The organism is Marinobacterium lacunae, from assembly GCF_000705555.1.
Lineage (GTDB): Bacteria > Pseudomonadota > Gammaproteobacteria > Pseudomonadales > Balneatricaceae > Marinobacterium_D > Marinobacterium_D lacunae.
This window is the reverse complement of the sequence record NZ_JMQN01000018.1, coordinates 287393-333295: the sequence shown is the minus strand read 5'-3', so window position 1 is coordinate 333295 and position 45903 is coordinate 287393. Positions and strand designations below refer to the sequence as shown.

At 57.5% G+C, this 45903-nt stretch carries 44 protein-coding genes and 1 riboswitch (1 of these 45 running past the window's edge); of the genes, 26 read left to right on the top strand and 18 right to left on the bottom strand.

The window, feature by feature from the left end; all coding sequences use genetic code 11:
* Positions 1–127 precede the first annotated feature (127 nt).
* The 3 genes from dtd to typA all read right to left on the bottom strand — a co-directional run bounded on the left by dtd (position 128) and on the right by typA (position 3466).
* Positions 128–577, bottom strand: a complete 450-nt coding sequence (gene dtd / locus ADIMK_RS08395; protein WP_036186131.1) for a D-aminoacyl-tRNA deacylase — start codon at positions 575–577, stop codon at positions 128–130.
* Between the two features lie 4 nt (positions 578–581).
* Complete coding sequence (gene pip, locus ADIMK_RS08390; protein WP_036186129.1) at positions 582–1532, bottom strand: prolyl aminopeptidase; 951 nt, start codon at positions 1530–1532, stop codon at positions 582–584.
* Between the two features lie 119 nt (positions 1533–1651).
* A complete protein-coding gene (typA, locus tag ADIMK_RS08385; protein ID WP_036186127.1) occupies positions 1652–3466 on the bottom strand; it encodes a translational GTPase TypA in 1815 nt (604 codons plus the stop codon).
* A gap of 408 nt (positions 3467–3874) precedes the next feature.
* On the opposite strand from typA, the gene glnA reads away from it, so the two are divergent.
* From glnA to ADIMK_RS08360, 5 genes are all read left to right on the top strand, one after another.
* Entirely contained in the window at positions 3875–5281 is a 1407-nt protein-coding gene (gene glnA / locus ADIMK_RS08380; protein ID WP_036186124.1) for a glutamate--ammonia ligase, read from the top strand.
* Positions 5282–5549: 268 nt separating this feature from the next.
* Entirely contained in the window at positions 5550–6623 is a 1074-nt protein-coding gene (glnL, locus tag ADIMK_RS08375; RefSeq protein ID WP_036186121.1) for a nitrogen regulation protein NR(II), read from the top strand.
* Positions 6607–8043: a nitrogen regulation protein NR(I) gene (gene glnG, locus ADIMK_RS08370; RefSeq protein WP_036186119.1), complete on the top strand. Its 1437-nt coding sequence runs from the start codon at positions 6607–6609 to the stop codon at positions 8041–8043. The genes glnL and glnG overlap by 17 nt, the downstream gene beginning before the upstream one ends.
* Before the next feature lie 44 nt (positions 8044–8087).
* Positions 8088–8555, top strand: a complete 468-nt coding sequence (trmL, locus tag ADIMK_RS08365; protein WP_036186117.1) for a tRNA (uridine(34)/cytosine(34)/5-carboxymethylaminomethyluridine(34)-2'-O)-methyltransferase TrmL — start codon at positions 8088–8090, stop codon at positions 8553–8555.
* A 32-nt stretch (positions 8556–8587) separates the two neighbouring features.
* Positions 8588–8920 carry a hypothetical protein gene (locus tag ADIMK_RS08360; RefSeq protein ID WP_036186115.1) on the top strand — a complete coding sequence of 111 codons (333 nt, stop codon included), beginning with the start codon at positions 8588–8590 and terminating at the stop codon, positions 8918–8920.
* Here ADIMK_RS08360 and ADIMK_RS08355 read toward each other — a convergent pair.
* The 4 genes from ADIMK_RS08355 to leuS are packed head-to-tail and all read right to left on the bottom strand — an operon-like array spanning position 8908 to position 13382.
* Positions 8908–9225 (bottom strand): c-type cytochrome, encoded by a 318-nt coding sequence (locus ADIMK_RS08355; protein WP_036186114.1) that lies wholly within the window; start codon positions 9223–9225, stop codon positions 8908–8910. The two genes, ADIMK_RS08360 and ADIMK_RS08355, sit on opposite strands and share 13 nt — an antisense overlap.
* A 10-nt stretch (positions 9226–9235) precedes the next feature.
* A complete protein-coding gene (gene holA / locus ADIMK_RS08350) occupies positions 9236–10273 on the bottom strand; it encodes a DNA polymerase III subunit delta (RefSeq protein WP_036186113.1) in 1038 nt (345 codons plus the stop codon).
* Positions 10274–10282: 9 nt separating this feature from the next.
* Positions 10283–10777 carry an LPS-assembly lipoprotein LptE gene (locus ADIMK_RS08345; protein WP_036186111.1) on the bottom strand — a complete coding sequence of 165 codons (495 nt, stop codon included), beginning with the start codon at positions 10775–10777 and terminating at the stop codon, positions 10283–10285.
* A gap of 10 nt (positions 10778–10787) precedes the next feature.
* A complete protein-coding gene (gene leuS, locus ADIMK_RS08340; RefSeq protein WP_036186110.1) occupies positions 10788–13382 on the bottom strand; it encodes a leucine--tRNA ligase in 2595 nt (864 codons plus the stop codon).
* Positions 13383–13621: 239 nt separating this feature from the next.
* Here leuS and ADIMK_RS08335 point away from each other — a divergent pair, with 239 nt between their 5' ends.
* Together ADIMK_RS08335 and ADIMK_RS08330 are read left to right on the top strand one after the other, a co-directional pair.
* Complete coding sequence (locus ADIMK_RS08335) at positions 13622–15391, top strand: phosphate ABC transporter substrate-binding/OmpA family protein (RefSeq protein ID WP_051692702.1); 1770 nt, start codon at positions 13622–13624, stop codon at positions 15389–15391.
* A gap of 101 nt (positions 15392–15492) precedes the next feature.
* Complete coding sequence (locus tag ADIMK_RS08330; RefSeq protein ID WP_036186108.1) at positions 15493–16047, top strand: zinc ribbon-containing protein; 555 nt, start codon at positions 15493–15495, stop codon at positions 16045–16047.
* Here ADIMK_RS08330 and lnt read toward each other — a convergent pair.
* Genes lnt through miaB form a run of 5 tightly spaced genes read right to left on the bottom strand, consistent with a single transcriptional unit; the run spans position 15964 to position 21164 of the window.
* Positions 15964–17487 (bottom strand): apolipoprotein N-acyltransferase, encoded by a 1524-nt coding sequence (gene lnt / locus ADIMK_RS08325; protein ID WP_051692701.1) that lies wholly within the window; start codon positions 17485–17487, stop codon positions 15964–15966. The two genes, ADIMK_RS08330 and lnt, sit on opposite strands and share 84 nt — an antisense overlap.
* Before the next feature lie 2 nt (positions 17488–17489).
* Positions 17490–18332, bottom strand: a complete 843-nt coding sequence (locus tag ADIMK_RS08320; protein WP_036186106.1) for a CorC family transporter — start codon at positions 18330–18332, stop codon at positions 17490–17492.
* Between the two features lie 9 nt (positions 18333–18341).
* Positions 18342–18797: an rRNA maturation RNase YbeY gene (gene ybeY, locus ADIMK_RS08315; RefSeq protein WP_036186104.1), complete on the bottom strand. Its 456-nt coding sequence runs from the start codon at positions 18795–18797 to the stop codon at positions 18342–18344.
* On the bottom strand, positions 18794–19807 hold the full coding sequence (locus ADIMK_RS08310; protein WP_051692699.1) for a PhoH family protein: 1014 nt from the start codon (positions 19805–19807) through the stop codon (positions 18794–18796). The genes ybeY and ADIMK_RS08310 overlap by 4 nt, the downstream gene beginning before the upstream one ends.
* A gap of 16 nt (positions 19808–19823) precedes the next feature.
* Positions 19824–21164, bottom strand: coding sequence for a tRNA (N6-isopentenyl adenosine(37)-C2)-methylthiotransferase MiaB (miaB, locus tag ADIMK_RS08305; protein WP_036186100.1), 1341 nt, complete (start codon positions 21162–21164; stop codon positions 19824–19826).
* A gap of 188 nt (positions 21165–21352) precedes the next feature.
* On the opposite strand from miaB, the gene ADIMK_RS08300 reads away from it, so the two are divergent.
* Positions 21353–21673: a DUF1820 family protein gene (locus tag ADIMK_RS08300; RefSeq protein WP_036186099.1), complete on the top strand. Its 321-nt coding sequence runs from the start codon at positions 21353–21355 to the stop codon at positions 21671–21673.
* Here ADIMK_RS08300 and ADIMK_RS08295 read toward each other — a convergent pair whose 3' ends face one another.
* Together ADIMK_RS08295 and epmB are read right to left on the bottom strand one after the other, a co-directional pair.
* Complete coding sequence (locus ADIMK_RS08295; RefSeq protein ID WP_036186098.1) at positions 21674–22204, bottom strand: hypothetical protein; 531 nt, start codon at positions 22202–22204, stop codon at positions 21674–21676.
* 117 nt (positions 22205–22321) lie between these two features.
* Positions 22322–23332, bottom strand: coding sequence for an EF-P beta-lysylation protein EpmB (gene epmB / locus ADIMK_RS08290; protein WP_036186281.1), 1011 nt, complete (start codon positions 23330–23332; stop codon positions 22322–22324).
* A 186-nt stretch (positions 23333–23518) separates the two neighbouring features.
* Here epmB and efp point away from each other — a divergent pair, with 186 nt between their 5' ends.
* Both efp and epmA read left to right on the top strand, forming a co-directional pair.
* A complete protein-coding gene (efp, locus tag ADIMK_RS08285; RefSeq protein WP_036186087.1) occupies positions 23519–24082 on the top strand; it encodes an elongation factor P in 564 nt (187 codons plus the stop codon).
* Between the two features lie 203 nt (positions 24083–24285).
* Positions 24286–24366, top strand: a riboswitch (cyclic di-GMP riboswitch).
* A gap of 60 nt (positions 24367–24426) precedes the next feature.
* A complete protein-coding gene (gene epmA, locus ADIMK_RS08280) occupies positions 24427–25413 on the top strand; it encodes an EF-P lysine aminoacylase EpmA (RefSeq protein ID WP_368085825.1) in 987 nt (328 codons plus the stop codon).
* 3 nt (positions 25414–25416) lie between these two features.
* On the opposite strand, the gene ADIMK_RS08275 is transcribed toward epmA, so the two are convergent.
* Complete coding sequence (locus ADIMK_RS08275) at positions 25417–26571, bottom strand: MalY/PatB family protein (protein ID WP_036186084.1); 1155 nt, start codon at positions 26569–26571, stop codon at positions 25417–25419.
* Positions 26572–26792: 221 nt separating this feature from the next.
* Between ADIMK_RS08275 and ADIMK_RS08270 the strand changes: the two genes are divergently transcribed.
* The 13 genes from ADIMK_RS08270 (at position 26793) to ADIMK_RS08210 (ending at position 39678) form a co-directional block, all read left to right on the top strand.
* Positions 26793–28334: a 2-isopropylmalate synthase gene (locus ADIMK_RS08270; protein ID WP_036186081.1), complete on the top strand. Its 1542-nt coding sequence runs from the start codon at positions 26793–26795 to the stop codon at positions 28332–28334.
* A gap of 8 nt (positions 28335–28342) precedes the next feature.
* The gene (locus ADIMK_RS08265) at positions 28343–29212 is read left to right on the top strand and encodes a uracil-DNA glycosylase family protein (RefSeq protein ID WP_156042839.1); all 870 of its coding nucleotides are present in this window, start codon (positions 28343–28345) and stop codon (positions 29210–29212) included.
* A gap of 18 nt (positions 29213–29230) precedes the next feature.
* Entirely contained in the window at positions 29231–29683 is a 453-nt protein-coding gene (gene rimI, locus ADIMK_RS08260; RefSeq protein ID WP_036186076.1) for a ribosomal protein S18-alanine N-acetyltransferase, read from the top strand.
* A gap of 83 nt (positions 29684–29766) precedes the next feature.
* The gene (locus tag ADIMK_RS08255) at positions 29767–30435 is read left to right on the top strand and encodes an energy-coupling factor ABC transporter permease (protein ID WP_036186074.1); all 669 of its coding nucleotides are present in this window, start codon (positions 29767–29769) and stop codon (positions 30433–30435) included.
* A gap of 208 nt (positions 30436–30643) precedes the next feature.
* Entirely contained in the window at positions 30644–31390 is a 747-nt protein-coding gene (locus ADIMK_RS08250; RefSeq protein WP_036186072.1) for a FadR/GntR family transcriptional regulator, read from the top strand.
* A 95-nt stretch (positions 31391–31485) separates the two neighbouring features.
* Positions 31486–32676 (top strand): ABC transporter substrate-binding protein, encoded by a 1191-nt coding sequence (locus ADIMK_RS08245; protein ID WP_036186070.1) that lies wholly within the window; start codon positions 31486–31488, stop codon positions 32674–32676.
* Positions 32677–32738: 62 nt separating this feature from the next.
* Positions 32739–33596: a branched-chain amino acid ABC transporter permease gene (locus ADIMK_RS08240; protein WP_036186068.1), complete on the top strand. Its 858-nt coding sequence runs from the start codon at positions 32739–32741 to the stop codon at positions 33594–33596.
* Positions 33596–34606, top strand: coding sequence for a branched-chain amino acid ABC transporter permease (locus ADIMK_RS08235; RefSeq protein ID WP_197027502.1), 1011 nt, complete (start codon positions 33596–33598; stop codon positions 34604–34606). Before ADIMK_RS08240 ends, ADIMK_RS08235 begins: the two co-directional genes overlap by 1 nt.
* Positions 34606–35361, top strand: a complete 756-nt coding sequence (locus tag ADIMK_RS08230) for an ABC transporter ATP-binding protein (RefSeq protein WP_036186066.1) — start codon at positions 34606–34608, stop codon at positions 35359–35361. The genes ADIMK_RS08235 and ADIMK_RS08230 overlap by 1 nt, the downstream gene beginning before the upstream one ends.
* On the top strand, positions 35358–36050 hold the full coding sequence (locus ADIMK_RS08225; RefSeq protein WP_036186064.1) for an ABC transporter ATP-binding protein: 693 nt from the start codon (positions 35358–35360) through the stop codon (positions 36048–36050). The genes ADIMK_RS08230 and ADIMK_RS08225 overlap by 4 nt, the downstream gene beginning before the upstream one ends.
* Positions 36051–36071: 21 nt before the next feature.
* Positions 36072–37340: a Zn-dependent hydrolase gene (locus tag ADIMK_RS08220; protein WP_231517020.1), complete on the top strand. Its 1269-nt coding sequence runs from the start codon at positions 36072–36074 to the stop codon at positions 37338–37340.
* 3 nt (positions 37341–37343) lie between these two features.
* On the top strand, positions 37344–38762 hold the full coding sequence (locus ADIMK_RS08215) for an amidase (RefSeq protein WP_036186062.1): 1419 nt from the start codon (positions 37344–37346) through the stop codon (positions 38760–38762).
* Positions 38763–38766: 4 nt separating this feature from the next.
* Entirely contained in the window at positions 38767–39678 is a 912-nt protein-coding gene (locus ADIMK_RS08210; RefSeq protein ID WP_036186059.1) for a LysR family transcriptional regulator, read from the top strand.
* Here the strand turns inward: ADIMK_RS08210 and ADIMK_RS08205 are convergent.
* Positions 39668–40198, bottom strand: coding sequence for a response regulator transcription factor (locus tag ADIMK_RS08205; RefSeq protein WP_036186057.1), 531 nt, complete (start codon positions 40196–40198; stop codon positions 39668–39670). The genes ADIMK_RS08210 and ADIMK_RS08205 overlap by 11 nt on opposite strands.
* Complete coding sequence (locus ADIMK_RS08200; protein ID WP_231517019.1) at positions 40195–41472, bottom strand: ATP-binding protein; 1278 nt, start codon at positions 41470–41472, stop codon at positions 40195–40197. The genes ADIMK_RS08205 and ADIMK_RS08200 overlap by 4 nt, the downstream gene beginning before the upstream one ends.
* 224 nt (positions 41473–41696) lie before the next feature.
* Here ADIMK_RS08200 and ADIMK_RS08195 point away from each other — a divergent pair, with 224 nt between their 5' ends.
* The 3 genes from ADIMK_RS08195 (at position 41697) to ADIMK_RS08185 (ending at position 45880) form a co-directional block, all read left to right on the top strand.
* Complete coding sequence (locus tag ADIMK_RS08195) at positions 41697–43313, top strand: methyl-accepting chemotaxis protein (protein ID WP_036186054.1); 1617 nt, start codon at positions 41697–41699, stop codon at positions 43311–43313.
* Between the two features lie 111 nt (positions 43314–43424).
* Positions 43425–45008, top strand: a complete 1584-nt coding sequence (locus tag ADIMK_RS08190) for a peptide chain release factor 3 (RefSeq protein WP_036186052.1) — start codon at positions 43425–43427, stop codon at positions 45006–45008.
* A gap of 50 nt (positions 45009–45058) precedes the next feature.
* Positions 45059–45880 (top strand): TatD family hydrolase, encoded by an 822-nt coding sequence (locus ADIMK_RS08185; protein WP_231517018.1) that lies wholly within the window; start codon positions 45059–45061, stop codon positions 45878–45880.
* Here ADIMK_RS08185 and ADIMK_RS08180 read toward each other — a convergent pair.
* Positions 45871–45903, bottom strand: the 3' portion of a protein-coding gene (locus tag ADIMK_RS08180; protein ID WP_036186049.1) for a hypothetical protein. It continues 372 nt past the right edge of the window; 33 of the gene's 405 nt are visible here — the last part of the coding sequence; its start codon lies beyond the right edge, outside the window; the stop codon is at positions 45871–45873. The genes ADIMK_RS08185 and ADIMK_RS08180 overlap by 10 nt on opposite strands.

The window sequence follows — 45903 nt, the reverse complement described above, 5'->3', positions numbered from 1 at the left end:
GACTTTAAAGCGGGATGCTTTACCCTCATCCCATATCAAGGACGGTATGGGAGCAGCAAGGATGCTGCGGTGGGGCCTGTTACACGGAGGTGGGCAGGCCCCGACCACCTGCCTGGATCTTTTGCGCTCAAACTCCCGGTGGCGATTCCAGCATAAATGTCACGGGACCATCATTTTCCAATGACACTTGCATATTTGCGCCAAAGCGCCCGGTCGCCACATTACCCAGTTGCAGCGATGCCTGCCGGGTGAAGTATTCGTAGAGCTCTTCCCCATGCTCAGGTGATGCACCTTTTGAGAACCCCGGTCTCATGCCTTTGCGCGTGTCAGCGACAAGGGTGAACTGAGAGACAACCAAAAGCCCCCCGCCTGTATCAAGCAGGCTTAGGTTCATCCGGTCGCTACTATCGGCAAAAATGCGGTAATTGAGAATTTTGTGCAGCAGTTTATCGGCGCTTTGTTCTGTATCGTCTTTCTCGATCCCCAGGAGTAGCAGTATGCCTTTCTCTATCGCGCTGACTTGATTGCCCTCGACGCTAACGCTCGCTTTGCTGACACGTTGGATAAGTCCTTTCATCGTATTAAGCCTGACGTAGTGCGAAATGATCGGTCGCGGATACAAGGTTATCTATGATTCCGGGCTCGAATGCAGAATGGCCGGCGTCACGAACAATGTGAAGTTCTGCGTGTGGTAGTTGTTTATAGAGCGCGAAAGCCTGTTCTATCGGGCAAACCATATCATAGCGACCATGGACGATTGTAATGGGTATGTTGTGTATATGTTGGCAATCTTTCAGGATCTGATTGTCGGACAGGAAAGCATTATTCATGAAATAGTGTGCTTCGATGCGTGCCATCGCCAAGGCAAAGTGTGGATCGGAAAAATGCTCCACAACATCGGGATTCGGGTCCAGAGTCGAACAGCGGCCTTCCCATACCGACCAGGCCTTGGCCGCGGCCATGCGAATCAGCTCATTATCCGATGTTAGCCGCTGGTAGTATGCAGTGAGCAGGTCCCCGTGCTCGTCTTTGGGGATTGGGGCTAGATAGTCCTGCCAGAAGTCTGGGAAAATGGCACTTGCACCGCGCTGATAGAACCAGTCTATATCTTGCTTGCGGCACAGGAAAATCCCCCGCAAAACTAATCCGCACACATGTTCAGGATGGGCTTGGGCATACACAAGGCTTAGCGTAGAGCCCCAGCTGCCTCCAAATAAGAGCCACTGTTCGATGCCGAGCAGCTCCCGGATCTGCTCAATATCGGCAATGAGTTTGTCGGTCCTGTTGCTATCGAGACTCGCATGCGGTGTCGACCGTCCACAACCACGCTGGTCGAATAGAATGATTCTGTATTTGTCGGGGTTAAAGAAGCGCCGGTGAGTGGGAGAGCATCCGCCTCCGGGGCCGCCATGTATAAACAGAACCGGTATCCCGGCAGGATTGCCGCTTTCTTCTACATACAGTGAATGGCCATCATCGGTTTTTACACGGTATTCGTGATTGGACTGTATATCGGGATAGAGGGTGCGCATATATAACTCCGTTTATCGATCTCCGGCAGAGGTCAGTATAAAGGGAGTGTATAGGAGGGGACAGCTGCAGTGAGGGGAAGTAAAAAGGGCAGCTCGAAAGCTGCCCTTTTTGTACCGATTTACTTCTTGGAACCGGCTCGCTTACGCTCGTTCTCTTTAAGGAGCTTCTTGCGGATGCGGATGCTGGTCGGTGTAACTTCGACCAATTCGTCGTCCTCGATGAAATCCAGCGCCTGTTCGAGGGAGAATTTGATCGGCGGCGTCAGTACGATGTTTTCATCTGTACCTGAAGCACGTACGTTGGTCAGCTGTTTACCCTTGGTAGGGTTGACGACCAGATCGTTAGAACGGCTGTGAATGCCCAGAACCATCCCTTCATACACTTCGATATTGGGATCGATAAAGAGGCGGCCGCGCTCTTGAAGGCTGAACAGAGCGTAACCCAGAGCCTTGCCAGCGACCATTGATACGAGCACCCCGTTGTTGCGGGAAACGACTTCGCCCTTGTTCACCGGTCCGTAGTGGTCGAAGATGGAGGTCATGATACCGGTGCCTGAGGTCATGGTCAGAAATTGACTACGGAAACCGATCAGGCCGCGCGAGGGGATCATGAACGTCAGTCGGACACGACCCTTACCGTCGACTTCCATATTGGTCATGTCACCACGGCGCTTGCCAAGTTCCTCGATTACAGAGCCCTGATGCTGCTCTTCGACATCGAGCATGACAAGCTCGTACGGCTCTTGAATCTGTCCGTCGATCTCTTTTTGAATAACTTCCGGACGGGATACACCCAGCTCGAAGCCTTCGCGACGCATGCTTTCGATCAAAACCGAGAGGTGCAGCTCGCCACGACCGGACACCTTAAACTTCTCCGGGGAGTCGCCCGGCTCTACGCGCAGCGCCACGTTGTGGATAAGTTCGCGGTCCAGACGCTCTTTGATGTTGCGGCTGGTGACGAACTTGCCGTCCTGGCCGGCGAACGGTGAATCGTTGACCTGGAATGTCATAGAAACGGTCGGCTCGTCAACAGACAGTGCAGGCAGCGCTTCGATGACATCTGGATCGCACAGCGTATCGGAGATATTCAGCTCGTCCAGGCCGGTTACACAGATAATGTCACCAGCCTGCGCCTCTTCGACTTCGACGCGTTCAAGACCTAGATAACCCATGATCTTCAGGACGCGGCCGTTGCGCACTTTGGCGTGGCTGTCGATTACTTTGACCTGAGTATTGGTGCGAACCTTGCCGCGGGTAACGCGGCCAACGCCGATGACGCCGACATAGCTGTTGTAATCCAGGGCGGAAATCTGCATCTGGAACGGGCCGTCGGTATCGACGATCGGCGGATGTACGTGCTTGACGATCGCTTCGAACAGCGGCGTCATGTCATCGGCCATCTCTTCGGGGTCGTTACCTGCAATACCGTTAAGTGCAGAGGCATAAACAACGGGGAAGTCGAGCTGCTCGTCGGTGGCGCCCAGATTGTCGAACAGGTCAAACACTTGATCCATGACCCAGTCGGGGCGTGCGCCCGGGCGATCGACCTTGTTTATGACGACGATAGGGTGAAGGCCACGTGCGAACGCTTTTTGCGTTACAAAGCGGGTTTGGGGCATCGGGCCGTCGACAGCATCGACCAGCAGCAGTACGGAATCGACCATGGACAGCACGCGCTCAACTTCGCCGCCGAAGTCTGCGTGTCCCGGAGTGTCGACGATGTTGATGCGATACTCTCCCCAGCGAATAGCGGTATTTTTCGCCAGAATGGTAATGCCGCGTTCACGTTCCTGGTCGTTGGAGTCCATCACTCGCTCGGCCCCTTCGTCGCGACGAGTCAGGGTTCCGGACTGCTGCAGGAGCTTGTCCACGAGGGTCGTTTTGCCATGGTCGACGTGTGCGATGATGGCTATATTTCTGAGGTTTTCGATCACGCGGTGGTACCTGGATTGATTCTAAAGGGCAGTATTATACGTAAGGGTGTGCTAACAATCGATTACTAAGTGAGCATCTATCGATTAAGCACAAAACCGCGATTGTAAATGTCGGGTATAGAGGCGCTATTTAAATGGTTCGGGTATTATGCTGTTGGAGTCGCTGCGTGCGGGAATAGGGCAGAATCGAGTAAGTGCGCGATAATGGTGCGTTCTCGATCTTTCGTGTTTCATGTTGGTGCATGGTGGCGTACTTGGGGTGGTCTAGACGACCAGAAAATAGGCATTTAGCACAATTACAGTGCTGGCATATATGTTGCTATATGCTGTGCCATGGTTAGCTTGTCACGAAACGAGCAACTGAATAAGTATTAGCGTCTGGCAAATTCATCGAGTGGAGAGAGCCAAATGTCAGAGAAGACTCTGAATCTGATCAAAGAGAGCGATGCGCGCTGGGTAGACCTGCGTTTCACTGATTCCAAAGGTAAAGAACAGCATCTGACCATTCCCGTCAGTGAAGTGGGCGACGACTTCTTCGAAGAAGGCAAGATGTTCGACGGCTCCTCTATCGCCGGCTGGAAAGGTATCAACGATTCCGACATGATTCTGATGCCGGACGACAGTGCATCTATCATGGATCCGTTCTCTGAAGATGCGACCGTTATCGTTCGTTGCGATATCGTTGAGCCGATGAGCGGCCTGGGTTACGAGCGTGATCCGCGCTCTGTTGCCAAGCGTGCGGAAGAGTACCTGAAGTCTACTGGCATCGCCGATAGCGCCATGTTCGGTCCGGAGCCGGAGTTCTTCGTATTCGACTCCGTTGAGTGGCATGCCGATATGAGCGGCTGTGGTTACACCATCCACTCTGAAGAAGCAGCGTGGGCGTCCAACCACAAAATCGAAGGTGGCAACATCGGTCACCGTCCGCGCGTAAAAGGCGGTTATTTCCCGGTTCCGCCGGTCGACTCCCTGCACGACATGCGTGCCGCCATGTGCGACGCAATGACTGCTATGGGTCTGACCGTAGAAGTTCACCATCACGAAGTGGCTACTGCCGGTCAGTGTGAAATCGGTGTTCGTGGCAACACGCTGGTCAAGAAAGCTGACGAAGTTCAGGTTCTGAAGTACTGCGTACACAACGTTGCACACTCTTACGGCAAAACTGCGACCTTCATGCCGAAGCCGATCGTTGGCGACAACGGTTCTGGCATGCACGTTCACCAGTCTCTGTCCAAAGATGGCGTGAACATCTTTGCTGGCGACGCTTACGCAGGTCTGAGCGAAGAAGCTCTGTACTACATCGGCGGTATCATCAAGCACGCTAAAGCACTGAACGCGATCTGCAACCCGGGTACCAACTCTTACAAGCGTCTGGTACCGGGCTTTGAAGCACCGGTTATGCTGGCTTACTCTGCCCGCAACCGTTCCGCCTCAATCCGTATTCCGTACGTAACCAGCCCGAAAGGTCGTCGTATCGAGACTCGCTTCCCGGATCCGATTGCCAACCCGTATCTGGCATTCGCTGCTCTGATGATGGCGGGTCTGGACGGTATCCAGAACAAGATCCACCCGGGCGATGCTGCTGATAAGGATCTGTACGATCTGGAGCCGGAAGAAGCGGCCGAAATCCCGCAGGTTTGCTCGACTCTGACCGAAGCGCTGGACGCTCTGGAAGCGGATCGTGAGTTCCTGACCAAGGGTGGCGTCTTCACTGACGATATGCTGGACGCTTACATCGCGCTGAAGCGTGAAGAGGTTCAGAAGGTGAACATGACAACTCACCCGGTCGAGTACGACCTGTACTTCTCTGTTTAATTAAGCAGAAAGTATTGCAAAAAGGGCCTCCTTCGGGAGGCCTTTTTTTATTGCCAGTTTTCAAGGTGCGTCTGATAGAGATGCCGGTGTGCTCGTAATGAGGGCTGTACATTTGGGTATGTGCACCAATTTGATGCGTTATTCTTCCGTCGCGAGTATTGTTTGCTAATCGATGCTCCGAACCTGCGCATGGGTGGTGCCTAAGCGGGCATGTTCGAGTTGGCGTGTAACTTGCTTGGTTAATAACGGTTAAGTAGAGAATGAGTCGATGTTTCGTCAACAGTCGCATAAACAGATCCTGGATAACCTGACCTCATCGGTGTTGCTGCTCGATGAGTCCCTGCGCATCCAATACATGAATCCGGCCGCGGAGATGTTGTTGGAAGCTACCTTGCGTCGGCTCAAGAATCGCGCTATCGACGAGTGGCTCTCTTCAAGCGAAGAAGAGATCAAGGTATTGAAAGAGTCGTTCAGCAGCGGCCATCCCTATAGCAAACGTGAGTCTCGCCTGATTACGCAGAGCGGGCAGGAACTGATCGTTGACTATAGCGTCAATCCGCTACCCCAGTCCGGTTTGCTGCTTGAGATTCAGGCTCGCGATCGCTTGATACGCATCGAGCGGGAAGAGGAGATGCTGACGCGCCATGCCACGGCTCGCACGCTGGTGCGCGGTCTTGCTCATGAGATCAAGAATCCGCTCGGTGGTATCCGAGGGGCTGCGCAGTTGCTCGAACGTGAACTTGCGGATGAGAGCCTCTATGAATATACCCGCATCATCATTGAGGAGGCAGATCGTCTGCGAAATCTGGTCGACCGACTGCTTGGGCCGCATAAGCTTCCCAATATTGAGATGGTCAATATTCACGCGATACTTGAGCGCGTCTGCAGCCTGGTGCAGGTAGAGTCGGCCGGGCATATCCATCTGGTGAGGGACTATGATCCCAGTATCCCTGAGTTCGAAGGGGACAGCGAACAGTTGATACAGGCGATTCTCAATATCACGCGCAATGCAATGGAGGCGTTGCAGGAGTCGAAAACGCCCAAGCCTCAGATTCTATTACGCACTCGAGCACTGCGGCAGATCACGCTTGGAACAGAGCGCCATCGACTGGTGTGCTCAGTCGAGATTGTCGATAACGGCCCGGGTATTCCCAGTGAGCTGCTATCGACCATTTTCTATCCGATGGTGACCGGTAGGCCCGATGGTTCGGGTCTGGGCCTGTCAATCGCCCAGTCGATCATCAATCGTCACCACGGATTAATTGAATGTAACACTGAACCGGGTCAGACGCGGTTCCAACTGTTTATACCGCTGGAGCAGAATCATGAGAACCTCAGGTAATGTCTGGGTTGTAGATGACGATCGATCGATCCGCTGGGTGCTGGAGAAGGCGCTGACCTCGGCGGGTGTCGATACGCTGGTTTTCGAGAATGCCGATGATCTTATGCGCAGGCTTGACCGTGAGCAGCCCGATGCCATCGTGAGCGATATCCGTATGCCGGGAACCGATGGTCTGGAGCTGCTTAATCACATTCAGCAAGTAAGCCCGGATATGCCGATCATCATCATGACCGCGCATTCCGATCTTGAAAGTGCGGTCGCTTCTTATCAGGGCGGCGCTTTTGAGTATCTGCCCAAGCCGTTTGATGTTGATGAAGCGGTGGCGCTGGTTAAGCGTGCCATCGAGCATGCTCATGAGCGTCGTGAGAAGGTCACCGAACAGATCGTGGATGCCACCACAGAAATTATCGGTGAAGCACCTGCCATGCAGGAGGTTTTCCGCGCCATCGGTAGGCTCTCCCACTCCAACATTACGGTGTTGATCAATGGTGAGTCGGGCACAGGTAAAGAGTTGGTGGCGCATGCGCTGCATCGTCATAGCCCGCGCTCGGCTAGCCCCTTTATACCGCTTAATATGGCGGCCATTCCAAAAGACTTGATCGAGTCCGAGCTCTTCGGTCATGAGAAGGGCGCGTTCACCGGCGCCCAGGCGGCTCGCCGTGGACGTTTTGAGCAGGCGGACGGTGGCACACTGTTTCTCGACGAGATTGGCGATATGCCGGCCGATACCCAGACACGCTTGCTGCGTGTGCTGGCCGATGGCGAATTCTATCGGGTAGGCGGTCATACTCCAGTTAAGGTAGATGTGCGCATCATTGCTGCAACCCACCAGAACCTTGAGCGTCTGGTAAAGGAAGGGCGTTTCCGTGAGGATCTGTTCCATCGTCTTAACGTTATACGCATCCATATCCCCAAGCTGGCCGAACGTCGGGAAGATATCCCGCGTCTGGCGCGCCATTTCCTGGCCCATTCGGCCGAAGAGCTCGCTGTAGAGCCCAAGGTGCTCAAGACCGAAACAGAGCAGTTCCTTTGTGATCTGCCCTGGCCTGGTAACGTTCGTCAGTTGGAGAACATCTGCCGCTGGCTCACAGTAATGGCCTCGGGGCGTGAAGTGCTCATTTCCGACCTGCCGACCGAACTGGTCGATGCGCAGGAGGAGGGGGTGCCGGTAAGTGGTAGCTGGGAGCAGGCGCTGCGAATCTGGGCCGACCAGCAACTCTCCAGAGGGCAGCAGGCGATCCTTAACGAGGCTGTGCCCCAGTTCGAACGGGCGATGATCGAGGTTGCGCTCAAGCATACGGCTGGTCGTCGCCGCGATGCCGCGCAGTTGCTGGGCTGGGGGCGCAACACGCTTACACGCAAGATCAAGGAGTTGGGTATGGACTCCGGGGACCTGGCGGATGATGAGAGTGACGACTGAGGTATGAAAGGTTAGTATCCGGCTCCTCTGCTCAGGAGCCGGATATGCTTAACGTTGTGCTTTACCAGCCGGAGATTCCACCGAACACCGGCAATATCATTCGCCTGTGTGCCAATACAGGCTTTGCACTTCATCTGATTGAGCCGTTTGGATTTGAACTCGATGACAAGCGGCTTCGAAGGGCAGGTCTCGACTATCATGAATACGCCCACGTCAAAACTTGGCCAAGCCTTCAACACTGTGTGGATGCATTGCAGCCAGGGCGCGTATGGGCGCTGACCACAAAAACCGACCTCTGTTATGCGGAAGCCTCTTTTTCGGCCGGCGATATACTGCTGTTCGGTCCCGAAACCCGCGGGCTGCCAGCTGAGGTGCGAGAGCGCTTCGATACGCTGAGATTACCAATGCTCAAGGATAGTCGTAGCATGAATCTTTCCAACGCCTGTGCCGTCGTTGTGTATGAAGCCTGGCGGCAACTGGGCTTCCAGGGGGCATGGCCCGGTGGTGAATAGGCGCTGAGGACTCGGGTTTACAGGGGGTTGGGATGATGCAGCATGCGATGATACTGACACGTATTGTGCCGGAACGTGGAGTGGATGGCGCTCTTCTAGCCGTAAGCGGTGTTACCCATGACGGTCGTGCCGTACGGTTCGAGGCGCAGGCAGAGCAGCGTATAAATTTAACTTCGCTTGAATATCAGCGGGCACCATTGCTGCTGTTAGTGGATCGTATCTACGAGCCGTTTTCCGGGGCGATCAGTGTGCCAGGGGACGCCTTGCTGTCGATTGTGCCTTTACCTCCTGACCACCTCAAAGAGTTGCTGGATAGGCATGAAGGCGATCAGCTGTTGCAGGCAGTGTCTCTTCAGTTGCCCTGAATACTCAGTTTATAAGCATACTGTGCCAGTGCGTCAGCTTGCTCTGCGCTAAGTTGGGGGAGGCGTATGTCGGGGTGTAGCGAGGGGTTGTCGTAGTCGTGCCGCATCATGAGAACCAGCTCATGAGGTTGTGGAGGGCGGGTGTCGTGAGGCAATCGTTCCAGGTGGGGGCCTAAATTGCGCTCCTGGTGGCAGCTGAGGCAGTAGTATTGATACAGCTCTTCGCCGGTCGACAGTCGCGCGGGGTCCTTGGGGCCGCAGGCGGCCAGAAGAAGCGATACTGTGGCAATCCCGGCCCTCAACACTGTCCCACTCCTAGTGTGCGGTGTGCTGCCAGGGGAGCTGGCAGCCGGCAAGGGTGAGTGTGATTTGACTCAACAAGAGCCAGGGGTCGTCGCGGCGTTGACCCTTGATCGCCAGATCGACCGTTGCCGCCTGATCGAGCATGGCTTCAAGTTGCTCCGCTCTCAAACGGCGGCATGCATTTCTCACCAGTTGCTTGCGTTTACCCCAGATCCGTTCTTTCTGGCAAAGAGGATCGTAGGGCTGTCCTGCCGCCAGCGCTCGCGACACTCTATGCAGCATTCGAATGTCACGGGTTAGAGCCCAAAGTACCACGGCTGATTCGTTACCTTCCTGACGCAGTACTTGAAGGACATGCTGGGCGCGTCCGGGATCGGCCAGCAGGGCGGCGTCCGTCAGTGCGAAGATATCAAAGCGTGAACTATCGCTGACGGCCTGCACCACTTGCTCCGGCGACAGTCGTTGTCCGGGGTATAACAGAGCGAGCTTATCGAGCTCCTGGCGGGCGGCGAGCAGGTTACCCTCTATCCGGTCGGCTAAAAGCTGCAGTGCCTCGGGTTCGAGTTGTACGCCCTGAGAGGCTGCGCGCTGACCCAGCCACTGCACCAACTGGTCGGGCTCTATCGGCCATACTTCGACCACGGCGCCTATCTGCTCCACCGTTTTGAACCAGGCGCTTTGTTTCACGTTGCGTTCGAGGCGGTCGCAGATAATGAGCAGCGCATTATCCGGAGCGGGGTTGCTCAGGTAGCGTTGCAGCAGGTCGCTAGAGGCCTTGTTGAGTTTCTGGTTTCCAAGGCGTATTTCGATCACTTTGCGTTCGGCAAACAACGAGAGTGCGTTGGCACTTTCAAGCAGGCTTTCCCAGCTGAAACTGGCATCCACGTGCATCACCTCGCGTTCGGTAAATCCGAGTTGTCGCAGGTGGGCGCGTATGGCATCGACACTTTCCCCGCAGAGCAGAGGCTCGTCGCCCGTTACCAGATACACCGGCAACGCTTCTGGCTGGCGTTGAAGCTGTTGTGCAAGTTGGTCGGCGCGTAGTTTCATCTCGTATGTTTACAGAGCGTGTCTTAGGCTTAGGTACTGGCGGACAATCTGCTGGGCCAGCTGCTCCTGCAGGCCGCTACGCAGCTGTTCTTCCAGTGCGTCCCGTGCGGTGGTGTTGTCGTCATTATTGAAGACCCGCTCGGCGCGCACCTCCCGGTTGTCGATCACCGGGTTGTCGTTGGCATCGAACACGCTGAAGCGCACGGACCCGATCAGTTCGTATTCGACCGCGTCGGCGCTGAGCGTCATCGTCAGTGTCCGGCGCCGCATGCGCTCGTTGATGATCTCCAGCCGGTAGTTGGCCTTGCTACTGATCTCGATTCCGTTCACTGCCAGCAGGTTGTTAAGATGAGGCCGAATGCTGCTCGGCCTGTCTTCCGGAATCTGCAGATCAACCTTGCGCAAGGCTTCGGGGACGTCATAGTAGCCTGCGAGATTGAACCCACAGGCGCTGAGCATGACGGTCGTGAGCAGCACCATCAGTGAACCACAAAGCTTGCGCATCTTAGGCCTCCTAGCCGACGACGATGTTTACCAGTTTGCCCGGCACGACAATTTTCTTACGGATCGCCTTGCCTTCCATATGCTTCTGCACGTTTTCTTCGGCCAGGGCAAGGTGCAGGATCACGTCCTCGTCGGCGTCGGCGGCCACGTTGATCTTGGCGCGCAGCTTGCCGTTAACCTGAACCACCATTTCGATACTGGCCCGAACCAGTGCCTGCTTGTCCACGACCGGCCAGTCTGAATGCAGAATGGCGTCGTCGTGACCCAGTTGCTGCCACAGCTCATGGCTGAAGTGGGGCACGATGGGTGAGAGCAAGAGAACCGCGGTTTCCAGCGCTTCGCGCATAACAGCACGGCCCTGTTCGCTGGCATCGACAAAACGGGAGATGCTGTTGGACAGTTCCATGATGGCCGCGATGGCGGTGTTGAAGGTCTGGCGACGCTCAATGTCGTCGGAGACCTTCTGGATTGTTTCATGCACTTTCAGGCGCAGCTCACGTTGAGCGTCGGTCAGAGAATCTGTCGTGATCTCCGATACCTGTACGCCTTCGGCCAGGTGGTCGTGTACCTGTTTCCAAAGACGACGCAGGAAGCGGTGGGCCCCTTCGACGCCGGAGTCAGACCATTCCAGCGACTGTTCAGGGGGGGCTGCAAACATCATGAACAAGCGCACGGTATCGGCACCGTAGCGGTCGATCATGACCTGCGGATCAATGCCGTTGTTTTTCGACTTCGACATCTTGGACATGCCGTCGTGCGTCAGGGGTAGGCCGTCCGATTTGCGGCGCGCAGCCGTTATACGGCCCTTGTCGTCAGTGTCGATCTCTACCTCGGTCGGAGAGACCCACACTTTGCCGCCTTGAGCATCCTCATAGTAGTAGCTGTCAGCCAGTACCATGCCCTGACATAGCAGGCGGGTGAACGGCTCGTCGGAATCGACAAGACCTTCGTCACGCAGCAGCTTGTGGTAGAAGCGTGAATAGAGCAGATGCAGGATCGCGTGCTCGATACCGCCGATATACTGATCCACCGGCAGCCAGTAATTGGCGCTGGTCGGGTCGAGCATCTTGTCGCCAGAGAAGCGGCTGGCGTAACGGGCGAAGTACCAGCTCGACTCCATGAATGTATCGAACGTATCGGTTTCGCGCTCGGCTGCGCCGCCGCATTTCGGGCAGCTGGTATTGATGAAGCTGTCCATTTTCTTGATTGGCGATCCGACACCGTCAAACGCCACATCTTCCGGCAGCAGAACCGGCAGCTGATCCTGCGGTACAGGGACCGAGCCGCAGCTGCGACAGTTGACGACCGGGATTGGAGCCCCCCAGTAGCGCTGGCGGGAAACACCCCAGTCGCGCAACCGGTAGTGAATGGTGATCTTTCCGCGGCCCTTGTTTGACAGCTCCTTGGCGATCGCCTTGAAGGCGACGTCGAATTCCAGATCGTCAAAATCACCGGAATTAACCAATACACCCTTGTCGGTGAAGGCTTCCTTCTCCAGATCGACACTCTGGTTGCTGTCCGTGGGGGCGATAACCTGCTTGATCGGCAGACCGTATTTCTTGGCGAACTCCCAGTCGCGCTGGTCGTGTCCCGGTACCGACATGACGGCGCCTGAGCCGTAATCCATCAGCACGAAGTTGGCGGTCCAAACCGGCACCTTCTCGCCTGTGAGCGGGTGAGTCGCCTCGATGCCCAGCGGCATACCCTTCTTCTCCATGGTCGCCATGTCGGCTTCGGCTACCTTGGTGTGGCGGCACTCTTCGATGAAAGTCGCCAACTCAGGGTTGTTCTGGGCGGCTTTCAGCGCAAGCGGATGCTGAGCGGCAACCGCCACATAGGTGACGCCCATCAGGGTATCCGGACGGGTGGTGAAGACTTCGAGATCGCCGTTCCCCTCAACGTGGAAGCATAGCTCCACACCCTGAGAGCGCCCAATCCAGTTGCGCTGCATGGTGCGCACCTGCTCCGGCCAGTGCTCAAGCTTCTCGATATCGTCGAGCAGCTGGTCGGCATAGTCGGTGATTTTGAGGAACCACTGCGGAATCTTTTTGCGCTCGACAATAGCGCCTGAACGCCAGCCGCGGCCGTCGATTACCTGCTCGTTGGCCAGGACGGTCTGGTCGACCGGATCCCAGTTAACCTCGGCCTCTTTCTTGTACACCAGACCCTTTTCCAGCAGTCGGGTGAAGAACCACTGCTCCCAGCGGTAATACTCGGGATGGCAGGTGGCCAGTTCTCGGGACCAGTCATAACCAAAGCCCATGCGGCGAAGCTGATCGCGCATGTAGTCGATGTTTTCATAGGTCCATTTCGCGGGCGCGACGTTGTTCTTGATCGCGGCATTTTCCGCAGGCAGACCGAATGCGTCCCAGCCCATCGGCTGCAGTACGTTCTTGCCCTGCATTCTCTGGTAGCGGGAGATGACATCGCCGATGGTGTAGTTGCGAACATGCCCCATATGCAGTCGCCCGCTGGGGTAGGGGAACATGGACAGGCAATAGAATTTTTCTCGGCTCTGATCTTCCTGTGCCTTGAAGCTGTCGTGCTCTTGCCAATACTGCTGGGCGTTGGTCTCGATTTCCCGGGGGGTATATTGTTCGTTCATTGTGGCTGTCAGTAACTCTTCGGTAAGCCGGAGCACCCCTTGAACCGGGCTGCTGCCTGTATAGGGGTGTCAGAATAAAGGACGAAAGGCGCATAGCATACAATATTCGGCCAACTGTCAACAGAGTCCGGGTGCGGCGGTTGCATGTAATTGAAATGCAACATGCCTTCATTAGTCTCACATCCCTATTTGTGTACGTTCGGGCGGCATTCGTACCGAATCGCCAGAAGGGGTGGGTGGTGAACAGGACTTTGTTCGATCTGTTGTGGCAGTTGAAGCGTGAGCTTGAGCGTCAGGGGGGCGCACGTATCGAGCTGCCGCGTTTTATCGATGACGCCGACTACCGGCGCTCGGTACTGGACGAAGTCAATCCAGACAGTCTCAGCGAGGCGTTGCGTCATATTCTGCCTGAACTTAAGCAGGCAGGCGCTCTAGATATCAGCAGGCAGATCTTGTCGCCCGGTGCAGAAACTGAAGGTGATAAGCCGTCGGTGGACGGGAATAATCAGCGTACGGGATGGGGACGCACCCTGCTCATGGTGCTGGCCCCCATCGTTCTGGTGTTGGCCGTGGCTGTAGGGTTTGTGGAGTTGACCTCTGAACAGTTCTCGTCGGAGATCGCCTCAGGTGTAGTCTCCCCGCCGCAGCCGGCATTGATGGCGGGCGAGCTACAGTCTGCTTTGGATCCTGCCCCGGCGGTTGTGCAGAGCGCACCGTTGACGCTGCTGCGCTTGCACGGCTCCAACACGATAGGGGAGTCGCTTGCGCCGGAGCTGTTAAAGGCGTTCTGGCAGCAGCAGGGGGCTCAGGATATGCGTATTGAGCAGCTGCCCGAGGAGGTCGAGCGGGACCTGGTGTTCAGGTTGCCGGGCAGCGAATCGTTGCAGCGTATCGAGCTGAAGGCGCATGGCTCCAGTACTGGATTCAGGGCGCTGCAGGATCAAATAGCGGATCTGGCCATGGCTTCACGGCGAATCAAAGAGAAGGAGCGCAAAGCGCTTGAGCCGCAATACGGTGATCTGGTGAGCGTTAGAACCGAGCATGTTATCGGCATGGATGGTCTGGCGATCATTGTGCATCCGGAGAATCCGATTAACGCTCTAAATACTGCCGAGCTGGCGAGATTGTTCTCCGCCGAGGTGAGCAACTGGCGTGAGCTTGGGGGTGCAGACGAGCCGGTTAAGCTCTACAGCCGCGATGAAAACTCCGGTACTTGGGACTCGTTCGAGAGCATGGTGCTGAAAAAGCATGATCGGGCGCTTTCGCAGACTGCAGTGCGCCTTGAGTCGAGCACTGAGCTCTCCGAACGGGTCAGTCAGGAACGCGGCGCGATCGGTTTCATCGGCCTGCCCTACGCACTGAGAGCCAAGGCGCTGGCGGTGTCGGACGAAGAAGGCGCCATGCCTGTCTATCCCACCAGTTTTACCGTTTCCACCGAAGATTATCCGCTGACGCGACGTCTCTACATATATGAACCGATGACACTGGCGCTGAGCAGCCCGGCCCATAAGTTCGTGGAATTCGTAGCGTCGGAAGAGGGGCAGGAGGTTGTGCGCAAGAGTGGCTTCATTTCTCAGAACATCCACCGTATTCAGCCGGTGCTGAGTAATCAGTTGCCACAGGACTATCTTGATCTGGTCCGCGACAGCAGTCGCTTGTCGCTTAACTTTCGCTTTAATAGCGGCACGTTCGAGCTGGATAACAAGGCCAAGCGCGATATGGAGCGCGTGATCCGTTTCTTCGAAAAGAATCCGGGAGAGCGTATAGCGCTTATCGGTTTTTCCGACAGCGTCGGCGACAACGAGAAAAATCGTCAGCTGTCGCTGAAAAGGGCTGAGGTGGTGCGTGACCAGTTGTTGGCTCGGGGTATTAACGTCGTTGAAGTACATGGGCTGGGGGATCTGGCGCCGGTTGCCTCGAACGCCACGGCAGCGGGGCGTGAGCGCAACCGCCGGGTCGAGATATGGGTTCGCTCAGAGCATGATGTGGCGGTAGCTGACGCGCCCTGAAGTTCCATTGATCTGGAAAAGCTTGATCAAACCGGATTGGCTATATACTGAAGATGTACCGGCTCGGCACAGGGCTTTGCCGGAGGAATCAGGAGTTGCCGATGAGCAGTCGAGACAAGACCCCCAAAGAGCATGCGCCCGAGGCACCCGAGGCGTACGATCGTATCCTTGACCGCCTGCGTGAGCGATTGGACAAGGCGGGCACTTACTCCTGGGATTATCTGCAGGAGCAGATCGAGGAGGCGGCGGAGATCGAGTTGGCCGCCGAGGAGATGACCCGTGATGAGATGGACCTGCTCAAGGCCTACATCCGACGTGATCTCGGGCAGATGGGGTATTACATGCACGAAACCGGTGCCGGCATCGCTGCGTGGTTGCATTTCGATCTGGATATACTTGAGCGCAAGGTGGTGGATCGCCTTCTGGATCTGGCAGATCGAACCCGCATCGATATCGAGTTGCTACGCGAGCAGCTGGCGCATGGGGAGAACGAATATATCGCTGGTGAGATCACCGCGCCGGGTACACTGAAATGCCAGGTGTGCGGTACGCCGCAGGTGCTGACACAAACCTCAGCGATTCAGCCCTGTAGCTGCGGTTCTGTGGTGTTTGCGCGCCTCTCCGATGCGCAGGAACAGCAGGCACAGCAACAGTAGATTGAGTCCCAGTAGCGGCCAGATACCGAGCCTCTGGTAGGGTGTCTGGCCTTTCATCGGCGTAATGTCGCCGGCCAGTACGTCAGTCTCGTCGACCGGAAGTTGCGCGCTGATTATCCCCTGGGGATCAATAATGGCCGTGATGCCGTTGTTGGTTCCTCGAACTACCCAGCGTCCGTTCTCCAGCGCCCGCATGCGTGCCATCTGCAGATGCTGATCGGGGCCGATTGAGCGGCCGAACCAGGTGTCGTTGGATACCGTGAGGATCAGCGCCGCATCTTGGGCCTGTGAGCGCACAAGATCGGGGTACGCGATCTCGTAGCATATGGCCGACGCGATGCTGAAGGTGTCCAGCGTCAGCGGGGTCTGATGACCCTGTGGAAGACTGAAACTGGACATAGGCAGATTGAAAAACTCGATCAGGCCGCGTAGCTGCGACTCCAGCGGCACATATTCACCGAACGGTACCAGGCGGTGTTTGTGGTAAAGGCCCGAGCGACGGCCTATCGACATCAAGCTGTTGTGATAGAGCGTCCGGGTAGGGTCGGCTTGATCCCGTGTCGCAGTCGGCAGCCCGGTAATGAGCGTGGTATCGGTATCCAGCAGCCAATCCTGGAATGACGCCAGTCTATCTGCTATATGCGGATAGAGTGCCGGCACCGCGTTTTCCGGCCAAACGATCAAATCGGCATCCGGGTGCTGCTCGCTCAGGCTGGTAAGCTGGTCGAGTATAGGGCCGAGATAGCTGGGATCCCACTTCATCAACTGGGGTACATTGGGTTGCACGATCGCCGTGCGAAGTGGCTCGCCTGCAGGCTGAGTCCAGTGCCCGGGCAGCATCAATGCAATCAACAGAAGGGCGCTGCCCGGCAGAATCGGGGCGTAGTGCCGCCGGTAAAGTGCCTCGACAGCACCGGCTGCCAGTAGCAGGCTGAACATCGACAGCAGCCAGACCCCGCCCACGGGGGCCAGGGTCTTAATCGGTGTATCGACCCAGGCATAGCCCAGGTAAAGCCAGGGGAAACCGGTCAGAAACCAGCTGCGCAACCATTCGAACAGCCACCATAGAGCGATGAAAGCGAGCCAGGCGTGCCGGCCGCGGAACCAGCGAGCCCCAATCCAGGCCTGAAGTGCAAACAGCAGTGCGAGTGCGGCACAGAACGCAAAGGTCAGTCCGGCGGCCAGTGCAACCGACGCATTGCCGTAGGTGTGGATGCTGATATAGACCCAGGAAACGCCGGCACCGAAAAAGCCCAGGCCGAACAGCCAGCCCCGGCACAGTGCGTTGGCGGGTGGCTGGTTGCGCAGCAACAGCCAAAACAGCGCGGGCGAGAGGATGGCGAAAAGGGGTAGTGAGAAGGGGGCGAAGGCCAGTGTGGCAGATGCGCCCGCGAGTACCGCACCCAGGGCGGGTGCGGTCAGGTTCAGAACGCCGCGCATGGTCAACGTGCCGTGCGGCTGACCTGCAACAGACGTATGCGACGGTTATCGCAGCTCAGCACCTTGAAGCTGAAGCCATCAAACTCAACACATTCATCCTTGGTCGGCAGGTGGCCGAAGTGTCGGGTGACGATACCGCCGATGGTATCGAATTCGTCATCGGGAAGGCCCACGTCGAAAAACTCGTTGAAGTCCTCGATCGGAGTGAGTGCCTTGACGATGTAGCCTTCGTCATCGAACGGCTTGATATTGCCCTCGGCATCATCGGCATCGTGCTCATCCTCGATCTCGCCGACAATCTGCTCCAGCACGTCCTCGATGGTAATCAGGCCAGCGATACCACCGTACTCGTCGACGACGATCGCCATATGGTTGCGGGTGCCACGAAACTCCTTGAGCAGCACGTTCAGTCGCTTGCTCTCGGGTATCATGGTGGCCTTGCGCATACAGCTGCGCAGATCGAACTCGTCGAGGCGGCCCTCCAACATATAGGGCAACAGATCCTTGGCCAGCAGTATGCCTGCGACCTCATCCGGGTTCTCGCCGCATACCGGGAATCGGGAGTGGGCGCTGGAGATGATCAGGGGTATGAAATCGCGCGGTGACTGGCCGATATGCACGACCGACATCTGTGAACGAGGGATCATCACGTCGCGTACCTGCATATCCGAGACCTGCATGGCACCTTCGACGATGCTGACGGCATCCTGATCGAGGATCCCATCTTCGCCAGCTTCGTAAAGTACCTCCAGTACATCTTCGCGGGTACGTGGCTCGTCGGAGAAAGCGTTGGTCAGTTTTTCCAGCCAGCTTTTCGACGAGCCGCTCGATCGGTCTTCGCTCATATTGTGCCTCTAAGCGGATTCGTAAGGGTCTGCAATGCCGAGACGGGCCAGTAGCTCACGCTCCAGTGCCTCCATCTCTTCGGCTTCGTCATCTTTTATATGATCGAACCCGAGCAGATGCAAGGTGCCATGAATCACCATGTGAGCCCAATGGTCGTGAAGGGGTTTGCCCTGTTCATGTGCCTCGTTGCGGACTACCTCGGAACAGATCGCCAGATCACCGAGCAGGTCGATCGGAACACCTGGTGGTACGTCGAACGGAAAGGAGAGGACGTTGGTCGGCTTGTCCTTGCCGCGATACTCGTGATTGAGCGACTGGCTCTCGTCGCTGGACACGATGCGGATGCACACTTCGCCGCGCTCGCGGCGGCCTTCGAGGGCGGTCGTGACCCAGCGCTGGAACGCTTCGCGTTCAGGCAGGTCGCTATCGTTGACGTCGATCTGCAGGTCGATATCAAAGCTCAAGATTTGTCTCCGTTTTCAGAGCGTTCACGCTTCTCGAATGCTTCATAGGCCTGAACGATATGTTGAACCAGCGGATGGCGGACCACGTCACGTGCGCTGAAATGGGTAAAGCCGATGCCCTGAACGCCTTTCAATACATCGATGGCGTGTAGCAGCCCGGAGCGAGTGCCTTTAGGCAGGTCGACCTGGGTGACATCGCCGGTAATGACCGCGGTGGAGCCAAAGCCGATACGGGTCAGAAACATCTTCATCTGCTCGCGAGTTGTGTTCTGGCTCTCGTCGAGAATCACAAACGAGCCATTGAGTGTGCGCCCGCGCATATAGGCCAGCGGTGCCACCTCGATCACGTTACGCTCGATCATTTTGGCGACCTTCTCAAAACCGATCATCTCGTACAGCGCGTCGTACAGGGGGCGAAGGTAGGGATCGACCTTCTGTGCCAGATCGCCGGGCAGAAAGCCCAGTTTTTCGCCAGCCTCGACGGCTGGGCGTACCAGCAGGATTCGGCTGACCTCTTCCCGCTCCAGTGCCTCGACCGCACAGGCAACCGCCAGGTAGGTCTTGCCGGTACCGGCAGGTCCAATGCCGAAGTTGATATCGTGCTGGCGAATCGAGCGGACATACTTCTGCTGGTTTTCGCCGCGGGGGCGTATCTGAACCTTGCGGGTTCGAATCGTGACCTCTTTGGCATCGTTGCCCAATGCGCTTTGCAGTTGTTCGACACCCGCCTGTTGCAGATAGAGATGCACGCGTTCGGGGGCGATGGTCTCGCCGTCCAGCGCGTCGCGGTAGAGCTGTTTCAGAATATCGCTCACCGCTTCGATCAGGCTGAGATCGCCCAACAACTGAAACACGCCGCCGCGATTGCGGATCTCGACGCCCAGCCGTTGTTCGATCAGGCGCAGATGCTCATCGAACTGGCCACACAGGGCGGCTAGAGCAGCGTTGTTCTCAGGCTCCAGATGAAGCTTGATTGAGGGTTGTGCCAGCGAGTGTTCGCTATCAGTCATACGGTTCTCGAGGTTCTCAGTCCAGCTCGGAGCTTACCAGCTCGCCCAGCAGTGAATTGGCGTAGGCTTCGACGATCCTGACATCGGCAAAGTGGCCGATCAGGTCGGGATTATCGCAGCGGAAGTTGACGACACGGTTATTCTCGGTGCGTCCGGACAGCTGCCCCGGATCTTTTTTGGAGTAACCATTGACCAGAATTCTCTGAGTGCTGCCCACCATGCGGCGGCTGATTTGCATCGCCTGTTGTGTGATGCGGTCCTGCAGAATTTGCAGGCGCTGCTTCTTGGTTTCTTCGGAAACATCGTCCGGCAGGTCCGCTGCCGGGGTGCCGGGGCGGCGACTGTAGATAAAGCTGAACGATGCATCGAAGCCGATATCGGCAATCAGATTCATCGTTGCTTCAAAATCGCTGTCAGTCTCACCCGGGAAGCCGATGATGAAGTCCGAGGAGAAGCTGATATCCGGGCGCAGCTTTTTGATGCGACGAAGCTTGGATTTGTACTCCAGCGCGGTATGGCCACGTTTCATCGCCATCAAAATGCGATCAGAGCCGCTTTGTACCGGCAGGTGCAGGTGACTGACCAGCTCGGGGACTTCGGCATAGACGTCGATCAGCGCATCGCTGAACTCCACCGGATGGCTGGTGGTAAAGCGGATGCGATCGATACCGTCCACGGCCGCGACCATGCGGATCAGCTCCGCCAGATCGGCAACATCGCCGTCCGAGGTGGCGCCGCGGTATGCGTTGACGTTCTGACCCAGCAGGTTGACCTCACGTACGCCCTGTTCGGCGAGTTCGACACATTCGGTAATCACATCGTCCAGCGGGCGGCTGACCTCTTCGCCGCGGGTGTAGGGCACCACGCAGAACGTGCAGTACTTGCTGCAACCTTCCATAACCGAGACGAACGCCTCGGCGCCTTCTACCTTGGGCGCTGGCAGGTGGTCGAATTTCTCGATTTCGGGGAAGCTGATATCAACGATACCGACGCTGCCACTCTGGCTCTGCTGGATCATGTCCGGCAGGCGGTGCAGGGTCTGCGGGCCGAAGATCATGTCGACATAGGGCGCGCGATCCAAAATGGCAGAGCCCTCCTGACTGGCGACACAGCCGCCAACGCCGATGACCAGATCGGGGCGTGCTTCTTTCAGCTTTCGCCAGCGTCCCAGCTGGTGGAACACCTTCTCCTGCGCCTTCTCGCGGATCGAACAGGTGTTGAGCAGCAGCACATCGGCCTCTTCCGGGGAGTCGGTCAGTTCGAGCGCGTGGCTCTCACCCAGCAGATCCGCCATACGGGCTGAATCGTATTCGTTCATCTGACAGCCATGTGTCTTGATAAACAGCTTTTTCGCCATGAATCACCTGTTGATTGGGAGGGGTTGCAAAGGTACTCAAAAATCGGGACCGGGCATTATACGTGAGCGGCCGTCGGCAGACCAGAAAATGAGCAGTCGCCTTGCGCTTGTAATTGTAGTCGCCGCCCTCATATTGGGAGCATCAGAAGCCGTTTTGTCAGTCAGCCAATCAGGAGACGCTGTTGCCCATGGCCAGTGAGGAACCTATCTACCGTGTCGCCTTTGTCAATCAGGACAAGGTGTACGAGCTGTATGTACGTCACGTTTACCCGAGTGATCTTTGGGGCTTTATCGAGCTGGAGGGGTTCGTGTTCGGTTCGAAGTCCGAACTGGTCGTGGACCCGGGTGAAGAGAAGCTCAAACAGCAGTTCGGTGATGTAAAGCGCTCATTCATACCGATGCATGCGATAGTGCGCATCGATGAGGTCCGCCAGCAGGGCGTCGCCAAAATCAGCGATGCCAAGGGGACGGTCACCGCGTTTCCGACCATCCCCCCGCGCCGCAGCTGATCAGCCGTTACCGTCGCAGTTGCCTTTCGAGGCCAGTTCCGGCATCAGCTTGATGCGGTCGGCCTCGTAGTATTCCACTACGCCATTCACATCGATCAACTCGGCACCGTCGATACGGAAGCAGCTCAGGTGACTGTTCTGCCACACCTTGTCCCAGCGTTTGTCGCCGCTGGACTCGCCGGGCGCAAACGGGCCAGCGACGCGAAGCCATGCATTCTCACGACCGGTTTTCTTGGCGCGAACCAGCTTGCCGTCATTGGTATAGGCCGTGGTCTTGAACATGACATAATCCAGCGTGTTCTGGGTGCCGTTGACGAAATCGATGTGTGCCGCGACGACGCCATGCTTTTCCGGTGCTGCCGGGTGCATGTCTCTAATGACCAGTGTCGGGGGCGGCGGGGCGGGCTTAGGCGGCGGAGTGGGTTTCGCCACCGGTTGTGGTTTCTGGGCGCAGGCGGCAATCATCAGGGTGAGGGCGATAGGTACCAGCAGGCGGTGGGGGCGTTGTCTGCTGCCGAAATTAGCATTCATTATCCGGACTCCGGAATAGCCTTGGATTCTTGTGGGGGCGCCCGGAAAAGCAATCGCGTCGGGCAGCGCATATGTTATTTGAAGTATATAGCGTTCTCGAGTTCCCTGAGCAACGAATTAAACATCTGTTTGGTCGGGCGAGAGCAGTGTTTTCGATGGGCGACCAGGGATCTCGCGTGCCAGACGAGGTACCAGATAGCCGGGCAGACGGGCCTGGAGTTCGCCCACCAGCCGTTGCGCTTGAGCATCGCTGATATCGAAATGGGCCGCACCGGCGACCGGGTCGAGAACAAACAGATAATAGGGCAGTACACCGACTTCGAACAGTGTTTCGCTGAGCGCTTTCTGTGCCTCGACACTGTCGTTGATGCCGCGCAGCAGAACCGCCTGATTCAACACTGTTATGCCCGCATCGCGCAAACGCATGATGGCGGAGCGCACGCTGTCATCGATCTCCTGAGGGTGGTTGCAGTGCAGTACCATGACCGGTTTCAGTCGGGTGCCTGTCATTGCTTCGGTGAGTTCCTGCGTTACCCTCTCGGGTATGACCACGGGCAATCGGGTATGGATACGCACGCGTTTAAGGTGCGCGATGTCTGACAGGTCGGCGATCATGCGTGCAAGACGAGAGTCGGGTGTGACAAGCGGGTCGCCACCAGAGAGAATCGCCTCACTCAGCTCTTGGTGGCTGTCAATGTACTCCAGTGCTTTCTGCCACTGGGCCGGGCCGAGCTGATTCTGCTGATAAGGAAAGTGGCGGCGAAAGCAGTAACGGCAGTTGATGGCACAGCCGCCGCTGGTAATCAGCAATACTCTGTCACGGTATTTGTGCACTAACCCCGGGCTGGGGTTGGCGTCGTTTTCCGCCAGTGGATCGGTGCTGAAGCCGGGCACGGCAGTCATCTCCCGCGCGCTCGGCAATACCTGCAACAGCAAAGGGTCCAGTGGGTTGCCCGGCTCCATGCGCGCAACCAGCGCACGCGGCACACGCAGCTCGAAACTGCTGTGCGCGTCTGCGTCGGCCATCGATAGCGGCAACTCGAGCGTACTCAGAAGCTCGGCCGGGTCGGTAATGGCGGTGCGCAGCGCCTGCTGCCAGGCGTCGGGGGCGGGCCAGTATGCGTTCATGGGATTCGTGTGCGACTTGGAGTGGTGTGTAAGCGGGGCATTCTGCCCAAAGGCAGAGGTGCTGATCAAGATCTATCCTCAGTACGCCTTCTTCGTAGACTTGTTTACGGCATCCCTAGTACACTTTACCCCACTTTTTGCGCCGGGTTTCCGGCCTGTTTCCCAGTTATCAAGTGGACTTCCGTAATGGCAACATACTCCAGCAACCAGCTTAAGAACGGCCTCAAGGTGATGATCGATGGCGATCCGTGCGCCATGGTCGATGTCGAATTCGTAAAACCGGGCAAGGGCCAGGCGTTCACCCGTGTGCGTCTGCGTAACCTGCTGACCGGCCGTATCTGGGAGCGCACCTTCAAGTCCAACGAATCGGTTGAAAGTGCCGATGTCATGGACCGTGACATGGAGTATCTCTACAACGACGGTGAAATGTGGCATTTCATGGAGCCCAACACCTTCGAGCAGTTTGCGGCTGACAAAAGCGCTGTAGGCGAAGCTGACAAGTGGCTGAAGGAGCAGGACAAGTGCATGGTCACGCTGTGGAACGATAACCCCATCGCCGTTACTCCGGCGAACTTCGTCGAGCTGGAAGTGGTCGAGACCGACCCCGGTCTCAAGGGCGACACGGCTCAGGGCGGCTCCAAGCCGGCAACACTGAGCACCGGTGCTGTCGTGCGTGTACCGCTGTTTATCGAGCAGGGCGAAGTGCTGCGTATCGATACCCGTACCGGCGAGTATGTAAGCCGCGCCTGATCGCGCTGATCTACCTCGGTAAAACGGCGGCTTAGGCCGCCGTTTTTCGTTGCCGGTTACCATGTTTTTGGTGAGGGAAAATATTTGGCGGTGGTCGATGGCGTCGTTCGGCAAATATTGTTAGGATTCAATGAAGGGTTCGATCTGACTGTTGTTTCCCGCTTCAGTCGGGTTAATTCGGGCCCCTTTCCAGCGACGAATCTCTCCCGAAAAGGCAACCTTCGGGCTAACTGAAGCGCGCAAAGCTACGGGTCCAAATGTGGATGGACCGCCGAGCTACCGAAAGAGAGATTCACCCTTCCGACCCATTTTCATGGGCGTCGCGATATTAAGTTTCACCTCTGATGACACCCTTGCAGATGACAGTCGACAGTGATTGGCGCCCAGGCGCTTCTATGGAAAACTTGCGGGCCAGAGCGCGAATGTTGGCGCAGGTGCGTGATTTTTTTGCCCAGCGGGCGGTGATGGAGGTCGATACGCAATTGATGTCGCACTGCGCCGTCAGTGACCCGTTTATCGACTCCATTGAAGTGGCCTTTGGCACCGTGCCGGGCAATCCTGAGCAGACGCTTTATCTGCAGACCTCGCCGGAATATGCCATGAAGCGACTGCTGGCAGCTGGCAGTGGCGCGATCTATCAGCTTGCCAAGGTGTTTCGCAATGGCGAGAGCGGTCGCCGTCACAATCCCGAGTTCACCATGCTGGAGTGGTATCGCCCGGGCTTGTCGGCCGAGCAGTTGATGGATGAAGTCGAGGCGCTGGTCGCGGACGTTATTCCCGGTTTCAGTGCGAGTCGGATAAGTTACAGAGCTCTGTTTCAGCGCGAGCTGGGCATTGATCCGCACCTCACCGGCGTGGACGAGCTCAGGAGACTGTGTCGTACACATATCGAGGCCCCGTTCGATGACGATTCGCGTGATACCTGGCTCAATATTTTGATGTCACATGTGATTGAGCCGCGTCTGCAGGAGCCGGTATTTGTCCACGGCTTTCCCGCATCGCAAGCGGCACTGGCCGAGGTGGTGCAGGACGAAACCGGCACACCTGTTGCGACACGGTTCGAGCTGTTTGTGTGTGGAATAGAGCTGGCTAACGGCTATCGTGAACTGACGGATGCCAAAGAGCAAAGCCGCCGTCTGGAGCAGGATCAACAGCAGCGTGCCGAGCTGCAGCTGCCTCAGCGGCCGCTGGAGAAACGTCTGGTTGCAGCGCTTGAGGCGGGGATGCCCGCTTGCGCGGGCGTGGCGCTCGGGTTTGACCGGTTGGTCATGCTGGCGCTGGGAGCCGAGCATATCGAACAGGTGATCCCCTTCACATTCGAGCGCGCCTGAGCGTTAGGCGGGCAGATGGTTCAGCAGTGCCCGACGGATGCGTAATACCGCTTCCTCGAGCTGCGCTCTTGGACAACCGAAATTGAGGCGCATGAAACGGTCGTCTCCGAAGTCTCGCCCCGGCGACATGCCGACACCGGCCTGCTCGAAAAAGTAGGCCGGATTCTCCAGCTTGGCGGCACTGACATCGATCCATGCCAGATAGGTCGCTTCAATTGGGTCCAGTCTCAGTCCGGGTATCGCGTTGATCTCCTGCATCAGGTAGTCGCGGTTACCGCGCAGATAGTTCAGCTGCGCCCGGTTCCACTCATCGCCGTCGCCATAGGCCGCTTCTGCGGCTGTGTACCCCATCAGATTCACATCCGGCACGATCCCCTTGCGGGCTCGCTGGAACTGGCGACGCAACTGCGGGTTGGAGATCACCGCGAAGGAGCAGCCCAGTCCTGCGATGTTATAGGTTTTGCTCGGCGCCATGAGTGTAATTGTGCGCTCGGCGATCTCGGGGTGCAGGGATGCGATCGGCACGTGTCTGAGTCCGGGTTCAAGAATCAGGTCGCAGTGGATCTCGTCCGAGCAGATATAGAGATCGTGTCTGATGACGATTTCAGCCAGTCGCTCAAGCTCTTCTCGGCGATAGACGGTGCCGCCAGGGTTGTGCGGGTTGCAGAACAGCAGAATGCGGGTGGTCGGCGTGATGGCGTTTTCCAGAGCCTCGAAGTCGATCACGGCACGTCTATCCTTGCGGACCATCGGTAAGGTGATCAGTTGTCGTTCCGACAGTCTCGGTGCCGACATGAACGGTGGATAGATCGGTTGCGCGGTCATGACCGAATCGCCCGGTGAGCTGGTCGACCGGCAGGCCAGATGCAGTCCGCACACGAGTCCCGGTAGCCAGATCAGGTCATCGCCGGTTATCTCCCAGCCGTACATACGGGAAAGGCGTTCGAGAACCAGCTCGTTCAGGCGGGCCGGGGCGTTGGTGTAGCCGAATACGCCATGATCCACCCGCTCGTGCAGTGCCTTGAGTACCGCCTGCGGCGCCATGAAATCGGTATCGGCGACCCACATGGGCAGAATCTCCGTGTCCCGGTAGCGCTCCCACTTCTCGCTGGCGGTGTTTCGGCGATCAATCAGGCGGTCAAAATCGGTAGGTGACATCCCTCGCTCCTTTGCGCTGCTTGGTGTCGTATGCGGGTGTATAACTCTTGCCTGCGAACTCGCGCAGGTCAAGCTGTCGGCGGTTTCAAACCCCGTTGCGAGGCGCTACTATAACCGCCCATTTGCGCTGTCGGCGCTGTATACTTCACCTTGTCGTATAATCTTCACGCGGTTCGCACATCCATCCTGCGGGAGCGGCCCTTTCACGCGGAGTAGCATCTATGAGTAGCCAGGATCGAGTCATAATTTTTGATACCACCTTGCGCGATGGGGAGCAGAGCCCTGGTGCGTCCATGACCCGGGATGAAAAGCTACGCATTGCACGTCAGCTCGAGCGTATGCGCGTGGATGTCATCGAAGCCGGCTTCGCGATTGCCAGTGTTGGCGATTTTGAGTCGGTTCAGGCAATCGCACGGACCATCAAGGAGAGCACCGTCTGCTCCCTGTCGCGGGCTTTGGATGCGGATATCGATCGCGCTGGCGAAGCGCTGCGCGACGCAAACTCCGGGCGTATCCATACCTTCATCGCCACCTCACCGATCCATATGAAGTACAAGCTTCAGATGGAACCGGATCAGGTGGTCGAGAGTGCTGTTCGCGCCGTGAAGCGTGCACGCAACCTGATCGACGATGTGGAGTTCTCGCTTGAGGATGCCAGCCGCTCCGAGATGGATTTCATGTGCCGTATCATTGAGCGCGTCATCGATGCAGGTGCCCGCACCATCAATATTCCCGATACCGTCGGCTACGCAGTGCCGCAGCAGTTCGGTCAGGTGATCGGCGAGTTGATTCAGCGTATCCCCAACGCCGACAAGGCGATCTTCTCGGTGCATTGTCATAACGATCTGGGATTGGCTGTGGCCAACTCTCTGGCCGCTGTCAGTGCAGGTGCGCGTCAGGTCGAGTGCACCATCAACGGACTGGGTGAGCGGGCAGGTAATGCATCGCTGGAAGAGATCGTGATGGCGCTGCGCACCCGTCGCGATGTGATGGGCGTGGAAACCAGTATCGATACTACCCAGATCGTGCCTGCTTCGCGTCTGGTGTCCAGCGTGACCGGCTTCCCCGTACAGCCCAACAAGGCGATTGTCGGTGCGAACGCCTTTGCCCATGAATCGGGCATCCATCAGGATGGCGTGCTCAAACACCGGGAAACTTACGAGATCATGACTGCTCAGGACGTGGGCTGGAATACCAACCGCATGGTGCTGGGCAAACACTCGGGCCGGGCCGCATTCCGTGCCCGTCTGGAGGAGTTGGGCACCAGCTTTGCGACCGATGCCGAGCTGAATACCGCGTTCACCCGCTTCAAGGAGCTGGCGGATAAAAAACACGAGATCTTCGATGAAGACTTGATGGCGCTGGTCAGTGATGCCCGTGCCGAAGCGGCCAGTGAACGGTACAAACTGAGCAGCCTGACGGTGACCTCGCAGACAGGTGAAACGCCGGTGGCCAACCTTAAAGTGATGGTGGATGGCACCGAGTTCACCGGCGAGTCCGATGGCAGCGGCCCGGTCGACGCCTGCTTTAAGGCGATTGAACAGATCGCTCAGTCCGGTGCCAACCTGCAGATCTACTCGGTTAATGCCGTGACCCAGGGCACCGACTCCCAGGGCGAGGTAACGGTACGACTTGAAAAAGCAGGGCGCATCGTCAACGGCCTGGGGGCGGATACCGATATCATTATCGCCTCCGCCAAGGCTTACTTGCATGCCCTTAACATGCTCGATGCCAATATTCAGAAAGCCCATCCGCAGGTATAACGGACTGAATGATGAACCTTAGCGGCGAGCAACTTCGGCACCAGTATCTTGAAGCGATCGGCATCAGCAGCTGGTTGCCGCGGACATCGTTGCCGGGGGCAGCCCCGTCGCAGCCCTGGGTTGAGCGCTTCCGGTATCCGATGCCGGAGGGGATGGATGAGTTTCCCGGTTTCGACGAAACCGACGATGTGTCACCCGCTCCTGAAACGCCGGATGCGGTTATTGCGAGTGAGCGTCCGACTGAAAGCGCAGAGACAGCCCGGGCACAGGCTCGCGCCTCTATTGCACCGCTGATTGAGTCGGATACGAGGGCAAAGGCGCCACCGGCGCAATCTGTGCCGGTTGGAGCGGTGCCAGAGAGCGCATCGCCGGCGCCTGCGGTGCGTCGCGGGCCGCCTGCCCAGGCGCCACGCGTGAAACTGGCCTTTGTGCTGGCTGGCGATCTGCTGATCGTCGACAGCCTGCCGCCGGCTGCGCGACAGGGGTTTTCCGGGCAACATCAACGTCTGCTTGCTGGGATTGCACGTGCACTTGGCGTCGGCGATCAGCCCAGCGACGCATCCCTGCTGTCTTGGCCGGTTCTGGCGGGCACGACGCTTGATCAGGGCCCGGAAGAGTTGAAACGTGCTGTTCGACGCAAGCTGGAGATCACGTTGCAACTGCGTCGTGTGACGCGCGCACTCTTTCTGGGTGAAAGTGCGGCGCAGTGGATGCTCGAGCGGGAAGAAACGCTTGACGCACTTCGGGGTATTCGATTTTCGCTCAGACCCGAGCTGCACTGCGTCGCCAGTGTCAGCCTGAGCCAGTTGCTGCAGTTGCCGACATTGAAGGCAGAGCTCTGGCGCGATCTGCAACCGCTGCTGGTGAAGTCCAGCTAACCGCTATTGAGTACGCTCGTGAATACGCCCCTTTTTCGTCGCGCCACGGCGGACGACCTTAACCTTCTGCTGGCGCTTGATGACAGCTGTTTCGATGACCCCTGGTCGGCCAAGCTTTGGCAGCAGATGCTGACCAATAGCAAACGTTATGTGTGCTGGTTGCTGCTGGGGGAGCGTCCGATGGGTTTTATACTGTTCAGTCATGTCTTGGATGAGGCGGAGCTGATGCGGATCGGCGTGCATCCTCAGGTACGAAACGAGGGGCATGCGCGCGCGATGCTGACGCAAGCCCAGGGTGTGCTGGAGCAGCGTGGGGTCGGCGCTTTCTATCTTGAGGTTCGGGACTCCAACAGCGCCGCGCAGCATCTGTATCACAGCTGTGGTTGGCGCCTCGATGGCCGCCGCCGCAACTACTACCCGACGGAAGACGGCACAGAGGATGCACTGCTGTTCAATCGCGTGCTGGATTGACCGAGATCATCGCCGCCGACTAATGGCAAATTGCAACGATCAGATACACTTGAGACAGGTGGATCTTGACGGAATTGAGTGAGATGAATCCGAGTGAAGGGTTGATCAGCGGCTTCTGGTTGACGGTAACCGGTATCCTGTATCTGGCTGTCATGGTGTTGGCGCTCATCAGGCTGCCCTGGGCGGTGCTGGTGCGCGAACGCGGCATTCAACATCTGCTCTTCGGTGCAGCGGTTGTGCTGATGTTGCTGTGGACACTTCGGGCCGGAATATCGCCGGGGTTGTCGATTCACTTTGTCGGCATGACAACACTGACACTGATGTTCGGCTGGGATCTGGCCATCTGCGCTGGCACCGCGGCATTGATCGGGCTGACGCTGATCGGTCGCGAGACCTGGACGGAGCTTCTGCCTAACGCTTGGTGCTTCGTGGTGATTCCCGCGCTGGTGAGCCATATCATCTGGCAAGTGGTGGAGTGGCGCTTTCCCAAGAACTTCTTCGTATACCTGTTTCTCTGTGCCTTTCTCGGCGGCGGTGTTGCGGCCATGAGCGGCGGCATGACCATGGGCATTCTGCTCTGGCTCTCCGATACCTATCCCTGGAGCAAGATCTATCACGAGTATGTGCGATATCTGCCGCTGATCATGTTCCCGGAGGGGTTGATAAACGGCATCATCATGACCGGAATGATGGTCTTTCATCCCGACTGGATCCGCACCTTCGATGCGCGGCGGTATATCGACGAGCAGTAAATCACACGACCTTTCTCCATCCCTGTCTCATCTGATTGTTGAGCAAATGCTGAAATAAAGTTCAGACATTGGCTGTTTATTATCCTTCCGTCCTGGGTGAAACTCGGGGTAATTGAACGCGGCAGCTTGACTGCCGTTTTTTCAGGCTTTAATAATTAATCATAATTATTTAGATTAATTAGACATCACGCCTGATATCGGAGCGCACATGGCCGGGCCCAGCATAAAAAGACGTAAGCAGAAACTGTCCGATCTTATCGTTGATGAAGTGAAGGCGATGATCGTCTCAGAGAAGCTTCTGCCGGGTGATCGTCTGCCCAGCGAGAAGGAGCTCATCGAAACCTTTGGCTGCTCAAAGGGTACTGTCAGGGAGGCATTGAAAGCGCTCGAAGTAGAGGGGTTGGTCTGGACGCGCCCGGGCCCCGGCGGAGGGGCCTGGCTTTCAGAGGTGGGGACTGACCCTGCCAGCAAGGCGTTGCGCAACTATCTGTACTTCAAACACCTCTCTGCAGAACAGGTGTACCAGATGCGCAAGCTGATCGAGGTCGAGTTGGCTGTTTCGGTGGTGGGGCATCTGGGCGAGCGTGAGTTTGCGTTGCTGGATGAGTATATCCGTGCCTGCAGTCACCGGCCGAGCAATGAAGAGGAGCAGCGAGAGCAGCGTATTGCAGAACTGGAGTTCCACAACGTGCTGGCTGATGCCTGTCCGAATCCGCTACTGGGATTTATCGCCCGCTTTCTCAATGAAACCCTGCGCGATCTGGTGGTGCTGAAGAAGTCTTATCAGATTGATGCCTATGAATTCACCCGCTCGAATGTGGATTACCACGTCGAACTCGTTACGGCCTACCGTCAATCGGACGAGGCCGGTGTGCGTCGCTTGATGGGCGAGCACATGTGTGAAGCAGAGGAGCATTTCGTTGCCCTGGATGGGCAGATATCCCGAAAAATGTGACACCAATAATAAATAAGGTCCCGTTCCATTGGACCGCAGTGCCCAACCTCGAAGCGAAAAATAAATACTCAAAGCCCAAGAAAGAGGTAACCAGAATGCAAGCGTCAAAATGGAAGAAGCTGTTGACAGTGGCTGTTCTCTCCGCCGCTACCACCGCAGTCTGTTCAGCCGAGGAAGTCACCGTGTACGGCGTAAAGTCGCTCTCGGGATCCTTCGCCAGTTACGGCAAGTACGCCGACATGGGGTCCAAGCTGGCGGTGGAGGATTACGGCAATCTACTGGGCAGCCCGGTGCGTTATCAGGCGATTGATACCGAGGGCAACGCCGGCAAGGCGGTCCGTAAGGTGCAGGAAGCGATTAGCCAGCAGGGCGCCCGTTTCTTCAACGGCGCCACTCTGTCATCGACGGCGTTGGCGATTGGCAAAGAGGTAAACAAGGTCGGCGGCGTGTTCATGACACCCGCAGGCGCCGATGAGTTGACCGGCAGCGACTGCAATATGGCGACCTTCCGCTGGTCGGTGCCGACCTACGGCGCGATCCACGAAACCGTTGAGCCGATGATCAAGGCGCACCCTGAATGGAAGCGCTGGTATACGATCACACCCCAATACGTCTTCGGCGAGGCGCTGCTGAGCAATGCCAAAGCTGTTTTCGAGGCCGAAGGTATCGAGCATGTGGGCAATAGCTATCACTCTCTTCAGGAGCAGGAGTTCTCGGGATACCTGACCAACGCCATGGCGGCTAAACCCGATGTACTGCTGCTGCTTAACTTCGGTTCTCAGTCCTCCAATGCGTTGCGTCAGGCGGTGAACTTCGGGCTGAAGAACCAGATGAAGATTCTGGTGGCCTGGTCCTCGGGTCTTGATCAGCTGCAGGAGCTCGGAGCCGATGTGGCCGAGGGCGTCTATTTCGGCGCTCAGTACTGGCACACCGTTGATACGCCAATGAACAAGGCGCTGGTCAAGCGTGTGCGCGAAGCCTATGACATGAATCCGAACTATCCGATGGCCGCTGACTACATCGGGACCACTGTAATTCTGGATGCGATTGCCAAGGCGGGCACAACCGAAGGCGCAGCGGTTGCCAAGGCGCTTGAAGCGACTAGCTATCAGGGTCCGACCGGCGACGAGGTGGTACGCGCAGCCGATCATCAGGTGCTGAAGAACTACTACCTGCTCAAGGGTAAAGCCGCGTCCGAAATGCAGGACGATGACGACTATGTCGAGATCGTCAGCTCGGGCAAGTCGTTCCCGGACGAGTCCTCACTGGAGTGCACGCGTAGCTGATACGCATGCCGTGCCCGGCGTGGCCGGGCACGGATATCCGTCCCAACGCAGGAGCAAACCTGATGAGTCTGTATCTGTTCCAGGCGCTGAATGGCATCGGGCTGGGGATGATCTACTTCCTGATCTCGGTCGGTCTGACGATCATCTTCGGTCTTCTGAATTTCGTTAACTTCGCTCACGGCGCCTACTATCTGCTGGGGTCCTACCTCTGCTTTACGCTGGTGTCCCTGACCGGAAGTTTCTGGCTGGCGCTGGTGATTGCGCCGGTGGTCGTGGCGATGCTGGCATGGGTCACCGAAAAGACCTTGATCCGTCGTGCCTACCATCTGCCGCATACCTTTCACATCCTGATTACCCTGGGGATCGCGCTGATCATCCAGGAGCTGAGTATCGCGATCTGGGGGCCGATCGGAAAAACCGTGGCCGTCCCCGATGCGCTCAGCGGCGTGATCAGTATCGGAGACTTTTTCTATCCCAAGTACCGCTTGTTCGTAATTCTGTTCACCGCGGTAATTGCACTGGCCCTGTGGCTACTGCTCGAAAGAACGCGCTTTGGGGCCCTGGTGCGTGCCGGCAGCGAGGACGCCCAGACGGTGTCGTTGCTCGGTACCCACATCCACAAGCTGTTTGCCCTGACGTTTGCGCTGGGTGTTGGGCTGGCGGGGCTGGCCGGTGTGCTGGCAGCTCCTATACGGGGTGTACATCCCTTCATCGGGCCTGAGGTGCTGGGTCTGGCATTCGTGGTTGTGGTGATCGGCGGCATGGGCTCTTTCAGTGGTGCTCTGGTGGGCGGTTTGGTTGTGGGCCTTGTACAAAGCCTGATGACTACGCTTTGGCCTCAGGGGGCGAGCCTCATGATCTATGGCGCCATGGCTGTGGTGATATTGCTTAGACCCTATGGTCTGTTCGGGAGGGCATGATGACTAAACCGAATGCGCAAACCTCTATTTTCAGCGGTGTCACGCTGGCCGCACTGGCTGCGGTGATCCTGATGCCGCTGGTGTTACCCTCGGCAACGCTGGCCACCGAGATACTGATCTTTGCGATGGCGGCGCTGGGCTGCAATCTGCTGCTGGGCTATACCGGGCTGCTCTCCTTCGGTCAGGGGATCTTCTTTGGGGGCGGTGCCTATATCGCTTCCCTGAGCATGATTCATCTCGACTTCGGTCTGTTCGGTGCGTTGGTCGCCGCGATGATCGCAGGATCGTTGCTGGCAACTCTGGTGGGCGCACTGGCAATTCGACGGACGGGGATCTACTTCGTCATGCTGACGCTGGCGTTCTCGCAGATGGCCTACTTTCTTGCCTATACGCTCAGTGACTGGACCGGCGGCGATAACGGCCTGCTGGATGTTCCGCGCCCGGCGTTGTCACTCTTCGGGTTTGAACTCGCCGATCTGACATCGAGTTACGCCTTCTATGCCTTCGTGGGTGTGCTGTTCCTGGCCATTTTCGTGTTCGCCCGGCGGGTGATTCATTCCCCGTTCGGCACCACCTTGGTGGCGATACGCGAAAACGAGGGCAGAGCCAGTGCCGTGGGGTTCTCGACCAATCACTTCAAGCTGCTGGCGTTCGTGATTTCAGGCGGCATTACCGGAATTGCCGGGGCGCTCTACGCCATGCTGCTCAACTTTGCGCCGCTGTCCAATATCGAACTGTTGATGTCCGAGAACATCCTGATCATGACCATTATCGGGGGCACAGGCTCTCTGCTGGGGTCGCTGCTCGGTGCCGGGACGATCGTCTTGCTCGGAGACCTGCTGTCGTCCATCTGGCCTCGCTGGATGATCATCCTGGGTGTTGCGTTGATTGCGGTTGTGCTGTTCATGCCATCAGGCCTGTGGGGTGGAGTGGAATCGCAGTGCAAACGCTGGAAAGAACGACGCTGCACCGCAGGTAAAACAAGCGGCAAAGCGCAGGAGGCCAAGTGATGAGTGACTATATTCTCGAAACTGAAAACCTTGGCCTGCGTTACGGTGCGTTCGCCGCACTGGGCAGCGTCGACCTGAAAATTCGTCGCGGCAGCATCCACACAGTGATCGGACCGAATGGGGCCGGCAAAACGACCCTGTTTCATTGCCTGACCGGAGAGCGCAGACCTTCAAGCGGTCGGATTCGCTTTGCTGGACGGGATCTGACGCGTCAGCCACCGCATAAGCGTGTTGCGTCGGGCATGTCGCGCTCGTTCCAGATCACCAGCCTGTTTCAAAACCTGAGTGTGCGCGAAAACCTCCGTCTGGCGGCGCAGGGCCGAGACGGACTGGGGGCGTTGGCGTTCTGGTACTCGGATACGCACCGTCAGGAGCACGTGCGTAAAGCCGATGAAGTGCTCGAACGGATCAAGTTGACCGCCCAGGCCAATACCAGTGCCGGCGATCTATCGCACGGACAACAGCGTGTGCTTGAAGTGGGCATGGCGCTGTGCAGTGATCCCGAGATGTTGCTGCTCGATGAGCCCACCTCCGGTATGGGGGTGGATGACATTCCGGTGATGACGCGACTGATCTCGGAGCTTGGGAAAGATCTCACGGTGATGCTGATCGAGCACAACATGCGTCTGGTTATGTCCATCTCTGACCGGATTACGGTCATGCATCAGGGCAATATCCTGATCGAGGGCGATCCGGATCAGGTGCGTGGTGATGAGCGCGTCAAAAAAGCCTATCTGGGGGAGAGCGGATCGTGAAACTCGAAGTCAAAAGGATTCACTCCTACTACGGCAAAAGCCATGTGCTCGAAGGTGTCTCGCTGGATGTGGAGCCGGGCGAGCTGGTCACCCTGCTGGGCCGTAACGGTGCCGGAAAAACGACGACGTTACGCAGCATCGCGGGCATCGTGCGTCCTGCCGAGGGCAGCATCCGATTCAACGGCGAAGAGTTGGTCGGTCGGGAAGTGTTCGAGATAGCGCGCAAGGGGATATCTCTGGTGCCTGAACACCGCGGCATATTCGGCTTGTTGAGCGTTGAAGAAAATCTGGCCATTGCTGTGCGCTCAAGCAGTCGCTGGAGCTTGTCCGATGTGTACGACATGTTTCCGCGGCTTCATGAGCGACGCAAGAACGGCGGCAATGCGCTCTCTGGCGGGGAGCAACAGATGCTCGCGATTGCGCGGGCGCTGGTCAACGATCCGAAACTACTGCTGCTGGACGAACCGACAGAAGGGTTGGCGCCGGTGATCGTCGACGAGATCGTTCGCATCTTGGAGCGTATCAGAGCGGCCGGCGTTTCCGTGCTGCTGGTGGAGCAGAATCTCGCGGTGTGCGAGCGACTGGCTGACCGGCACTACGTGATTGAACAGGGGCAGATCGTCTACACCGGAAGCGGGGAACAGTTCCGTGCGGAGCAGGCAATTAAAGATCGCTATCTGGCGGTATAGGGCACGAGGTAGGAGCGAGTGATGGATATGAAAATCGACCGGGCACCGCTGGATGTGCCCTTGACCGTGGATCGGGACCGGCTCTGGAACAGTCTGATGGAGCAGGGGAAGATTGGCGAAACCGACAAGGGCGGACTGAATCGCCTGGCGTTGACCGAGCTGGACCGTCAGGTGCGCGAACTGTTTATCCGCTGGTGCGAGGAAGCGGGATGTTCGATCAGAATCGACCGCATCGGCAATATATTTGCCCGTCGCGCCGGCACCGATCCTGACCTGCCACCGGTTATGACCGGCAGTCATATCGATACCCAGCCAACAGGAGGCAAATTCGATGGATGTTTCGGCGTTATGTCGGGTCTGGAAGCGATCCGCCGGATGAATGATTTGGGTATTCGTACCCGCGCCCCTGTTGAAGTGGTGGTGTGGACCAATGAAGAGGGTTCCCGGTTTCCGCCGTGCATGATGGGATCGGGTGTTTTTACCGGGCAGTTCGAGCTTGAACCGACGCTTGAAACCCGTGATGCCAATGGCATATCGGTTGATGCGGCCCTGCACCAAATCGGCTTCGCCGGTGAGAGTGCCGTAACCGGCCATGCTGTGGGTGCCTATTTCGAAGCGCATATCGAGCAGGGTCCGGTGCTGGAAGATGCACACAAGACCATAGGGGTTGTGATCGGCGCGCTGGGGCAGAAATGGTTCGATGTCAGTATTGAAGGGGTGGAGGCTCACGCGGGCCCAACGCCCATGCATCTGCGTCGGGACGCCGGGCTGGTTGCGGCGGATTTGATCACCTGCGTCAACCGTCTGGCACTTGAGCATACCCCGCACGGGCGTGGAACCGTTGGCTGTCTGGATCTGTTCCCGGGGTCGCGCAATGTCATCCCCGGGCGCGTGGACATGACCGTCGATCTGCGTCATCTGGAAGCAGAGGCGCTGGATGCCATGGTTGCTGGTTTGAAAGCTCGGGTACAGGAGCTGGAAACCCGCTATCAGGTGCGTATCAGCCTGACACCTACCGCCGATTTTCCACCTCTGAATTTTGCTGCCGAGTGTGTGTCATCGGTCAGAACGTCCGCAGAAGCACTTGGCTACAGCCACATGGATATTGTCAGTGGGGCTGGACACGACGCTATCTTCCTGGCAGATGTGGCGCCTTCGGGAATGATCTTTGTGCCCTGTGAAGGCGGTATCAGCCATAACGAGCTCGAGCGGGCCGATCCAGATGATTTGGCCGCCGGGGCCTCGGTGCTGCTCAATGTTCTGCTGTGCGCAGCGGGTCGGGAGGGTTGATGGGTGAAATACACTGATTATGACGAAATCGCCGAGTTTGATGCGCTTACCCTCGGACGGCTATATCGATCCGGAGAGTTGTCCCCGGTCGAGGCAACCGAAGCGGCGCTGCAGCGCATCAGCGACTGCAATGACGCCGTAAATGCCTACTGTCATGTTGCGCAAGAGAGTGCACTTAGCGAAGCCCGGGCATCGGAACTGCGGTGGCGAAGCGGGCAGCCGCTTAGTGCGATCGACGGTGTGCCCTCGTCCATCAAGGACCTGACCAAAGTGGCGGGCATGCCGATCAGGAGTGGGTCTCTCACCAGTTCGCCAAGTCTGGCCGAAGAGGATGCGCCATTCAGCGCCCGCATGCGCGAGGCCGGTGCGGTGATTCTGGGTAAAACGACAACCCCGGAGTTTGGCTGGAAGGGGGTCACAGACAGTCGCATGACCGGCATTACGTCGAACCCCTGGGATACCGGTAAAACGGCGGGTGGCTCGTCCGGCGGGGCGGCTGCGGCTGCCGCATTGAATATGGGCGTGCTGCATCAGGGCAGTGATGCCGGGGGCTCGATTCGGATTCCCGGTGGTTTTTGCGGCGTATTCGGTATCAAGCCCACGTTTGGCTATATACCGCAATGGCCGGCCAGCGCCATGACGACGCTCTCCCATCTGGGGCCGATGACGCGCACGGTTGAAGACAGCCTGCTGATGATGGATGCGGTGGCCCGCCCGGATAGCCGGGACTGGTACTCCGATCGGACGTTAGGCACGCGTTGGAGTGATATCGAGGACAAACCTCTCAACGGTCTGCGCGTGGCCTATAGCCCTACGCTGGGCTATGTCGCGGTCGATCCCGAGGTGCGCAAAACTGTCGATCAGGCGGTCGCCAGGCTGGCTGAACTCGGGGCGCAGGTGGAGGAGGTCGATCCGGGGTTCAGCGATCCGGTCGAGATCTTTTCGACCCTGTGGTTTGCCGGTGCAGGCAAGGTTGTCAGCGGCATGAGCGAGGCTCAACGGGCACTGCTTGATCCGGGCTTTCGCGCTATCGCTGAACAGGGCATGCATATCAACATCGTTGACTATATGAAGGCGGTGGATGCCCGCGCTGCGCTCGGGGTGCAGATGGAAAAATTTCATCAGCGCTACGATCTCCTGGTGACGCCCACCCTGCCGATTACGGCTTTCGAGGCCGGTCGTGATACCGCAAACGATCAGCAGCGCTACTGGATGGAGTGGACCCCTTTCTCCTATCCGTTCAACCTGACTCAGCAGCCGGCGGCGACCCTGCCGTGCGGTTTTGTCGCGGGTTTGCCCGTGGGCTTGCACGTGGTTGCGGCGAAGGGACGCGATGATCGGGTGCTCAATGCCTGTCGTCGCCTGCAGCGGGTTTTGCCGATGCCTTGGCTGTCCCGCCCCAAGATGTCTGGCGAGCGTTAGGACGATGAAGCGGTGCGTGCTCGGCCAGATCAGTGACATCGATCTGCGTCTGCTGAAGGTGTTTCGCACGGTGGTGGAGTCTGGCGGCTTTGCTCAGGCTGAGGTGGCGCTTAACGTCAGCAGCTCCGCCATCAGTGCCAGTATGGCTGATCTGGAAAAGCGGCTTGGCTTGCGACTATGCCAGCGGGGCCGCGCCGGATTTGCGCTGACCGATGAGGGGCTCAAGGCCTATCTGGCGCTTCAGGAACTGCACACTGCCTTGGACTGTTTCAGGGCGGAGATTAACTCGATCCACCGCCAGCTCAAGGGCGAGTTGGTAATCGGTATTACCGATAACCTCGTGACACTGCCACACATGAAGATCACCCGGGCACTGGCGTCGCTCAAGGCGCAGGGCCCGGATGTGCAGGTCGACATTCGCATGATGTCGCCGGGGATTGTGGAGCGGGGCGTAGTAGATGGCCAACTGCATCTGGGGGTTGTGCCGCGGGTGCAGAAAGTCTCCGGCCTGAATTACCATCCGCTCTATAGCGAAACCTCGCGCCTGTACTGCAGTGCCGAGCATCCGCTGTTTCCGGTTGTCGATGACGAGATCGGCGAATCGCAGCTGGCGGCACATGAGGCGGTCGGGCAAAGCTTTGCACCGTGTAAATCCGTGACGACGCTGCTCGATCAGTTGAATGTGACGGCGAAAGCGTCGGATCGGGAGGGGATAGCGTTCATGATACTGACCGGGCTATATGTCGGCTTCCTGCCTGACCACTATGCCCGCCGCTGGGTTGAATCCGGTCAGATGCGTGCCCTGTGTGCCACTCGCATGAGCTACGATCTTGACTATGCCGCGATCGTGCGCAAAGGCGGGAGTCCCAGCATGGTGCTGGATACCTTTCTGCAATCGCTGGAGATCAACGTCTGACCGGTCGCTTCTGCAGTTTCCTCTGTAAGGTGCGGCGATGCATCCCCAGTGCCCGGGCCGTGGCAGATATATTGCCCTCGTTGGCTGCCAACACCTTCTGAATATGTTCCCACTCAAGGCGGTCCACTGACATCGGATCGTGGTTGATAGGCTGCTCGGCGTTGGCGGATACCTGTTGCAGCGCCTCCAGTATCTGGTCAGTGTCGGCGGGCTTTGGCAGATAGTTGACCGCTCCTAGCTTGATAGCATCCACGGCGGTGGCAATGCTGGCATAGCCGGTCAGTATCAGGATCCGCACATCCGGGTTGATCGCTTTCAGCGCCTCTATAAGCTCAAGCCCAGAGGGCCCCTCCATCTTCAGATCCACGCTGGCCAGAGCCGGTGGTTGTTCCTGTGCGCATGTAAGGGCTTCACTGACGTTGCGGGCAACGCTCACGTTATATCCGCGGCGGGTCAGCGCTCTGGATAACACGCGGGTAAAGGTGGAGTCGTCATCGACGACCAGAAACTCGCTGCTCATCGTGTATTCTCGTGTGTGGATGGAATCGGCAACCGGACTTCGGTCAGTGTGCCGCCTTGGGGATGATTATACAGACGTACATCGCCGTCCTGCTGAGCAAGCGTCGTCGCGGTGAGGAAAAGACCGATACCCAGTCCTTTACCCTTGGTGGTGACGAACGGCTTGCCAAGATCCGCGGCGGTGGCCAATGGGAGGCCGGGCCCCTGGTCATGGATGCGCAGCCATATCTGCTCCTGATCCCAGCTCAGCTCAATATCGAGGGTGTCCTGCGAGGCATCGGCTGCGTTGTTGAGTAGATTGGTCAGCGCTTGTAGTAGTTGGATTGAGCAGCGCACCTGTGGAGCCTGTGGGTGAGTTTGAATCTGTAACCGATAGTTGGCTTCGGGGCGCATCAGCTGCCATTGATCCAGCAGACGGTCCAACATGTCGGTGGCCGGCGTCAGCTCCGAGCGTCCGGCTTGCTGGGCATTTTGTGCCATCGCCTGTAAACGTTCTGAGCAGGCGGAGACCTGTTGCTGTAATAGGGCAATGTCCTCGGCCAGCTCACCGTCAGGATGGTCCAGTGCCATATCGCGCAACACCACACTCATGGTCGAAAGGGGGGTGCCGAGTTCATGCGCGGTACCGGCTGCCAGTGTGGCCAGAGACAGCAGCTGCTGGTCCTGTATGCGGCGTTCGCGCGCGCGTGCGAGCCTTAACTCCTGCCGGTGCATGGTCTGCTGCAGTCTCACGATAAACCAGCTGATCAGCAGCACGCTGAACAGAAAGTTGAGCCACATGCCGGTGATATGCAGGTCGAAAAGCGCCATCAGGCTGTGCTTGTGTCCGCTGGTGTTGGGAATCACCGGGATGTAATAGCGTATCAGCGAGCTGTAAAAGGTGACGACCAGTAGCGCAACGAGAAAGGTGTAGCGCCAACCCAGTGTGGCTGCGGAGATCAACAGGGGGATCAGTAGCAAAAAGATGAACGGGTTGGTGGCACCGCCGGTCTGGTAGATCAGGGCTCCGTAGAGCACCGCATCGGCTACCAGCTGTGAGAATAGCTCGGCTTCGGTGACAGGCCAGGCCGAGTGTAAACGCGCGTAGGTAAACAGGTTGATCAGTGCCAGTACGCCCAGTGTGCCGGCGGTCAGCCAGGCGTTGATCTGAAGGTGTAGTACATAGAGTGCAAACAGCAGAGCGGCTGAGAGCCCGAACAGGGTGACAGTCCGAATGTAGGTCAGCTGCAGCAGGTGGTCATGGAAGCCGGAGATCGGCGCTGTCGATTTTGACACGGAAACTCCCGTCACGAGGGCCAGCGCCAGAGTATAGCCTGAGGGTTTACATATGGCATGAGGCATAAGGTCGCAGCGCTAGTCGATTATAGTGTCTTAACTTGTATGCATTTGTTGTGTAAAAGCGTAGGATTTTTATTATCAGGGATGAGAATCAAAGCGTGCCTAGGTGCCTGGACAAGCTTTACTGAGCGCGCGCAATAAAAATTTACAAGAGGATTCTCATGAGCATTCACAGTGTTCGAATCAAGAGCTCCCTGCCTATCCTGCTGTTGGTGGTAACCCTGCTCGTTACTATCGTTCTTTTTTCCCGTCTGCTTGGCTTGCAGCGTGATGTAATTGATGCCCAGAGCGAAATGTTTCTGCCGGCAGTTTCCGCTGTGCTTAACGCCGACCGTGACCTATATCAGGCGCGTGAAGCGGAATTGAACCTGATGGCTGGATTCGGTAATGCGGAAGAAGAAGAGAGCGCCCGGGTAGAGAATGCCCAACAGGTAAGGGATCGATTCGGTAAGTACCGCACGTATCTGGCGCAATACCCTGAGGTGGTCGATCAGTTCGAAGGCTTCGATAACGCTTACCGGCAGTGGCGCGAGGCATCCGATGCGATGGTGGCCGGTAAGGGCTCCGCGTCAGCAAATTTTGAACAGTTACGTCAAACGGAAGTGGAACGCTTCTCTGCGCTTCGCGACATACTGGATTCCGCCGGGGAACAGGCTGAATCGGCGGCTGCCGATATGCGCAACCGGGTTGCCGGCGAGATAGGCCATGCACGCGAAGTCATGTTTATCGTGGTCGGTGTTGCGCTGCTTATCGCGCTGACTATCAGTTTCCTGATACCGCGAAAGTTGAGTCATCAGGTCAAGGATCTGACGCGAAACATCGCCCGCATCGCCGAAGGGGATGGGGATCTGACGGCCCGAATCCCCGTCAACAGCCGGGATGAGCTCGGGGAGCTGGCCGGTGAATTCAACCGTTTTGTCGAAAAACTGCAGGTGCTGATTACGTCGATCATGCAACAGTCATCGGCGTTCGGGCGGCTGGTCGACAATTTGACCGATGCCTCGGATCGCAGCCGCTCCATTACCGTCAGTCTGGATTCTGCCTCCAGCGCCATTGTCAGTGCCGTGCATGAGATGAGCATGGCGAACAAGGAGATGGCCGGCGTGGCGAACGGCACGGCCGCCGAAGCGGAATCCTCCGGTGCGCTGGTTCAGCGCGGACTCGATGTGGTGGCGCGTACGCACAAGGTCATCAGCAGTCTGGTCAACGAAATGGACCGCGCGAGATCCAGCTCAGAGGCGCTTGAAAACGAGTCGCGGGAGATCGCCTCAGTTGTGGATGTTATCGGTGGTATCGCCGAGCAAACCAATCTGCTGGCACTGAATGCGGCCATTGAGGCGGCCCGTGCCGGTGAGCAGGGCCGGGGGTTTGCGGTCGTTGCCGATGAGGTCCGCGTGCTGGCCACTCGTACACAGGAGAGTACCGGGCGTATTCAGGGCATGATCGAGCGGCTGGAAACCAGCGTCGGGGAATCGGTCAGGGTGATCGACAGCAGTAAACGAGATGCCGATCACTCAATGGAGACGATCTCCGAGCTCGATCAACTGTTTGCCGAACTCAGTGACTCCTTCACCCGGGTCAGTGACCTGTCGATCCAGACCGCCCATGCGACCGAAGAGCAGTCGGCAGTGTCCGAAGAGATCGGACACAACCTTACCTCGCTCAGTGAGCAGACCGCCTCCGCTACGTCCATTTCGGAGTTGAATGAGCAGCTGGCAGTAGAGATTCGTGACCTTTCCCAGCAGATAAGTGAGTTGGTCGGGCGTTTTCGGGTCTGATCGATTGTTCATCGCGCGCTGATCGGCGAGAATATCGCCCTTTCGAACCGATCACTTGCCGACCCGCGTATGGCGGGTTGGCCAGCTATGCCAATCTGGAAACCAGAACCGATGTCACACTCTGTTCAGCGAGAAGTCGCCAAACGACGCACCTTTGCCATTATCTCCCACCCGGATGCCGGTAAAACTACCATCACCGAAAAGCTGTTGCTGATCGGTCAGTTGATACAGGTGGCGGGCACTGTGAAGGGGCGAGGAAGTGACCGGCATGCGACCTCTGACTGGATGAGCATGGAGCAGGAGCGTGGTATCTCCATTACCTCGTCCGTGATGCAGTTCCCGTACAAGGATCGGATCGTCAACCTGCTGGATACTCCGGGGCATGAAGACTTCTCCGAGGATACCTATCGCACGCTGACCGCGGTGGACTCGGCGCTGATGGTTGTCGATGGCGCCAAAGGTGTCGAGGAACGGACCATCAAGCTGATGGATGTCTGCCGTCTGCGTGACACGCCGATCTTCTCTTTCGTCAACAAGCTTGACCGTGATATTCGCGATCCGATTGAGCTGCTTGACGAGATAGAGGAGGTGTTAAAGATTGAAGCGGCCCCGATCAACTGGCCGATCGGCTCAGGCAAACGCTTCAAGGGGGTGTACAACCTCTACACTGATACTCTGCACCTGTTCACACCGGGCAAGGGGCATACCCTCGCCGATGAAAAACTGATCAACGGACTGGATTCCGATGAGGCCAAGGCGCTGCTGGATGACGATTACGAAGAGTTCGTCGATGAGATCGAGCTGGTGCGTGGCGCTACCCATCAGTGGGATCAGCAAGCCTATCTGGAAGGTAAGCTGACACCTGTTTATTTCGGTACTGCACTGGGCAACTTCGGTGTACGCGAGATGCTCGATGGCTTTGTCGAGTGGGCACCGGCACCGCCGGCGCGGGGTACGGAAACCCGTGATGTCGACTCCACCGAAGAGAAGTTCTCCGGGTTCGTATTCAAGATTCAGGCGAACATGGATCCCAAGCACCGCGACCGCATAGCCTTCATGCGCATCTGTTCAGGCTCGTATAATCGGGGCATGAAGATGAAGCACGTGCGCATCGGAAAAGATGTGAAGATTGCCGATGCTGTGACATTTCTGGCCGGTGATCGTGAAAACGTGGAAACGGCCTGGTCCGGCGACATTATCGGTTTGCACAACCACGGTACGATCCAGATTGGCGATACCTTCACCGAGGGTGAGAGCCTCAAGTTCACCGGTATCCCTCACTTTGCGCCTGAGATGTTTCGACGTGTACGTCCGACCGACCCGCTGAAGATGAAGCAGCTGCAGAAAGGTTTGCAGCAGCTGTCGGAAGAGGGGGCGGTTCAGCTGTTCCAGCCAATGAAGAACAACGATCTGATTCTCGGTGCTGTCGGTCAGCTGCAGTTCGACGTGGTCGTGTTCCGCCTGAAAGATGAATACAAGGTGGAATGTGTCTACGAAGGCATCAGTGTTGCGACGGCACGTTGGGTCGAGTGCAAGGACAACAAGATGTTGTCCGAATTCGAGCGCAAGGCATACGATAACCTGGCCTACGATGGCTCGGGCTTGCTCACCTATCTGGCGCCGACCCGGGTCAATCTGTCGCTGACCGAGGAGCGCTGGCCTGACATTGCGTTCCGTGCAACGCGAGAACATTAAAGCCTATCGGCTGTTGGCCACAGCGCACTGCATTGCGCGGTGGCGAGGCGTTGGTTACCGATCAGTGTGCATGCCATACTGCCTGCATGCTGATCGATAGCCACTGCCATCTCGACTTCCCTGTCTTTGACGCTAACCGTGAGCAGGTGTTGCGTCGCGCCGTTGATGCGGCCGTTACCGCCATTGTTGTCCCCGGTGTAACGGCACGCGATTGGTCGCGTGTGCTGGACCTTTGCACGCGTGAGCGTCAGGACATTCGCCTTTTTCCGGCGCTGGGGCTGCACCCCTGTTTCATGTCGGTCTATGAAGCCGATCAGCTGGAGGCACTGGCCCAGCTTATCGCGCAGCAGCGCAGCTCAGTGGTCGCCGTCGGCGAGATCGGGCTGGATTTTCAGTTAGAGCAGTTTGACGCTCAGGCCCAACTTGATCTCTTTGAGGCTCAGCTGGCAATTGCCCGGGACTTTGAGCTGCCGGTGCTGTTGCATGTGCGCAAGGCGCACGATCAGGTGCTCAAACTGCTGCGCCGTTACCGTTTGGTGCGAGGAGGAATTGTTCATGCCTTTTCCGGCAGTGAGCAGCAGGCGCGGGAGTACGCAAAATTGGGATTCAAACTGGGCTTTGGCGGGGCAATCAGCTACTCCCGCGCAACCAAGCTGAGACGGCTGGCGGCACAGTTGCCGCTGGAGTGGATCGTGCTTGAAACCGATGCGCCGGATATGCCGCTAAGCCAGTGGCGCGATCAGCCCAATGAGCCCAGACATGTGGCGGATGTCGCCGGCATCATCGCCGGGCTCAGAGGGGAGGCGGTTCATCAGATTGTCGAGGTGACCGGGTCGAGCGCAACTGAGTTGCTCGGTCTTAATTACTCGTAGAGCTGTTTATTTGCCCGCTCGAG

What these genes read in the sequence shown, in the direction of transcription:
- efp (WP_036186087.1), top strand. Translation starts at nt 23,519, where the DNA reads ATGGCAACATACTCCAGCAACCAGCTTAAGAACGGCCTCAAGGTGATG.
- glnA (WP_036186124.1), top strand. Translation starts at nt 3,875, where the DNA reads ATGTCAGAGAAGACTCTGAATCTGATCAAAGAGAGCGATGCGCGCTGG.
- ADIMK_RS08265 (WP_156042839.1), top strand. Translation starts at nt 28,343, where the DNA reads ATGATGAACCTTAGCGGCGAGCAACTTCGGCACCAGTATCTTGAAGCG.
- ADIMK_RS08255 (WP_036186074.1), top strand. Translation starts at nt 29,767, where the DNA reads ATGAATCCGAGTGAAGGGTTGATCAGCGGCTTCTGGTTGACGGTAACC.
- dtd (WP_036186131.1), bottom strand. Translation starts at nt 577, where the DNA reads ATGAAAGGACTTATCCAACGTGTCAGCAAAGCGAGCGTTAGCGTCGAG.
- ADIMK_RS08235 (WP_197027502.1), top strand. Translation starts at nt 33,596, where the DNA reads ATGACTAAACCGAATGCGCAAACCTCTATTTTCAGCGGTGTCACGCTG.
- ADIMK_RS08270 (WP_036186081.1), top strand. Translation starts at nt 26,793, where the DNA reads ATGAGTAGCCAGGATCGAGTCATAATTTTTGATACCACCTTGCGCGAT.
- ADIMK_RS08245 (WP_036186070.1), top strand. Translation starts at nt 31,486, where the DNA reads ATGCAAGCGTCAAAATGGAAGAAGCTGTTGACAGTGGCTGTTCTCTCC.
- ADIMK_RS08190 (WP_036186052.1), top strand. Translation starts at nt 43,425, where the DNA reads ATGTCACACTCTGTTCAGCGAGAAGTCGCCAAACGACGCACCTTTGCC.
- epmA (WP_368085825.1), top strand. Translation starts at nt 24,427, where the DNA reads ATGACACCCTTGCAGATGACAGTCGACAGTGATTGGCGCCCAGGCGCT.
- ADIMK_RS08210 (WP_036186059.1), top strand. Translation starts at nt 38,767, where the DNA reads ATGAAGCGGTGCGTGCTCGGCCAGATCAGTGACATCGATCTGCGTCTG.
- ADIMK_RS08205 (WP_036186057.1), bottom strand. Translation starts at nt 40,198, where the DNA reads ATGAGCAGCGAGTTTCTGGTCGTCGATGACGACTCCACCTTTACCCGC.
- trmL (WP_036186117.1), top strand. Translation starts at nt 8,088, where the DNA reads ATGCTTAACGTTGTGCTTTACCAGCCGGAGATTCCACCGAACACCGGC.
- holA (WP_036186113.1), bottom strand. Translation starts at nt 10,273, where the DNA reads ATGAAACTACGCGCCGACCAACTTGCACAACAGCTTCAACGCCAGCCA.
- ADIMK_RS08360 (WP_036186115.1), top strand. Translation starts at nt 8,588, where the DNA reads ATGATGCAGCATGCGATGATACTGACACGTATTGTGCCGGAACGTGGA.
- ADIMK_RS08220 (WP_231517020.1), top strand. Translation starts at nt 36,072, where the DNA reads ATGGATATGAAAATCGACCGGGCACCGCTGGATGTGCCCTTGACCGTG.
- ADIMK_RS08330 (WP_036186108.1), top strand. Translation starts at nt 15,493, where the DNA reads ATGAGCAGTCGAGACAAGACCCCCAAAGAGCATGCGCCCGAGGCACCC.
- lnt (WP_051692701.1), bottom strand. Translation starts at nt 17,487, where the DNA reads ATGCGCGGCGTTCTGAACCTGACCGCACCCGCCCTGGGTGCGGTACTC.
- ADIMK_RS08310 (WP_051692699.1), bottom strand. Translation starts at nt 19,807, where the DNA reads ATGACTGATAGCGAACACTCGCTGGCACAACCCTCAATCAAGCTTCAT.
- ADIMK_RS08345 (WP_036186111.1), bottom strand. Translation starts at nt 10,777, where the DNA reads ATGCGCAAGCTTTGTGGTTCACTGATGGTGCTGCTCACGACCGTCATG.
- ADIMK_RS08250 (WP_036186072.1), top strand. Translation starts at nt 30,644, where the DNA reads ATGGCCGGGCCCAGCATAAAAAGACGTAAGCAGAAACTGTCCGATCTT.
- pip (WP_036186129.1), bottom strand. Translation starts at nt 1,532, where the DNA reads ATGCGCACCCTCTATCCCGATATACAGTCCAATCACGAATACCGTGTA.
- epmB (WP_036186281.1), bottom strand. Translation starts at nt 23,332, where the DNA reads ATGAACGCATACTGGCCCGCCCCCGACGCCTGGCAGCAGGCGCTGCGC.
- leuS (WP_036186110.1), bottom strand. Translation starts at nt 13,382, where the DNA reads ATGAACGAACAATATACCCCCCGGGAAATCGAGACCAACGCCCAGCAG.
- glnG (WP_036186119.1), top strand. Translation starts at nt 6,607, where the DNA reads ATGAGAACCTCAGGTAATGTCTGGGTTGTAGATGACGATCGATCGATC.
- ADIMK_RS08295 (WP_036186098.1), bottom strand. Translation starts at nt 22,204, where the DNA reads ATGAATGCTAATTTCGGCAGCAGACAACGCCCCCACCGCCTGCTGGTA.
- miaB (WP_036186100.1), bottom strand. Translation starts at nt 21,164, where the DNA reads ATGGCGAAAAAGCTGTTTATCAAGACACATGGCTGTCAGATGAACGAA.
- glnL (WP_036186121.1), top strand. Translation starts at nt 5,550, where the DNA reads ATGTTTCGTCAACAGTCGCATAAACAGATCCTGGATAACCTGACCTCA.
- ADIMK_RS08230 (WP_036186066.1), top strand. Translation starts at nt 34,606, where the DNA reads ATGAGTGACTATATTCTCGAAACTGAAAACCTTGGCCTGCGTTACGGT.
- ADIMK_RS08240 (WP_036186068.1), top strand. Translation starts at nt 32,739, where the DNA reads ATGAGTCTGTATCTGTTCCAGGCGCTGAATGGCATCGGGCTGGGGATG.
- ADIMK_RS08275 (WP_036186084.1), bottom strand. Translation starts at nt 26,571, where the DNA reads ATGTCACCTACCGATTTTGACCGCCTGATTGATCGCCGAAACACCGCC.
- ADIMK_RS08195 (WP_036186054.1), top strand. Translation starts at nt 41,697, where the DNA reads ATGAGCATTCACAGTGTTCGAATCAAGAGCTCCCTGCCTATCCTGCTG.
- ADIMK_RS08300 (WP_036186099.1), top strand. Translation starts at nt 21,353, where the DNA reads ATGGCCAGTGAGGAACCTATCTACCGTGTCGCCTTTGTCAATCAGGAC.
- ADIMK_RS08320 (WP_036186106.1), bottom strand. Translation starts at nt 18,332, where the DNA reads ATGAGCGAAGACCGATCGAGCGGCTCGTCGAAAAGCTGGCTGGAAAAA.